At 69.0% G+C, this 43,581-nt stretch carries 39 protein-coding genes; 18 read left to right on the top strand and 21 right to left on the bottom strand.

The genetic code is table 11. The features are described 5' to 3' along the window. The 4 genes from hemC to ACN469_RS39570 form a co-directional block, all read right to left on the bottom strand. Positions 1 to 491 (bottom strand): hydroxymethylbilane synthase (gene hemC, locus ACN469_RS39585; protein ID WP_498776879.1); only part of this gene is annotated, 491 nt, incomplete at its 3' end. Continuing rightward, on the bottom strand, positions 488 to 1,819 hold the full coding sequence (gene hemA / locus ACN469_RS39580; protein WP_498776877.1) for a glutamyl-tRNA reductase: 1,332 nt from the start codon (positions 1,817 to 1,819) through the stop codon (positions 488 to 490). The genes hemA and hemC, both read right to left, overlap by 4 nt. 2 nt (positions 1,820 to 1,821) lie before the next feature. Further along, a complete protein-coding gene (locus tag ACN469_RS39575) occupies positions 1,822 to 2,637 on the bottom strand; it encodes a cytochrome C assembly family protein (RefSeq protein ID WP_498776875.1) in 816 nt (271 codons plus the stop codon). Positions 2,638 to 2,670: 33 nt separating this feature from the next. Beyond that, the gene (locus ACN469_RS39570; RefSeq protein ID WP_498776873.1) at positions 2,671 to 3,051 is read right to left on the bottom strand and encodes a hypothetical protein; all 381 of its coding nucleotides are present in this window, start codon (positions 3,049 to 3,051) and stop codon (positions 2,671 to 2,673) included. Positions 3,052 to 3,235: 184 nt separating this feature from the next. On the opposite strand from ACN469_RS39570, the gene trxA reads away from it, so the two are divergent. Both trxA and ACN469_RS39560 read left to right on the top strand, forming a co-directional pair. After that, on the top strand, positions 3,236 to 3,565 hold the full coding sequence (trxA, locus tag ACN469_RS39565; protein ID WP_498776871.1) for a thioredoxin: 330 nt from the start codon (positions 3,236 to 3,238) through the stop codon (positions 3,563 to 3,565). A gap of 641 nt (positions 3,566 to 4,206) precedes the next feature. After that, entirely contained in the window at positions 4,207 to 4,422 is a 216-nt protein-coding gene (locus tag ACN469_RS39560) for a hypothetical protein (RefSeq protein ID WP_498776869.1), read from the top strand. Positions 4,423 to 4,476: 54 nt separating this feature from the next. Here the strand turns inward: ACN469_RS39560 and ACN469_RS39555 are convergent, their stop codons facing one another. From ACN469_RS39555 to mreC, 5 genes are all read right to left on the bottom strand, one after another. Then, entirely contained in the window at positions 4,477 to 5,160 is a 684-nt protein-coding gene (locus ACN469_RS39555; RefSeq protein WP_498776867.1) for a PilZ domain-containing protein, read from the bottom strand. 140 nt (positions 5,161 to 5,300) lie between these two features. Next, positions 5,301 to 6,452: a rod shape-determining protein RodA gene (rodA, locus tag ACN469_RS39550; protein ID WP_498776865.1), complete on the bottom strand. Its 1,152-nt coding sequence runs from the start codon at positions 6,450 to 6,452 to the stop codon at positions 5,301 to 5,303. Further along, the gene (gene mrdA, locus ACN469_RS39545; protein WP_498776863.1) at positions 6,436 to 8,478 is read right to left on the bottom strand and encodes a penicillin-binding protein 2; all 2,043 of its coding nucleotides are present in this window, start codon (positions 8,476 to 8,478) and stop codon (positions 6,436 to 6,438) included. The genes rodA and mrdA overlap by 17 nt, the downstream gene beginning before the upstream one ends. After that, positions 8,475 to 8,975, bottom strand: coding sequence for a hypothetical protein (locus ACN469_RS39540; protein ID WP_498776861.1), 501 nt, complete (start codon positions 8,973 to 8,975; stop codon positions 8,475 to 8,477). The genes mrdA and ACN469_RS39540 overlap by 4 nt, the downstream gene beginning before the upstream one ends. Further along, the gene (mreC, locus tag ACN469_RS39535; protein ID WP_498776859.1) at positions 8,972 to 9,832 is read right to left on the bottom strand and encodes a rod shape-determining protein MreC; all 861 of its coding nucleotides are present in this window, start codon (positions 9,830 to 9,832) and stop codon (positions 8,972 to 8,974) included. The genes ACN469_RS39540 and mreC overlap by 4 nt, the downstream gene beginning before the upstream one ends. A 219-nt stretch (positions 9,833 to 10,051) precedes the next feature. Between mreC and ACN469_RS39530 the strand changes: the two genes are divergently transcribed. Then, entirely contained in the window at positions 10,052 to 11,623 is a 1,572-nt protein-coding gene (locus ACN469_RS39530; RefSeq protein WP_498776857.1) for a peptidylprolyl isomerase, read from the top strand. 94 nt (positions 11,624 to 11,717) lie between these two features. Here ACN469_RS39530 and ACN469_RS39525 read toward each other — a convergent pair whose 3' ends face one another. Further along, positions 11,718 to 12,818: a GGDEF domain-containing protein gene (locus ACN469_RS39525; protein WP_498776855.1), complete on the bottom strand. Its 1,101-nt coding sequence runs from the start codon at positions 12,816 to 12,818 to the stop codon at positions 11,718 to 11,720. A gap of 58 nt (positions 12,819 to 12,876) precedes the next feature. Here ACN469_RS39525 and ACN469_RS39520 point away from each other — a divergent pair, with 58 nt between their 5' ends. Both ACN469_RS39520 and ACN469_RS39515 read left to right on the top strand, forming a co-directional pair. Continuing rightward, positions 12,877 to 13,470: a Maf family protein gene (locus ACN469_RS39520; RefSeq protein WP_498776853.1), complete on the top strand. Its 594-nt coding sequence runs from the start codon at positions 12,877 to 12,879 to the stop codon at positions 13,468 to 13,470. A 2-nt stretch (positions 13,471 to 13,472) separates the two neighbouring features. Continuing rightward, entirely contained in the window at positions 13,473 to 14,144 is a 672-nt protein-coding gene (locus tag ACN469_RS39515; RefSeq protein ID WP_498776851.1) for a YggS family pyridoxal phosphate-dependent enzyme, read from the top strand. Positions 14,145 to 14,168: 24 nt separating this feature from the next. On the opposite strand, the gene ACN469_RS39510 is transcribed toward ACN469_RS39515, so the two are convergent. Then, positions 14,169 to 14,381, bottom strand: a complete 213-nt coding sequence (locus ACN469_RS39510; RefSeq protein ID WP_498776849.1) for a hypothetical protein — start codon at positions 14,379 to 14,381, stop codon at positions 14,169 to 14,171. A gap of 321 nt (positions 14,382 to 14,702) precedes the next feature. On the opposite strand from ACN469_RS39510, the gene ACN469_RS39505 reads away from it, so the two are divergent. From ACN469_RS39505 to ACN469_RS39480, 6 genes are all read left to right on the top strand, one after another. After that, on the top strand, positions 14,703 to 15,509 hold the full coding sequence (locus ACN469_RS39505; protein ID WP_498776847.1) for a DUF3108 domain-containing protein: 807 nt from the start codon (positions 14,703 to 14,705) through the stop codon (positions 15,507 to 15,509). Between the two features lie 25 nt (positions 15,510 to 15,534). Then, positions 15,535 to 17,226: a DUF4091 domain-containing protein gene (locus tag ACN469_RS39500; RefSeq protein ID WP_498776845.1), complete on the top strand. Its 1,692-nt coding sequence runs from the start codon at positions 15,535 to 15,537 to the stop codon at positions 17,224 to 17,226. 21 nt (positions 17,227 to 17,247) lie between these two features. Further along, positions 17,248 to 18,165, top strand: coding sequence for a DUF3108 domain-containing protein (locus ACN469_RS39495; RefSeq protein ID WP_498776844.1), 918 nt, complete (start codon positions 17,248 to 17,250; stop codon positions 18,163 to 18,165). A gap of 123 nt (positions 18,166 to 18,288) precedes the next feature. After that, a complete protein-coding gene (locus tag ACN469_RS39490) occupies positions 18,289 to 19,776 on the top strand; it encodes a hypothetical protein (RefSeq protein WP_498776843.1) in 1,488 nt (495 codons plus the stop codon). A gap of 47 nt (positions 19,777 to 19,823) precedes the next feature. Next, a complete protein-coding gene (locus tag ACN469_RS39485; RefSeq protein WP_498776841.1) occupies positions 19,824 to 20,927 on the top strand; it encodes an imelysin family protein in 1,104 nt (367 codons plus the stop codon). 28 nt (positions 20,928 to 20,955) lie between these two features. Continuing rightward, the gene (locus ACN469_RS39480; protein WP_498776839.1) at positions 20,956 to 22,293 is read left to right on the top strand and encodes a di-heme oxidoreductase family protein; all 1,338 of its coding nucleotides are present in this window, start codon (positions 20,956 to 20,958) and stop codon (positions 22,291 to 22,293) included. A gap of 35 nt (positions 22,294 to 22,328) precedes the next feature. On the opposite strand, the gene ACN469_RS39475 is transcribed toward ACN469_RS39480, so the two are convergent. Next, entirely contained in the window at positions 22,329 to 23,222 is an 894-nt protein-coding gene (locus ACN469_RS39475) for a LysR family transcriptional regulator (protein ID WP_498776837.1), read from the bottom strand. A 111-nt stretch (positions 23,223 to 23,333) separates the two neighbouring features. Here ACN469_RS39475 and ACN469_RS39470 point away from each other — a divergent pair, with 111 nt between their 5' ends. Both ACN469_RS39470 and ACN469_RS39465 read left to right on the top strand, forming a co-directional pair. Next, complete coding sequence (locus ACN469_RS39470; RefSeq protein WP_498776835.1) at positions 23,334 to 24,224, top strand: SDR family oxidoreductase; 891 nt, start codon at positions 23,334 to 23,336, stop codon at positions 24,222 to 24,224. 69 nt (positions 24,225 to 24,293) lie between these two features. Continuing rightward, complete coding sequence (locus ACN469_RS39465; RefSeq protein ID WP_498776833.1) at positions 24,294 to 24,656, top strand: hypothetical protein; 363 nt, start codon at positions 24,294 to 24,296, stop codon at positions 24,654 to 24,656. 342 nt (positions 24,657 to 24,998) lie between these two features. Here the strand turns inward: ACN469_RS39465 and ACN469_RS39460 are convergent, their stop codons facing one another. The 6 genes from ACN469_RS39460 to cysS form a co-directional block, all read right to left on the bottom strand. Next, positions 24,999 to 26,510 (bottom strand): hypothetical protein, encoded by a 1,512-nt coding sequence (locus ACN469_RS39460; RefSeq protein WP_498776832.1) that lies wholly within the window; start codon positions 26,508 to 26,510, stop codon positions 24,999 to 25,001. A gap of 71 nt (positions 26,511 to 26,581) precedes the next feature. Continuing rightward, positions 26,582 to 27,100, bottom strand: coding sequence for a DUF507 family protein (locus ACN469_RS39455; protein ID WP_498776830.1), 519 nt, complete (start codon positions 27,098 to 27,100; stop codon positions 26,582 to 26,584). 134 nt (positions 27,101 to 27,234) lie between these two features. After that, positions 27,235 to 29,175 (bottom strand): excinuclease ABC subunit UvrC, encoded by a 1,941-nt coding sequence (gene uvrC / locus ACN469_RS39450; protein ID WP_498776828.1) that lies wholly within the window; start codon positions 29,173 to 29,175, stop codon positions 27,235 to 27,237. A 12-nt stretch (positions 29,176 to 29,187) separates the two neighbouring features. After that, positions 29,188 to 31,278 (bottom strand): excinuclease ABC subunit UvrB, encoded by a 2,091-nt coding sequence (gene uvrB, locus ACN469_RS39445; protein ID WP_498776826.1) that lies wholly within the window; start codon positions 31,276 to 31,278, stop codon positions 29,188 to 29,190. Between the two features lie 84 nt (positions 31,279 to 31,362). Next, positions 31,363 to 33,060: a M28 family metallopeptidase gene (locus tag ACN469_RS39440; RefSeq protein WP_498776824.1), complete on the bottom strand. Its 1,698-nt coding sequence runs from the start codon at positions 33,058 to 33,060 to the stop codon at positions 31,363 to 31,365. A gap of 44 nt (positions 33,061 to 33,104) precedes the next feature. Further along, a complete protein-coding gene (gene cysS / locus ACN469_RS39435; protein ID WP_498776822.1) occupies positions 33,105 to 34,583 on the bottom strand; it encodes a cysteine--tRNA ligase in 1,479 nt (492 codons plus the stop codon). Positions 34,584 to 34,764: 181 nt separating this feature from the next. On the opposite strand from cysS, the gene ACN469_RS39430 reads away from it, so the two are divergent. Next, entirely contained in the window at positions 34,765 to 36,597 is a 1,833-nt protein-coding gene (locus ACN469_RS39430) for an FHA domain-containing protein (protein ID WP_498776820.1), read from the top strand. Here the strand turns inward: ACN469_RS39430 and ACN469_RS39425 are convergent. Together ACN469_RS39425 and ACN469_RS39420 are read right to left on the bottom strand one after the other, a co-directional pair. Then, a complete protein-coding gene (locus ACN469_RS39425; protein ID WP_498776818.1) occupies positions 36,572 to 37,231 on the bottom strand; it encodes a hypothetical protein in 660 nt (219 codons plus the stop codon). The two genes, ACN469_RS39430 and ACN469_RS39425, sit on opposite strands and share 26 nt — an antisense overlap. Positions 37,232 to 37,306: 75 nt before the next feature. Further along, on the bottom strand, positions 37,307 to 37,801 hold the full coding sequence (locus ACN469_RS39420) for a CarD family transcriptional regulator (protein ID WP_047859039.1): 495 nt from the start codon (positions 37,799 to 37,801) through the stop codon (positions 37,307 to 37,309). A 190-nt stretch (positions 37,802 to 37,991) separates the two neighbouring features. Between ACN469_RS39420 and ACN469_RS39415 the strand changes: the two genes are divergently transcribed. Both ACN469_RS39415 and ACN469_RS39410 read left to right on the top strand, forming a co-directional pair. Further along, entirely contained in the window at positions 37,992 to 40,451 is a 2,460-nt protein-coding gene (locus ACN469_RS39415) for a DNA internalization-related competence protein ComEC/Rec2 (protein WP_498776881.1), read from the top strand. A gap of 4 nt (positions 40,452 to 40,455) precedes the next feature. Further along, positions 40,456 to 40,710: a hypothetical protein gene (locus tag ACN469_RS39410; protein ID WP_498776816.1), complete on the top strand. Its 255-nt coding sequence runs from the start codon at positions 40,456 to 40,458 to the stop codon at positions 40,708 to 40,710. A gap of 18 nt (positions 40,711 to 40,728) precedes the next feature. Here ACN469_RS39410 and ACN469_RS39405 read toward each other — a convergent pair whose 3' ends face one another. Next, positions 40,729 to 41,925 carry a carbohydrate-binding family 9-like protein gene (locus tag ACN469_RS39405; protein ID WP_498776814.1) on the bottom strand — a complete coding sequence of 399 codons (1,197 nt, stop codon included), beginning with the start codon at positions 41,923 to 41,925 and terminating at the stop codon, positions 40,729 to 40,731. A gap of 240 nt (positions 41,926 to 42,165) precedes the next feature. Here ACN469_RS39405 and ACN469_RS39400 point away from each other — a divergent pair, with 240 nt between their 5' ends. Further along, positions 42,166 to 42,885 carry a hypothetical protein gene (locus ACN469_RS39400; protein WP_498776812.1) on the top strand — a complete coding sequence of 240 codons (720 nt, stop codon included), beginning with the start codon at positions 42,166 to 42,168 and terminating at the stop codon, positions 42,883 to 42,885. Between the two features lie 64 nt (positions 42,886 to 42,949). Next, positions 42,950 to 43,581 (top strand): YqjF family protein (locus ACN469_RS39395; protein WP_498776810.1); only part of this gene is annotated, 632 nt, incomplete at its 3' end.

Here is a 43,581-nt window from a genome sequence, read left to right as displayed (position 1 = left end):
CCCGCGAGCCCCAGCTCCTTCGTCTTCTGCAGCCGCGTCTGCACGTTGCCGCGCAGGCTGACGATTTCGAGGTCCGGCCGCCGCGAGCGCAGGATGCAGCTGCGGCGCAGCGACGACGTGCCCACCCGCGCGCCCTGGGGCAGCGAGTCCAGCGTCTGTCCCGAAAGGCCACAGAAGGCATCGCGAGGGTCCTCGCGCGTCGGCACCGCCGCGAGCACCAGGCCCTCCGGCAGCTCGGACGTCATGTCCTTCAGGCTGTGCACCGCGAGGTCCGCGCGGCCGTCGATGAGCGCCTGCTCGATTTCCTTCACGAACAGGCCCTTGCCGCCCACCGCCGACAGCGGCGCGGACAGGAAGCGGTCTCCTTCGGTGGACAGCTCCACCAGGGAAACCTCCAGGCCTGGATGATGCGAGGCCAACAGCGCGCCCACGTGGCGGGCCTGCCAGAGCGCCAGCGGGCTCTGTCGGGTGGCGATGCGCACGGCCTTCATCGCTTGGCCCCCGTGGCGACCTGCTGCGGAACCGGGGCCAGGGAAGAGACCTCCGCGTCCGCCGCCTCCAGCTCCGCCTCGAGAAGCCCGAACAGCTCCGCGGCGGCACCCGCCAACCGATTGCCCTCACCCTCCGGCCCCACGGCGCGCAGCCGCGAGGTGGGCTCATGCAGCAGCTTGTTCACGATGGCGCGTCCCATGGCTTCGATGCTCTTGCGCTGCTTGTCCGTCAACCCATCACCCAGCGACGTCAGCGTGCGCTCCACCTCCGAGCGGGCAATGGCCTCCGCGCGCTGGCGCAACCTCGCGAGCACCGGCATGCCCTCGCGCAGCGCGCGCTCCTTGACGAAGCGAGCCACCTCCTGCGCCACCAGCACACCCGCCTTGTGCGCCTCCTCGGCGCGCGCGGCGGCGTTTTCCGCGACGAACTTCTGGATGTCGTCCACGTCGTAGGCGTGCACCCAGTCCAGCGTGCCCACCCCGGGGTCGATGTCTCTTGGCACCGCCAGGTCCACCATGAACAGCGGCCGGCCCTTGCGCCCCTTGCCCACCGCGCTCACGTTCTCCCGCGTGAACAGCGGCACGGGCGACGCGGTGCTGCACACCACCACGTCCGCGGCGCCCAGGAGCGCGAACAGCTCCTCGAAGGGCCGCGCCACACCGCCCACCTCCGTCGCCAGCGCCTCCGCGCGCGCCAGCGTCCGGTTGGTGATGAACAGCTTCGTCGCACCCGCCTGCTGCAGATGGCGCGCCGCCAGCTCTCCCATCTCCCCCGCGCCCACCACCAACACCGTCTTGCCCTTCAAGCCGTCGAACACCTTGCTGGCCAGCTGCACCGCCGCCGACGCCATGGACGTCGCCGCGCGACCGATGGCCGTCTCCGTGCGCACCCGCTTGGCGCAGCCGAACGCCGCCGCGCACGCACGCGTCAACTCACCCCGCACCGCCCCCGCGCCCTGCCCCCGCTCGAAGGAGTCCTTCACCTGACCGAGAATCTGGGCCTCGCCCAGCACCATCGAGTCCAGGCTGGAGGCCACCCGGAACAGGTGGATGAGGGCCGCCTCTCCCCGGTGCTCGTAGAGGTGCTCCAACGCCTCGTCACCGCCCAGGGCGCGCAGCTCCGACACCGCGCGCTCCCGCGCCATCATCCCGTCCGGCGCGGAGAGATACACCTCCACCCGGTTGCAGGTGGACACCCAGAGCACCTCCACCGGCGACTGGGCCAGCCGCTGGAGCACCTCCACCTGCCGCGACTCGGACAGGGCCAACCGCTCGCGCACCACCAGGGGCGCCGTACGGTGGGACAGGCCAATGCAGACGAGCTCCATACTCAGGGAATCCTCAGGGCGGCCGCCGTGCTCGAAGTCACGTCGTACGAGGTGAGGAACGAGACCAGCACCAGACAGAATCCCGCCATGGTCAGCAACGCCACCCGGCGCCCCCGCCAGCCCGCGAAGATGCGCGCGTTGACGAGCGCGGCGAAGACGGCCCACGCCACCACCGTCGCAATCGACTTGCCATCCCACTGCCAGCCCACCGTCGTGGCGACGAAGAACGCGCCCGTCGCCAGGGTGATGGACAGCGCGATGAAGCCCCACACCACCAAACGCCGATTGAGGGTGTCCAGGAACTCCAGCGACGGCAGCCGGGAGAACAACAACCCGAAGCGCTTGGCGCGCACCTGCCGCTCCATCAAGAGGTACATGACGCCCACGCCCGCGGCCACCGCGAACGCGGCCAGCCCCAACAGCGCCAGGGTGATGTGCAGCGGCAACAGCGGCTGTCGCACGCCCGGTGGGAGCGGCGACTGGCCTCCGTGCATCAGCAGCCCGGGTATCAGCACCGTCACCGCCAGGGGCGTGAGGAACGCGCCGATGACGGGGCGGCGATAGCGCACATCCAGCGCCAGGAAGATGGCCAGCAGCAGGAAGGCCAACGTGGAGAAGCCCTGGGCCATGCCCACGGGCCGGCCGGACTGGGCCCCCAGCAACTCGAAGAGGGCCACCCCATGCAGCACGAGCCCCCCGCCCACCAGCACGCGCCCGGCCATGGCCAGCGCGTCCGACTGGCGGACGAGGTAGGCCAGGTAGGCCACGGCGGCGATGCCGTAGGCGTGGCAGGCGAGCGATACGAGCGTGTGGCTCATGGATTCAGGCAATAACCGTGACAGACAGGCGAATCAGCCCATCTTGTTGAGAAGGAACGCCGCCAACAGGTCGGTCTCCGAATCGGGTTTCTTGCCCGCCGCCTCCGGCTTCGGCGCCCCGGAGGGCACCTCCGTCACATACCCCGGAACGACCTCGTAGGCGGACTCCCCCACCAGCACCGAGTCGGCCATCTGCTCGGCCCCCAGGCGGGAGAGCTGCTCCTCGGTCTTCACCTTGGCCACCAGGCCGTGGGTGTCCTCGCCCGACACGAGTTGCACGAAATGAACGGCGGGGGAGACGGCGAAGGCGGTGCCGCCCTCGGCCATCACCACCAGCCTGCCATCCCGCAGGTCCGCTTTGTCGGCCAGTGCCCACTCCTCGAGCTGGGACTGGGGCAGAAAGAGCTTCGTCACGTCCGCCAGCCTACACCAGCACCGGGCTTCGGGGGGGAGCCGTTCGGAATGAAGGGTGAAACCCGCGCTTCCCCACCGCATCATTTCTGGCAGATCGGTCGACGGTCCGCCGATTCTTGCAGGCTCCCGGGGCACGTACTAGACGACGCGCCGTGCAGGCCGGACAGGGCCCGAAGGAGACACCATGGCAGGCGACAACGTGAAGGCGGTCGGAGATGGAGACTTCCAGGAGCAGGTGCTGGGCTCCCAGGAGCCCGTGCTGGTGGATTTCTGGGCGACCTGGTGCGCGCCGTGCCGCGCCATCGCCCCGTCCATCGACGCGCTCGCCACCCAGTATGGCGGTCAGGTGAAGTTCACCAAGATGAACATCGACGACAACCAGCAAACGCCGCAGGACTACGGCATCCGGTCCATCCCCACGCTGCTGCTCTTCAAGGGCGGCAAGGTCGTGGAGCAGATTGTCGGCGCCGTCCCCAAGGCGCGCATCGAAGAAGCCATCAAGAAGGCGCTGTAAGCCGCTTCGCCGGGCCTGCGCGCACGTGAGGACTCCTTGTCCCGCGCGCGCCTCGCCCGGCGCTTCTGTTTTGTCGACGCGGGGCGCCACACCACCCCGATGCGCTGTCCGGCTGTGGGATGCGAGAAACGTCCCCCGGAGCGCCTGCCCGACCTGATACCGCCCCCCGCGTGAGCCAGCCCTCCAGTTCATGGCTTGTGAGCGGATCCTTCTCGCGAGCCCGGAACCGTTGGAGCAGCGGCTTTGCCAGAGGGCGCCCTGACTCAACTCAACCCAAGTCTCGCGGCGAGCCTTCAGCGATTTCTCAGACTCCGCGTCATTTTCACCCCTGCGGACAAATACAGCGCAGATACTAAATCGTCTCCCAGCTTGCCTGCGGGAAACACGTATCCCTTTGCAGCCTTGTCATCAATTTTCCGCGCGGGTTTGCGAGTCATACAAGACCCCGCCCAGGTTGTATTGACAGCGTTGACATCCACCGCCAAAAAGGCGCATTGGAAGGCTTGTTTGTTTTGACTGTTTTCACGGGAGTTTTCATGGCACGACCACGTAAGGAGTTGTCGAAGGTCCCCCTGACCCCCGCATTGGTGAATTGGGCGGAAGCGCTTGGCGATGCAATTGGCCGAGGCGTCCTCCGGGCGATGAACCAAGGCATGCCCACGGGTGGCAACAGCAACGGCATGACGGCGAGCCGTCGTCGTGGCCGGCCCCCCAAGGCGCTTGCGGGCAACATGGTGGCGTCGGACCGGCGCTGCACCATGCCGGACTGCACGCGGGAGCAGCGCTCGAAGGGACTGTGTTCAGCGCATTACCAGGCGGAGCGAAGGCGTCTGCTGGCGGGTGGCAAGCCCGCCTGAGACACGCTGTTCGCGGTGGCGCCCACGGCCCTGGGCGAGCCGCCGCTCAATTCGTTACTTCGTCTGCCAGGGGTCCGCTTCGGTGCTCGTGGCCTTGAGCAGCTCCCACGCCGAAAGGACATCCACCACCCGCTCCAGCTCGTTGGGCAGCGACCGCGCCCGCTGGGAGTGCAGGTAGTCCTCCGCGAAGGCTCTCAGCCGGGCTCCCACGAAGAGCCGCGCCAGGGCGACTTCCGTCTGTCCACTGAAGTCGAGGAAGCGGATGCCGAAGCCGCTGCGGCCGTCAGGGCCGTCCCCGCGCTCCTCCCGGACGATTTGCGCCCGAGCCCGCACCGGTGAATCCCCCGGCTCCAGGATGAAGCTCACCCCCAGCACCGTGCCCATGGGCAGGTAGAAGGTGCTCTCCAGGAAGGCCCCGCTGACGCTGACGTTGATGGAGGCCAGGCTCGCCGCGAAGCGCCGTCCGCCCTCCTCGTCATCCACCCAGACCTCGAAGCGCGTCGTCAGCTGCGCCCGGGGGAACTCCCGGTGCTCCGACTCCCCCTGGTTGCGCTCGATGATGGGGGCGAACGTTGGCAGCAGCGGCGGCGACGCCACCGGCCGTCGGACCTCGTCCTTCGCCACGACGGGCGCCCTCGCCACGGGCGGTGGCACCGCGGGCTTCACGTCCCTCGCCACCACGGGAATCTCCGCCACGCGGACACTCCCACTCACCTTCTGCCCGACCTTCCTCTGCATGCCTGACCTCCACCGGCCCGAGAGGGACTCGCCCTCCCCCCGGAATTGGTGGGGTGATTCATACACCACCCGCGAGCTGCCGCCAGCGCCCCGCACCATCCTTTGGGAGCGCCCGCTTCAGCGTCGCGTGTCGCGGCGTCTCAGAACATGTGACGACGCATGCTGATGTTCACCAGCAAGCCAATGCTGAGCATCACGGACATCATGGAAGACCCGCCATAACTCATCAGTGGCAGGGTAATTCCCGTCACCGGGAGCAGGCCGATGACCATGCCGATGTTCTCGAACACCTGCCAGAAGAGCATGGCGACGACGCCCACGGCCACGAAGGCGCCGAACCTGTCTCGGGCGTTGAACCCCACGCCCAGGCCGAAGATGAAGATGGCGCCGTAGAGGACGAGCAGCACCGTGCACAGCACGAAGCCGTGCTCCTCCGCCCACACGGAGAAGATGAAGTCGGTGTGCTGCTCGGGCAGGAAGCGAAGCCCCGTCTGGGTGCCCTCGCGCCAGCCCTTGCCGGACACGCCGCCGCTGCCCACCGCGATTTTGGACTGGGCCGCGTGGTACCCGCTGCCGCGCAGGTCCGCCTCCGGGTCCAACCAGCCGGAGATGCGCTGACTCTGGTGCTTCTTCAGGTAGTGCCGGACGATGGTGGGCCGGGGCTCCGGCACGTCGCGCACGTAGTCGTTCCAGATGACGATGCCGCCCGCGAGGATGGCCGCGACGAGCGTGGCGACGAGGTACCAGCGCACCTTTCCGAAGAGGATGACGGTGAGCGAGGACAGGCCAATCATCAGCGCGGTGCCCAGGTCCGGCTGGACGAGCACGAGGACGAAGGGCACGCCCACGACGAGCAGCGGCTTCCACAGCCGGACCAGGCCGTAGGACGGCTCATTGGGGCGGAAGTCGTCGTGGTAGACCTTGGCCAGCATCAGCACGACGCCAATCTTCATGAACTCCGCGGGCTGCAGGCGGAACGGGCCGATGACGAACCAGCTCTCCGCGCCCTTGGCCGTGTGGCCGATGAAGCGCAGGGCGATGAGCGCCAGGATGTTGGAGACGTAGATGGGCAGCGCCATGCGCTGGATCCACCGGTAGTCCACCAGGCACACCACCAGCACGGCGACGACGCCCAGTCCCAGGTACAGCGCCTGGCTGGACCACACCGGCGCGAGCGGAGGACGCGACGCCGAGGCGAGGTTCCAGATGCCCAGCAGGGACACGCCCAGCACGCAGATGATGAGGCCCCACGGGACGTGGGGCACCATCCGCCGCTCAATCCTGAGTTGCATGGGTGTCCTCCGAGGCGGCGTCGTCGCCCGGCAGCACCTTCGGAGGCTTCACGCCGCGCGTCAGGGCCGCCTCGTCCGGAGACGGCGCGCGCAGCACCGAGGGGGTGTAGGGCTGGTTGGGACGCGGCGGCGGCGCCGTGGCGTCCAGCTTCTTCAGGTCCAGGTACTTCTGGATGACGGCCATCGCTGTCGGCGCCGCGTCCGAGCCACCATGGCCACCGTGCTCGTTGAGCACGACGACGGCTATCTCCGGCTTGTCCGCCGGGGCGAAGCCGGCGAACCAGGCGTGGTCTCTCTCGAAGAAGCTCATCTGGTGCGTCTTGAGGCGGATGGCCCCCAGGCGCGCCACCTGGGCGGTGCCCGTCTTCGCCGCGACGAGGACGTCCAAATCACGCATGCCCTTGAGGCGTGAGCGGTAGGAGGTGCCGCCCGGCTCGTGGGCCACCTTCACCAGGCCCTCGATGACGGCCTTCAGGTGCGGGGGGGACAGCTCCACCCGGCGGACGACCTCCGGCTTGAACTCCTGGATGACCTGCCCGTCCAGGTTCTCCAGCCGCTGCACCATCTGCGGCTTGTAGAGCATGCCGCCGTTGGCGATGGCCGCGTACATCAGCGCGAGCTGGAGCGGCGTGACGTTGTTGTCACCCTGGCCGATGGCGCTGTTGAGCGCCATGCCCTTGGTGTAGCCGCCCGGCGAGGCTTTGTCGTGGTACGCGCTGGTCGGCATGATGCCGGGCACCTCCGCCACCACGCTGATGCCGGTGGGGCTGCCCAGGCCCAGCGACTTGCCCATCTCTCCAATGGGGTCCAGGCCGATGGTGTCCGCGACTTTGTAGAACCACGTGTCACACGAGCTCTTCATCGCGTCCAGGCCGTTGACCGGGCCATGGCCTCGGTCCAGGTGACAGCGCCAGGTGCGCGCGCCCAGACGGTAGCCACCGGGGCAGTTCACCACCGTCTCCGGACGGAAGGCGCCGGACTTGAACGCCGCGAGCGCGGTGACGACCTTGAACGTGGAGCCCGGGCTGTAGTGCTCTGCGGCCACGCGGTTGACCATGGGCTCCAACGGATCTCTCGACAGCTGCGCCATCTGCGTGGGCGTCACGCGGCCCGTCAGGAGGTTGGGGTCGAAGCCGGGCCGCGACACCAGCGCGCGGATGAAGCCCGTATGCACATCGATGGCGACGACGGCGCCCGTCACGCCAGGGAAGGCGCGCTCGGCCTCCTCCTGCAGGCGCATGTCGATGGAGAGCACCAGGTTGCTGCCGGCCTGGGGCTGCACCACGGCGTTGTCGCCCAGCTTGACGTTGAGCTCTTCAATCTTCTGGCCGCGCGCGTTGACGACCTCCTTGCGCACGCCGTCCTGGCCGCGCAGGCGCTGCTCGAAGTAGCGCTCCAGGCCGCGACGGCCGATGTAGTCCCCCAGCGCGTAGCGCGAGCCGTCGCCGTTGAGGCGCTCCAGCTCCTCCTGGGTGATTTCGTTCATGTAGCCCAGCACGTGCGACAGCACCGTGTTGGTCCGGTAGTGGCGGTGCGGAACGGGGGCCACTTCCACGCCGTCCAGGATGTCGCGGCGGGCGGCCAGGCGGTCGTACTCGTCCCGCGTCAGGTCCACGCGCACCGGCACCGGCTGGAAGGGCGCGTTGCGGCGGCCCTGGCGCACCAGGTCCTCCACCTTCTTGGCCTGGTCGGCATCCCACTGGAGCAGCTCCGCCAGCCGGGGGATGACCTGCTCGGCGCAGTCGGTGCAGAAGGCGGGCGTGACGACGGCGTCGAAGGACGGGCGGCTGTCGACGAGGATGGTGCCGCGCGCGTCCTTGATGACGCCCCGGTCGGCGCGCAGGCGCACCTCCTTGACGAAGTTGGCCACGCTCTTGGCGGAGTACTCCTCGCCCCGGGTGATTTGCAGGCGGTAGAGCTGGATGGACAACAGCACGAGCCCCACCGTCATGGCCAGGCCCAGCCAGAGGAAGCGCCGGCGCAGCTCGCGACCCGGCGTCGTGTTGCCCAGCGTGGGAGGCGTCACCTCAGCAACCCCGCCGGACGGTCCTGTGCCGCCTCGAAGCGTCGCAGCAACGGGAAGAGCGCCAGCGCCGCGGCGCCCGTGAGCGCCACCTGCACGGGCAGGCCCGCCAGCACCGGCCCCGTGCCACTGTCCTTCACCGTCAGCCAGGTGAAGAAGGTCGCCAGCAGGCCGTGCCCCACGTCCGCGCCCATGGCGAACAGCGCGAAGGACAGGCCGCCGCGCACGTCCACGAAGGTCGACACCAGCCGCCCCACCAGGAAGGTGAAGACGGCGAGGAAGGTGAACAGCCCCGTGGGCTGACCACTCATCAGGTCCAACAGGTAGCCCACCGCGAACGCGGAGAAGGCCCCCTCCAGCAGCGTGGCGCGCAGGGCGAGGAACGCCACCAGCACCACGGTGACGTCGATGCGGCCCAGCACCAGGCCCGCCTGCTTGACGACCACGGACTCCAGCGTAAGCAGCGCCAACGCGATGCCCACCGTCACCAGGAACTTCATTTCGACGCACCCTCCGCCGCGCTGCCCTGCGCCATCGCGCTGTAGGGACTGCCCACCACCAACACCTCTTCCAGCTTGCTGGTGTCCACCGCCGGCACGATGTCCCCACCCTGGAACATGCCATGCTCCTTCTTCTCTAGATGGGTCACCCGGCCCACCACCAGCCCCGGTGGGTAGATGCCATCCGTGCCCGAGGTGATGATGAGGTCGCCGTTGTCCACGTCCTCGGTGCGCAGCATGTTCTCCAGCTTCAAAGGTCCGCTGCCAGCACCCGACGCGGTGCCCCGCGCCCTGGAGCGCTGCACCCTCACCGCCACCCGGCTCTGCGAGTCCGTCACCAGCGCCACGTCAGAGTAGCTCCCCGTGGCCCGGATGACCTGTCCCACGATTCCATCCGGCGTCACCACCGACATGCCCCGGAAGACGCCCTCCTTCTCCCCCGCGCTGATGCGCACCGACAAGAGCTTGGCCACCGGATTGACGCCCACCACCCGCGCCGGAATCTCCGGCCCCGCCGCGGCCTCCGCGTAGCCCAGGAGCTTGCGCAGCCGCTCGTTCTCCGTGCGCGACTCGCCCAGCGCCTGGACCGAGGCCCTCAATTGGAGGTTCTCCAGACGCAGGGTGTCATTCTCCTGCCGCACCCCGCGCAAATCCAGGTAGTGGCGCACCGCCGACACGGAGCCCTCGATGGAGGCCGTGAGCAGTTGCTGGACGGGCGACGTCACCGCGATGACCGCCCGGTCAATGGGATTGGGGTCCCTGACCTTGCGCCCGCTGAGCAGGAAGGCGACCAGCGGGTAGAGCAGCAGGACGCCGACCAGGAGGGGGCGCCGATATCGCTTGAGGAGCGACAGCACAGAGGGGAATTCCGGGGTGGGAGGGGAGTGCGGAGGGTAGGGGGCGGCGCTAAACTCTCTAAATCGCTTGCATTTTCCGGTGCAGTGTCCTAGGCAGTCAAGGCCCTGTGACGGGGGTGGCCGCAGGTAAACCACCCTCCGGCCGGGCTACCAACAACACCGCGTCGCGAGTCCTTCCGCACGACTTTTCTCGGCGCGTTTGCTCTCGAAGTGACGACAATGGACGGTCTGAACCCCCGGAAGGTCTTTTCCCTGCTGTTCATCATCGGCATCGCGGTGGTGTTCACGCTTCAGTTCGGGCCGGGCAGCTCCGGCTTCGGCTCCACGGGCCCCGCCACCACGGCGCCGGGCTCGGTGGCCAAGGTGAACGGCAAGGAAATCCCGCTGCGCGACTTCGCCACGGCCTGGGCCCGGCAGATGAGCTTCCTGCGTTCGCAGGGCAGCCCCATCCCCGAGTCCGTGGCGCGGCAATTCGGCATGCACAACCAGGTGATGGACAGGTTGGTGAACACGGAGCTTTTGGCCCAGGCGGCCGAGCAGCGTGGCATCAACCCGTCCGACGAGGAGCTGCGCAAGCTCATCCACCAGAACACGGACTTCCACGCCAAGGAGGGCGGGTTCGACTTCTCGCGCTACCAGCAAGTGCTGCGCGACTTCTACCGGAAGACGCCCCAGGAGTTCGAGACCGAGCTGCGCCGCCAGCTGGCCGCCCAGAAGATGATCGAGGTCGTCCGCGCCAACGCGGTCGTCTCCGATGACGAGGTCCGGGCCCGCTACGAGAAGGACGGCAACCAGGCCAAGGTCGTCTTCGCGCGCTTCCTGCCCACCATGTTCGCGGACAAGGTGACGGCGCCCACGCCCGTGCAGCTCGCGGACTGGAAGAAGGCGCACGAGAAGGAGATCAAGGACTACTACGAGGCCAACCGCTTCGTGTACCAGCAGCCGGAGCGCATCCGCGCCCGTCAGGTGCTGGTGAAGCTGCCCCTGGAGGCCACCGCCGAGCAGAAGGCGGAGGCGCTCAAGAAGGCGGAGGCGCTCAAGAAGGACATCGACGGCGGCAAGGACTTCGCCACGGTGGCCCGCGAGAGCAGCGAGGACCCGGGCAGCAAGGCGCGAGGCGGCGACCTGGGCTGGGTGGAGCGTGGCAGCTGGGAGCCGGCGCTGGCGGACGCGGCCTTCGCGCTCACCGCGGGCGGCGTCACGCAGCCGGTGGAGACGAAGTTCGGCGTGCACCTCGTGAAGGTCGAGGAGAAGCAGCCTGCCCAGGACAAGAAGCTGGAGGAGGTCCAGGACGAGATCGCCACCACGCTCTACAAGCAGGAGCGCGCCAAGGACCTGGCGAAGGCGGAGGCCGACAAGGCCCTGGCCACCGTGCAGGGCGGCAAGACGCTGAAGGAGCTGTTCCCGCCGGAGAAGGAGCAGCCGGCCATCCTGCGCTTCGAGACGGAGACGCGTCCGGAGGCCGTGGAGACGGACAGCTTCACCGCCGAGGGTGAGGCCGTGCCGCACCTGGGCCCCGCGCCCGCGCTGGTGAAGGCGGCCTTCGCGACCACCAGCCCTCAGGTTTTGGGCGAGACGTTCCCCGTGGGCGAGGGCTTCGTGGTGGCGCAGGTCGTCGAGCGCCAGAAGCCGGACGCCGCGGGCTTCGAGGCCAAGAAGGACACCCTGCGCGCCCAGGCGCAGCAGGCCAAGCAGATCGAAGTGACGGAGTCCTTCCTCAAGGCGCTGAAGAAGAACGGCGACGTCGTGACGAACACCGAGGCCATCGACTCGGTGGTGGGCGCCGGGTAGTCGTCTTCCCGCACGACGCAGTCCCACGAGGGCCGGGCCGAGGGTGTTCCCCTCCCCGGCCCTCGGCCTCTCCGGGGTGGTGCGCCTTGCAGCTTCAGCGCGCCGGGAAGTCGGAGCCGTTGCCGCCGTTGCCAGAGTCGGGAGGGGTGGGCTCGGCGACGCAGATGGCGTCCCGGCCTCGGGCCTTGGCCCCGTACATGGCGAAGTCCGCCGAGCGGATGAGGTCCAGCGCGGAGGTGGCGTGGTCCGGGAAGGTGGCCACGCCCACGCTGGCGGTGACGCGCACGTCCAGGCCGTGCTCCTGGAGGAAGGAGCGCCCGCGGAACGCCTCGCACACGCGCTGGGCGATGAGGGCCGCGCCGTCCTGGTCCGTCTCCACCAGGAGGATGGCGAACTCGTCCCCCCCGTAGCGGAAGACGGCGTCCAGGCCGTTGCGCCCCATGCCGATGAGCAGGTCGCCCACCTCCTTCAGCGTGGCGCTGCCCATCAAGTGCCCGTGACGGTCATTGACGCTCTTGAAGTGGTCCAGGTCCAGGAAGACGAGCGACAGCGGGTGGCGGAAGCGCGCCGAGCGCTTCACCTCCGTGTCGAGCAGCGCGCGCAGGTGCCGGGCGTTGTAGCAGCCGGTGTGCTCGTCGGTAATCGTGAGCTCCTGCACCCGGCGGAAGTTGCGCGCGTTCTCGATCGCGATGGCCGCGTAGTCGGTGATGGCCGTGAGGGTGGTGAGGTCGTCGTTGGAGAACGGCGGGTCCGTGGGGCCGTTGACCAGCTCGATGACGCCCAGCACGTGGCCCCGGGACAACAGGGGCACGGCGAGGATGGAGCGGGTGTGGAAGGCGGAGGCCTCGTCGAAGCGGGGCGAGAAGCTGGGGTCGCCGCCCACGTCGTGGACGAGCCGGGCCACACCCGAGGAGAAGACGGCGCCGGCGATGCCCTCGCCGGGGTTGAGCTGAAGGCCCTTGAGGACGCCTGCTCCCTCGCCCACGGCGATTTCGAAGTAGAGCTTCCCGGTGCGCTCATCCTGGAGGATGAGGGACCAGTTGCGAGGCAGCAGCAGGCTGCTGACCTTCTGCATGACGAGCGCGAGCACCTCGCGCAGCTCCAGCGTGGACGTCAACGCCTTCGCCATCTCGTTGAAGGCGGCCAGTTGTTCCACTGTCCGCTTCATGGCCGACAGGAGGTCCGCGGGATTCATCCGTAGAGTCCACTCCGAGGCGCGAGTCTGCTAAGGACGCGACGCTTGGAGCCGTAACATGCACACGCACGCTGATCAAACGTTGCTCGTCCTTGCCTCCGGTTCTCCCCGCCGCAGGGACTTCCTGTCGCAACTGGGTCTCACTTTTACCGTCTCCGCGGCGGACATCGACGAGACGCCCCGCCCAGGCGAGGAGGCAGGCCCCTACGTCCTCCGGCTGGCCCGGGAGAAGGCCACCGTCGTGGCCTCCCGCTACCCCGGCGCCTGGGTGCTGGCCGCGGACACCACCGTGGCCCTGGGCTCGGAGCTGCTGGGCAAGCCCCAGGACCCGGCCGAGGCCCGCGCCATGCTCGGCCGCCTGTCCGGGAAGACACATGACGTCCACACCGGCGTCGCGCTCGCGGGCCGGCACGAGGAGGCGCTCGTCGTGCGCACCCGCGTCACCTTCCGGGAGCTGAGCGCCGCGGAGATCGCCTGGTACGTCGGCACCGGAGAGCCGGTGGACCGGGCGGGCGCCTACGCCATCCAGGGACAGGGCGGCTTCCTCGTCGCCTCCGTGGACGGGAGCCCCACCAACGTCGTCGGCCTGCCGCTGGGAGAGACGCTCGCGCTGATGGAGCGCGCTGGCGTGCCCCTGGCCTGGAAGCGTTGAGCATGGGCTCGGACCTCGCGGAGCGGCTGGAGGCGGTGCGAGCGCGGGTGGCCTCCGCGTGCGCTCGCGCGGGGCGCCCCGTGGAGTCGGTGACGCTGGTGGCGGTCTCCAAGCTGAAGCCCGCGGGGATGATCCGCGAGGCCTACGCGGCGGGCCAGCGCGACTTCGGGGAGAACTACGCGCAGGAGCTGCGGGACAAGGCCGTGGAGCTGGCGGACCTGGAGGGACTGCGCTGGCACGCCATTGGCCCGCTGCAGACCAACAAGGTGAAGTACGTGGCCAAGGTGGCCAGCGCCTTCCACGCGCTGGAGCGACTGGAGGTGGCGCGCGAGCTGTCCAAGCGCCGCGAGGGTGCCGCGCCCCTGCCCTGCTTCGTCGAGGTCAACGTGGGAGGCGAGGACACCAAGTCCGGCCTGGAGCCCTCCGCCCTGCCCGACTTCCTGGCCCAGGTGCGCGAGCTGCCCGGCCTGCGGCTGGTGGGACTGATGTCCCTGCCCCCGCCCACCGACGACGCGGCCCGAGCGCGCGGCTACTTCCAGGCGCTGCGCGAGCTGGCGCGAAGCCATGCGCTGCCCGAGCTGTCCATGGGCACCACGCACGACTTCGAGCTGGCCATCGAGGCGGGCGCGACGCTGGTGCGCGTGGGCACCGCCCTCTTCGGCGAACGGACCTGAGGGCCACCGCCCTGACGGGCGGCCTCAGATCTCCTTGAACTTCACGCGGCCTTCCGTGCTGACGCTGACGCGATACTCGCAGCCGCAGTAGTTGCAGCGCAGCTCGTCACCGTCGCCGAAGCCGTCATGCACGGGGTTGTTGGCGTCGCAGCCCGGGCAGTCGAACTCCTTGTTCTTGCCGCTGCCCTTGGACGACTCCTTGAGGTCGTCATCGTCGAAGTCGTAGTTGCCGGACATTTTCCCGTGCCTCCGTGGCAAGGCGCCGCCTACCTGTAGGCGCCGGGACGGGAGGCTATCAGCGGTGTCGGCCGGTGGACATGCCCGGCTCGCTGGAGAGCAGCCGGGCCTGGGCCCCCAAGAGGCGCCAGGGGGCCCTTGCGTGCGAGACTGCGTCCCCGCTCGGCCCGGCGTCGCCCCCACGGCGAGGGAACGAGCGTCCGTTGAATGCCCGTGGGCCGGGCACGTCCATGGAAATGTGGAGTGGCGGGAATGGTTCGGGGGCAGGGCCTGGCAGGTGGCAGGCAGGCTACTTAACTTCCTAGCGATGGAGCTCAACCGATGCGTGCGCAGTCCAATTGGGGTTTCGCGGCGATGCTGGCGGGCCTGGTCTGGTCGGCGTCGGCCATGGCTCAGGAGCCTTCCGCGAACCCGGCGTTCGGCCCCGGTGAGCAGGCGCAGTATCGCGTGAAGTACCTCGGCGTGACAGCGGGCACCGCCCAGGTGACGGTCGGCTCTCCCATGAAGCAGTGGGGCGAGGACGTGTGGCCCATCGTCGCGGTGGCGCGCTCGGACGCGCTCATCGGCGTGTGGCCCATCAAGGACAAGTTCGTGTCGTACTGGAAGTCCGGGACGCAGTCCGTCGTCGGCAGTGACTTGCACGCGGACGAGAACGGCAAGCGCCGTCGGCAGCGCATCAAGATGCAGCCGGATGGCAAGAGTGTCTTCGTCGTCAAGCAGAAGGAAGGCGAGTCGCCGCGCGAGTCCACCGCCGAAGTCGTGGCGGGGACGCTGGACGTGACGGGCGCCACCTTCGCGCTGCGCAACCGCGACCTGGTGGTGGGCGCCGAGTACACCTACCCCGTCTTCACCGGCAGCAAGAGCTTCACCATGCGCGCCAAGGTGGAGGCGCGCGAGACGATGAAGACGGAGCTGGGCACGCAAGAGGTCTTCAAGACGCGGGTGCAGGCGGAGTTCGGCGGCAGCCTGACGTCGAAGCGGGACATGTTCGTCTACCTCACCACGGACGTGCGGCACGTGCCGGTGCGGGTGGAGGCGGAGTTCGCGCTGGGCACGGTGGTGGCGGAAATCACCGACTACCAGCCCGGTCGAACCATGGCGGTGGCGAGCGCGGAGAGCGGTGGATAGCACCGCTGGAGAGTGACGGGAGCGGATGGGCGCGGGCTGGGCGTGGGTGGTGCTGGCGGCGATGACCGCCACACCGGAGCCAATGGTGGTGTCTCCCCTGGTGAAGGTGCGGCCCGGCGCCGCGCTCCAGGGGCGGCCCCAGGCCCGCCTGAGCGTGGCGCGCGGTGAGTGCGAAGGCGTGCAGGTGGTGCTCCCCGGCACGGTCCAGAAGCTCCAGGTGACGCCCCTGTTCCTCGGTGGCCCCGGGGAAGCGCTGAGCACGTCCCTCTGGCGCGAGGGCTATCTCGACGTCCACCTCGCCTCCAACAGCGAGGGTGCCCAGGGCCCGTGGCCTGATGCGCTGCTGCCGCTGAGCGCGCCCGTCCCCGAGGAAGCCCGAACCCTGCCCGCCGTCCTCTACGTGGAGGTGTGCGCGCCGGAGAGCCAGTCACCGGGCACCTACTGGGGCACGCTGCGCGCGCGCTTCAACAAGGTGGAGCGCGTCGCGGTGCCCTTCACGGTGGAGGTGCAGCCCTTCGTACTGCCGGCGACGTCCTCGCTGCCCACCAGCTTCGGCATCTCCCTCTACAGCATCGCCCGGGGACATGGGCTCCAGCCCGACTCACCGGAGGCGCGCGAGCTGCTGGGCGCGTACGCACGCGTCCTCCTGGAGCACCGGGTGAGCGCGCACGGCATGAGCATGACGCCGCCTCCCGTGAGCTTCGAGGAGGGCAAGGCCCACCTGGACTGGAGCGCGTACGACGCGGAGATGGCGCCCTTCCTCGAGGGGAGCCTGTTGCCCTCCGGCGCCCGCTTCACCACCGCCGAGGTGCGCGACAACAAGCAGGCCGTCACCGAGGAAGAAAAAGTCGCGTACTACCGCGCCTTCGCCGAGCACTTCCGCAAGAAGGGCTGGCCCGCGCAGCTCTTCTTCTACGCCAAGGACGAGCCGAAGCCGGAGGACGTGCCCCTGGTGCTGGCGCAGTCCCGCCGGGTGCGCGCCGCGGGGGGCAGCCAGGTGCTCATCACCAGCCCGCTCGACGACACGCTCGCGCCAGCCGCGGACATCCTCGCGCCCACGCTCAACTGCTTCCATCCCCGCTCTGGCCCCTCCACCTGTCGAGCCGTGCACGAGCTCGCGGAGCTGCGCGCGAAGCTGCCGGAGTCCACCCAGGTGTGGTGGTACCAGAGCTGCAATTCACATGGCTGCAACGGCGGCCCCGCTCCGGACTCCGAGCAGGAGCGGGCCTACAGCGGCTGGGCCTCGTACATGGTGGACCACCCCGCCCCGCTCAACCGGGCCATGGGCCCGCTGGCGTTCGCCAGTGGCGTGGACGGCGAGCTCTATTTCGACACCGTCTTCGCCTACAACACGAAGGAGGACCCCTGGACGGACCTCCTCGAGTTCGGCGGCAACGGCGACGGCACCCTCTTCTATCCGGGCACGCCCAGGCACCTGGGAGATTCCGGACACCACCCGGTGCAGTCCCTCCGGCTCAAGCATTTGCGAGACGGCCTGGAGGACTACGAGTACCTCCGGCTCCTCTCCGAGCTGGGAGACCAGGCGTTCGCCCGAGACGCGGCACGTCACCTGGTGCGCACGGGTTGGGACATCCGCCGGGATGCGCGAGAATGGACCCAGGTCCGCCAGCTCGTGACTGCCCGGCTCCGGCAGCGATGGTCTACGTCCGAATTTGCGAAGCGTCCGGGCCGTCACACGCCCAAGAGCACCCCGTAATCACTTGTGGAAGGAAGAAGGATGAGCTCCCTGCGCACCCTCCTCGCGGCCTGCCTGATGCTGTCCTCCGGCGGCACCGCCTGGGCCCAGCTTCCGGACACGGAGGCCGACAAGCCCGAAGCCGACAAGCCCGCTGACGCGAGCGCGCCGGCGACACCCGAAGAGCCCCCTGTCACCGTGGAGCCCTGCGCCAACGCGCTGCCCGCGCTGCGCATGCCGTTGGCCTTCATGCCCGGCGAGGTGCTCGAGTTCGACCTGGACGCCATGGGCGCCCAGGCGGGCACGATGACCCTGCGCGTCCAGAAGCCACAGGACGGGCAGATTCCCGTGCTCGCCGAGGCGCAGACCAACTCCTTCTTCTCCAAGGTCCGCCGCGTCCGGGGCAGCGCCACCACCTGGCTGAACCCCAAGACGCTGCGCCCCAAGCGCTACGTGGAGGACGCCACGGAGAACGAGATGCGCCGCAAGGTGGAGGTCGCCTTCACCCACAAGGACCGCGCCATCAAGGTGGACTATCAGATCGGCCAGCGCGCCAAGGGCCAGTACAACTACACCTACGACAAGGACGGCCTGGACGTCGCGGGCTCCATCTACCTGCTGCGCCAGCTCCCGCTCGAGGAGAACATGTCCGTCTGCTTCGACGTGTACGGCGTGCGTCGGCTGTGGCGCATGCAGGGCCAGGTCCTCAAGAAGGAGCAGGTGACGACGCCGCTGGGCCAGTTCACCGCGTGGCACCTGGTGGGCACCGCCGTGCGGTTGGACCGCCCCAAGCAGAAGCGCGAAGTCCACGTCTGGCTCTCCGACGACGCGCGCCGGCTTCCCCTGGCCGCCGTGGGCACCCTGGACCTGGGCGCCGTGCGCGCCACCCTCACCTCCGTCAGCCGCCCCGGTGAGAAGCGCCAGGAGGCCGGCCCCGGCAAGGAAGAGATGAAGTGGTGACGAGGGGCTGAAGTCCCCTTGCGAGAGGCCCGGTGCGCGGTATTCCCGGGCCTTTCGTGTTGAACACAAATTGATTCTGGTTTGCAAAATCAAAATCCCGAGCGTAGGGTGCGCGCCGCTCCGATGCGCCCACGCTCTTGCTTCGTCCGTAGCTCCCTGCTGCTCTGTTCCACCCTGCTGCTCTGCGCCGCGGAGGCCCGGGCCGAAACTCCGGCCGGCCCCCAGGCGGCGCCCCCGGCCTCCCAGGCCGAGCCCGCCGTGGAGCCGCCTTCCGCGCCTCAGCCTCAGGTGGAGCCCTCGCCCGCGCAGCCTGCTCCGGCCGTCGTGGAGCCCGCGCAGCCCGCTCCGGGTGTTCCCGCCGCGCCGCCGGCCTCCATGCCCCTGGGGCCTCCGCGTCCCAAGATTGACGTCTACGTCACGGCGTACGGTGAGTTGCAGTTCGCGTACTTCAACTACGGGTTGGACCAGAACCGGGCTGGCGGCGCGCAGCGCGACTCGCGCATCGAGTTCGACACCAACCGCTTCGTGATTGAAGTGAAGGGCGGCCTGCCCGAATACGGCCTCGAGGCGGAGGTCGAGGTCGAGTTCGAGCACGGCGGCACCGGCTCCGCGATGGAGCTGGAGTACGAGGAGTTCGGCGAGTTCGACCAGGAGCTGGACAAGGGCGGCGAAATCCTCGTCGAGGAGATGTTCCTCTCCAAGAAGCTGGGGAACAACGCCGCGCTCGCGGTGGGCCGCTTCTACGTGGCGGTGGGCACGCTGAGTGAGTTCTCTCGCCCCACCGACTACCTGGGCACCAACCGCGACGAAGCGGAGACGGGCATCATCCCCAACACGTGGGACGAGATGGGCGTGCGCCTGCGCTACAAATTCCCCTGGGGGCTGCGGCTCACGGGCCAGTTGGTGAACGGCCTGGACTCCACCGGCTTCAGCTCGCAGCTCTGGTCGGTGGGTGGTCACCAGCGCCGGTTCGAGGTGCAGCGGGCCACGGACATGGCGCTCGTCGTTCGCGCGGACGTCACGCACTTCGACGGCTTCACCTTCGGCGTGTCCGCGTATCGCGGAGACACCACGCGCAACCGGCCCAAGCCGGACCTGGTGAAGAGCTGCGAGGAGGCGAACCCCCGGGAAGTGGCGCCGTGCGGTTACGTGTCCGCGCCGCTGACGCTGCTGGACGCGCACCTGTCCGTGCGCAAGGGCCGCTGGAGCGCGAAGGGGTTGGTGATGTACGGCCACTTGAAGAACGCGGAGCTCGTCTCGCAGCGCAACGCGCGTCTGTCCAACCTGCTCGGGGTGATGCGCACGCCGGTGTCCGACCACGCGTTGGCCGTGTGGGGCGAGCTGGGCTACGACATCGCGACGGTGGTGGGGTTGAGCGACTCGCACCACCTGTTCCCGTTCGTCCGCTACGACTACGTGGACACGCAGTTCAAGCCGCGCGAGGAGCTGTTCGACAACCCGCGCTTCCGCCGCTCCGTCTACACGGTGGGCTTCGCCTACAACCTGATGAACGTGGCGTTCGCGAAGGTCGACTTCGGCCACCGCCGCCTGGGCTCCTCCGCCTTCCGTCCGGAGAACACCCTGCGCTTCGCCACCGGCTTCAACTACTGACGTCGGCCCGCGCCGGCGTTTCCCAAACCCCCAACGAAAGGTCAGTCATGAAGCGTATGTCCCTGCCCCTCCGCCTCGCGCTCGCGCCGGCGCTCCTGTCCAGCGCGCTGTTCCTCGGTGCCTGCGGCGAAGACTCCGACACGCCCAACGAGGGCGACTCCAAGGTCACCCAGGAGCTCGTCGTCACGTTCGCGGACAAGGTCGTGGTGCCGACCTACGCGCGGCTGGCCACGCGGCTCACCGAGCTGGACGCGGCCTGTGTCGCGCTGGCGACCGCGCCCACGGCGGAGAAGCTGACGGCGGCCAAGGCGGCGTGGCGGGCGTCGCGCATTCCCTGGGAGCAGAGCGAGGGCTTCCTGTTCGGTCCCGTGGACAGCTTCGGCTATGACCCGGCGCTGGACAGCTGGCCGGTCAGCCACACCGAGCTGGACGCGGTGCTGGCCAACAACGACGCCCTCACGCAGCAGTACGTGAGCAACCTCAAGAACGAGCAGAAGGGCTTCCACACGCTGGAGTACATCCTCTTCGGCAACGAGGGTGGCGCCAAGACGGTGGCCCAGCTCACGGCGCGTGAGCTCGAGTACCTCAAGGCCCTGTCCGCGGAGCTCAAGTCCGTGGGCCAGGCGCTGCACGGCTCGTGGGCCCAGTCGCTGGGCGGCAAGCCGCCGTTCCGTGACACGCTGGCGACCGCGGGTCAGTCGGGCAACTCCGCGTACCCGTCCGTGCAGGCCGCCGCGCAGGAGATGGTGGGCGGCATCACCACCATCCTGGATGAGGTCGCCAACGGGAAGATCGCCGACCCCTACACCACTCGGGATCCGGACGTGGTGGAGAGCCAGTTCGCGTACAACTCCCTGGAGGACTTCACCAACAACATCCGCAGCGTGGAGAACGCCTACCTGGGCCACCTGCAGGGTGAGACGAAGACGGGCAGCTCGCTGCGGGACGTGGTGGGCGTGGACAGCGCGCTCGACGTGAAGATCCGCCAGCAGATCGCCACGTCCATCAGCGCCCTGGCCGCCATCGCCGAGCCGTTCCGCGAGTCCATCAAGAACGAGACGGAGCGTCCCAAGATCGCGGCGGCGCAGGACGCCATCCGCACCCTGCACGACACCTTCCAGGGCGAGGTGCTGCCCCTGGTGACGAAGTAACGTAGGGTAGCGAGCGACGATGAACGCCATGCGACGTGCCGTGACGATGGGGGCCTTGCTGTTGTGGACCGCCAGCTGCGGAGAGGAGGCACCCGGTGTGCCTTTCGCTCCACCGAGGGCGGGCGGGGCCACCACCGTCGACAACCGCACGTCGCTGGCGTTCGCGCAGCCCGCGGCCAATCTGCGCCCTGAGTACGACCGACTGCACCGGGACGGCGACGCGGCCTTCGAGGCCATCTTCGTCCCGGCTCCGTCGCGACTGAATCCAGGGCTCGGGCCGACCTACAACAACGTCTCGTGCAACGGCTGTCATCTGCGCAACGGGCGCGGCATGCCGGTGATGGGGCCGACTGCTCAGCGCACCCAGCTCCTCGTGCGCGTAAGCCTCCCAGATGGCGTGCCCGAACACCCGCACGGCGCGGTGCCTGTCCCCGGCCTGGGGTTGCAGGTGCGTGACCAGGCCATCTATGGCAACACGCCGCCGGCCTCGCTCACGCTCTCCTGGGTGGAGAGCGCCGGAGAATACTCGGACGGCACGCCGTACTCGCTGCGCTCGCCGCGAGTGAACATCGCCCCGTCGGATGGCTCCGCCTTGCCGGAGCACATGCTGATGTCACTGAGGCTTCCTCCTCCCGTGTTCGGACTGGGGTTGCTGGAAGCCATTCCGCTCGAAACGCTTCGCGCGCTGCAGGACCCCGATGACCGGGACGGAGATGGCATCTCCGGGCGGATGAACGAGGTCTGGGACGCCGCGCTGCACACGCTCGTGCCCGGGCGCTTCGGGTGGAAGGCGAACAGCCCTCACCTGATTCAGCAGTCCGCCGAGGCGTACTTCAACGACATGGGCATCAGCAGTCCCCTCTTCCCGGAGCCCGACGGGACGCACGAAATCACGCCCGAAATCCTGGAGGCCGCCGTCTTCTATTCGCAGTCGCTCGGCGTTCCCGCGCGCACTGCGCTGGAAGACCCTGTCGTCCAACGCGGCGAGAAGCTGTTCCGCTCGCTGGGCTGCGAGTCCTGCCACCGCGAGACGCTCGAGACAGGCGCATCCGCCTACGAGGAGCTCGCCTTTCAGCGCATCCATCCGTACACGGACATGCTGCTGCACGACATGGGGCCGGAGCTCGCGGATGGAAGGCCGGATGGCGCGGCCACCGGCACCGAGTGGCGCACGCCCGCGCTGTGGGGCCTGGGGCTGACGCACACGGTGCTGCCCTACTCCGGGTTCCTGCATGACGGCCGCGCCCGGACGATTGAAGAGGCGGTGCTGTGGCACGGTGGCGAGGCCCTGTCCGCGCGTGATGGCTTCCGCGCGCTCTCCAGCGATGACCGCGCCGCGTTGATGAAGTTCCTCGGCTCGCTCTGACAGCGTGAGGGCGCGGGTCGGCACCGCGCTCCGGCTCAGGGCGAGAAGGGACGTTGCTTCAGCGACTCCAGGAGGAAGTCGCGGAACGCGACCACCTTGCGCGGCATGTGTCGCTCGGCGGTGGAGACGAACCAGACGTTCCCCCCGGGCATGCTCCACTTCGGCAGCACCGCGACGAGACGCCCCTCGGTGATGTCCGGCTCCGCCAGCATCGTGGGCAGGAAGCCGATGCCCGCGCCCAGGCGCAGCGTCTCCCGCATGAAGAACATGTCGTCGCACAGGATGGAGCCGCTCTGCGGAACGAGCATCGTCTCCCCTGGCCCCACCAGTCGGAAGGGCTTGGCGCTCCGGAAGGAGACCCACGTGTGACTGGAGAGCTCGCGGGGGTGGCGTGGGGTGCCTCGGCGCGCGAGGTACGCGGGCGAAGCGTAGAGGCGCAAGGCGAACGCGCCCAGGCGACGGGCACGCAGTGAGGAGTCCTTCAGCGAGGAGTTGGACAGTCGCAGGGCGGCATCGAAGCCCTCGGCGACCAGGTCCACGATGCGGTTGTCCAGGTGCAGGTCCACCTTCACCGCGGGGTAGCGCGCCACGAAACGGGTGATGACCTCCGCCAGCACCGTGGTGCCCCAGTCCACCACCGCCGTCAGCCGAAGCTCGCCCGAGGGCTCCTCCTCCAACTCCGGCAGCTCTCCCACCGACTTGCGCAGCGAGGCGAGCATCGGAGACACACGCTCATACAGCGCCTGCCCCGCGGTGCTGAGCGCCACCCGACGCGTCGTGCGGTGGATGAGTTGGACGCCCAGCGAGGACTCCAGACTGGAGATGCCTCGACTCACCGAGGACTTCGGCATGCCCAGCTTCTTCGCGGCGGTGGAGAAGCTGGCTCCTTCGGCGACGGCGACGAAGAGCGCGAGCTGGTTCAGGTCCATTGTTCCTCCGGTGGAACAGTATGCTCCATGAGACCGCATTGTGCAGGACGGAGTCGGGGGATTAACCCTGGGGTGTTCGCTGATTTCACCTCGCAACCCCGGAGAGTTCCCATGTCCGCCACCCTGCTCGTCACCGGCGCGTCCGGCCACCTTGGCCGTCGCGTCGTGGAGTTGCTCCTGGAGTCCCACCAGGGCTCGCTCATCGTCACCACCCGGGAGCCGTCGAAGCTCGCGGACCTCGCGGCTCGCGGCGTCACCGTGCGCAAGGCGGACTTCGATGATGCGAAGTCCCTCGATGCCGCCTTCACGGGCGCGGAGCGTCTGCTGCTCATCAGCACCGACTCGCTCGATGTCCCCGGTCGCCGCATCACCCAGCACCAGAACGCCGTGGACGCCGCTCGCCGCGTCGGTGTCCGGCACATCGTCTACACGTCCCTCACGCGTCCCGAGCCGGGCTCCCCCGTCACCTTCGCGCAGGACCACTGGCAGACGGAGCAGGCCCTGGCGAAGAGCGGGCTGGGCTACACGGTGCTGCGCAACAACCTCTACGCGGACCTGCTGCTGCACAGCCTCCCGCAGGCCATCGCGACGGGACAGCTCGTGGCCGCCACCGGCACGGGCTCGACGGCGTACGTCGCCCGCGAGGACTGCGCTCGCATCGCCGTCGCCGCGCTGACGTCCACTTTCGATGGCAAGCGCACGCTGGAAGTGACGGGCCCCTCGGCGGTGAGCCACGCGGAGCTGGCGCGACTGGCGAGCGAGCTGTCCGGTCGCCCCGTTCAGTTCGTTCCCGTGGATGCCGCGAGCCTTCAGGCGGGCATGGTGTCCCACGGGCTTCCGGCGCCGCTGGCGGAGGCCTATGCCTCGTTCGACGTGGCGGTGGCGCAGGGACGCATGGGCGAGGCGACGGGAAGTGTCGCGGAGCTCACGGGGCGGGCCCCCACCAGCGTGGCGAGCTTCCTGACGAGCCATCGCGAGACGCTCAAGGCCGCCGCGCGCTGAGGTACCGGACACCGGGGACGCGGGGGAGGGAAAATTGACGGAGTGCTACGGGCCTGTAGCGTCGAGGCCATGCCCCCTCTCGCCCTCGCCGCCCCCGTGCTGTCGCGCCAGGCCGACCCGGTCCGAGTGGCCGCCGAACGCCTGGCCCGTGCCCTCCCCGCGCGCACCGATGCCGCCGTGCTCGTCGAGCTGCTCGAGGACGACTTGAGGGAAGGGCTGGATGCGCTCGGCGACGTGGAGGCCCACTTCTCGGACCTGCTCGGCACGCTGCGCACGGGGCCGCTGACGCCAGTGAATCTGGTGAACGCGGGAGATGACCCGCGCGTCCTCGAACGGCTCGACTACCTCCAGCAGCTGGTGCTCAACCTCCGCAAGCGACTGGCCCAGGCCGCCGCCATGGCGCGGCAGACGCCCCCTTCGCGCACTCGCTGAGCAACACCCGCGAGCCAGTCCTCGACAGTGTCGAGTAGTTGACACGACGCGCCCGCGTTGGGCGAACAGCGCCTCACGCGAACCTGGGCGGCGAGGCGCGTCCAGCGACGACCAGCGCCGCGGAATCCAAAGCGCCAACCCTTGAGGGCCGCCCGTCGCGGCCCCTGGTTCGTGGGCGTACCCGCCATGGCGCCGCGTCCATGGCCGCCAGGGCGACTCGCGCGCCCCAGCCCGCTGAAGCTCCCTTCGCTCCTCAGTTCGCGGGCGTTCCCGCCATGGCGTCGCGTCCGTGGCCGCCAAGGCGACTCGCGCGCCCCAGCCCGCTGAAGCTCCCTTCGCTCCTCAGTTCGCGGGCGTTCCCGCCGGTGCCGCTCCCGCCGCGGGCGCCACCGTGGAGCCCACGCCTGTCGCGGGCGCCGCGTTGCCCGGCGTCGGCGTGGCGGGCAGCCCCGTGGCCGGCGCCGCGTTCAACGGCGTGGGTGAACCCAGCAGCGGTGGCGCCGACGCGGCATTGAGCGGCGCCGGAGCCCCCAGCAGCGCGGTGGGCGGTGTCGCCGAGTCGGCGTTCAGCGGCGGCGCGGTGCCGATGATGCCCGGGCTCACCTGCGCCGTACCGGAGAACGCATCGAAGCTGGGCGCCGACAGCGACGGCACGGAGAACGAGCCCGTCGTCGACAGGTTCGCCGGAGTCCCGAAGGCGCTCACCGAGGAATTCACACTCGGAGCCGCCGTGCCCGGTACCACCGTCGGATTCGTCGTGAATCCCGGGCTCAGCGCGGGCGTCCCGGGCAGCACCGTCGAACTGTTCACCGGTGGATTCGCCGCACTGGAGATGGGAGAGACGCCACTCGTCACCTCGGGCTCTCGCGGCGCCACGAGGACATTCGCCCCGGTGCCCAACGTGGCTCCACCCTCCGTCACCACCTGGCCATCACTTCCCCCCACGCGCACCCGCGTGGTGCCCTCGGGAATGACCAGCGACGCGTCCTGTCCGGCCGTGGCCGTCGTCGACAACCCACTGCCTCCCGTGCCTTGTTGCGGCCGCACCGGCGCGGGCGGAAGCAGGGGCGGCACGCCGGGATAGACACTCGCCGGTACCGGCGTCAGCAGATACGGATCTCCCGTCACGTTGCCCGTGTTCTCCACCACCGGCACCGAGCGCATGGACACCCCATCCACGTTGATGGCCACGTCCTCGAAGATGAACTGGAGGAACCCTCGCGGCTCCGCCTCCGGCGGCAGGTTCCACACGAGCACCACCAGCTCCGTGTCCCCCACGCGCGCCTGACGCAGCATCCGGTGCGTGTCGTCGTCCGCGAACGCCCCCGCGTCCAGCGCCCCGACATGCACGAAGGCCGTGTCCGTCAGCAGCCGCCCGTTGCGCCACACGCTGCCCACGCCCCACACCGCCACCGCGGCATGAGTCCGGGTCATCGCGGACCACCCCAGCCCGCTGTCGCCGTAGAGCGGCACGTTCAGCAGCACGCCGCCGCCCACCGTATGCGGCGGAGGAGGAGGGAGCGGCCGGGAGGGCGCCTGTCCAAGGGCCTGGGCGGGCGGGAAACCGGCCTGGGACAGCTCCACCCGGTAATCGGTGGCCCCCAGCCGGAACGACGCGGAGAAGGCCGCCTTGTCGCCGTACGTGGCCTCCGGGAGGTCCACCCGGTCCTCGACGGTGAGGTCCGCGCTCCCTCGGCCGGTTTCGGCCAGGTCCGTGAAAGGCAGCGGTCCCTGGATGAAGAAAGCGTCCGGCTGCTCGGTCCTCGCGCTGGCCTGCCGGCCCTCGAACGTGAACCCGCCTGGCCCCGCGGCCAACAACCCGGACAACAGAAACGTGGTGAGAGGTCCCGCCATCGACGCTGCCTCCTTGTAAAACAAGGTAGGCAGCGGAGCGGGGAACGGCAGTCCCCTCTCCCCAAGAAGAACTAGATGAGGCCCCGAGCCCGGCGGATCTGCTCCACCGTCTTGTTGTACTCGATGTCGAAGGCGCTGGTGCCCTCCTGCAGGTGCTTCAGCCGGGAGCGAGCCTCCTTGTCGATCTCATCGTCCACGTCCAGATGGTGCTTCATCACCGCGAAGACCTTCTGACGAATCACGTTGTCAGGAGCGAAGACCTCCTCGACGTTCCGGCTGATGAGGAGGAATTCGATCATCTGGTTGATGACGAACTCGATGCCCTCGTCCCCCATCTTGAAGCCGCGGACATCCGCCATCTCGCGCTTCACCTGGTTGAACTTGGAGTAGTCATATCCGCGACGCTCCAGGGCCTCTCGCGTCGCCTGGTTCACACGCTCTTCGTTCGCCAGGTACTCACGCATGATGGCCGACAGGTCCATCTCGGCGTCCGCCACGCGCATCGGCTCCACCTCGATGTCCGCATCCTGCATGAGCCGCTGAATCGCTTCTCGCGAGATGATCGGGATCACCTTCGGATACAGCCTCATGTCGGTCCCTCGCCCTCTTTGGACGGCTCGAATCGTCAACCGCTATAAATCAGCGCCGAGCCCAGTCGCAATTAAAAACCCCAGGAACGTCGCGGTTCCAGCGCACTTCCCCCGCAGTCCGAAGTGGAAATTAATCACGCGGCACCGGGTGGCGACCCTCCCCGCGATTTTTCGTTCGCCGGTTCGACGGCGTCGTCGAGGGATGCTTCCCGGACAGGGTCCTCGGCCTCTTCGTCAGGGTGTCCGTGAAGCCCCGCATGGACACGCTCCGCGACAGCCGGGCCCACCACTTCGGCCAATTCCTCGATGCTCGCCTCGCCCACGCGCTTGAGTGAACCGAAGTGCCGCAAGAGCGTCTTGCGCCGCACCTCCCCCACCCCCGGAATGTCCTCCAGCGCCGAGCGCACCCGGCTCTTGCGCATCACCTGCTTCTGGAAGGTGATGGCGAAGCGGTGCGCCTCGTCCCTCAGGCGCGTCAGCATGAACATCTCCGCCGAGTTCTGCGCCAGGACGATGGGGTCCTTTCGCCCCACGACGAACACCCGTTCGGGGCTGCGAGCGCTCTCCGCGTCCCGGTCGAAGACCTCCAAGTCCCGGCTCTTGGCCAGGCCGACGACGTCGACGGCGTCCACGCCCAGGTCCTTCATCGCGGCGTGAGCGCTGGCGAGCTGCCCCTTGCCGCCGTCGATGACGAGCAGATCCGGCAGATCGCCGTCCTCCAGCCCGCGTTTGAGGCGCCGCGTCACGACCTCGTACATGCTGGCGAAGTCGTCCTGCTTCTCCAGCGTCTTGATCTTGTACTTCCGGTACCGGGACTTGTCCGCTTCGCCGTCCGTGACGGCCACCTGCGAGGCGACGATGGCAGAGCTCTGGAAGTGCGAGATGTCGAAGCACTCCATGCGGCGCGGAAAGTTCTTGAGGCCCAGTCGCTGTTGGAGCCGCGAGAGCACCTGGTCCGTCTCGTCCTTGGTGCGGCGGCGCTCGATGAAGGCCTGTTCGGCGTTCTTCACCGCCATCTGCACCAGCTCGTGCTTCTCCCCTCGCTTGGGCACCAGCACGCGCACGCGCTCGCCCTTCCGCTCGGAGAGCAGGCCCTCCAGGCCCTCGGTGCCGTCCTCGGGGTCCAACGGCAGCAGCACCTCCTCCGGCACGAAGCTGCCCTGGTCGTAGTAGAGGTTCACGAACGAGGCGAGCAGCTCCTCGTTGGGGAACTCCTGGTTGCCGAAGGGGAACGCCTGGCCGCCGTTGAGCCGGCCCTGCCGCACCCAGAGGACGTAGAACATGATGCGGTCGCCTTCGCGGAACAGCGCGAAGACGTCCTGGTCCTTGAAGTCGGTGGTGGCGATCTTCTGGCGCTCCAGGCTGCGCTCAATCGCCAGGAGCTGATCTCTCACCCGCGCGGCCTCCTCGAACTTCAGCTCCTGGGCGGAGCGCTTCATGCGAAGGCGAAGGCCCTCCACCAGCTCGCTGGCCTTGCCCTCCAGGAACATCACCACCTCGTCCACGCTGCGGTGGTAGTCGTCCTCGGGCACCGGGTGGACGCAGGGCGCCGGGCAGCGGCCAATCTGGAACAGCAGACAGGGCCGCTTGCGGTTGGCCAGCACGTGGTCCGTGCAGGTGCGCAGGCGGAAGTAGCGGTTGATGATGCGCAGCGTCTCGCGGATGGCGCCCGCGCTGGAGTACGGGCCGAAGTAGCGCGCGCCGTCGCGCTCGTACTTGCGCACGACTTCCAGGCGCGGGTACGCGTGGGTGCGGTCCAGGCGCAGGGAGATGAACTGCTTGTCGTCCTTGAGCAGGACGTTGAAGCGCGGCCGGTGCTTCTTGATGAGCTCGTTTTCGAGGAGCAGCGCCTCCTTCTCGTTGTGGACGAGCACCGTGTCGAGGTCGCCGAGCAGCTCGTCCAGCAGCGACACGAAGACGCGCGTGTCCCCGGTGCGCGTGAAGTACGAGCGCACGCGGCTGCGCAGGTTGATGGCCTTGCCCACGTAGATGATTTGACCCCGGCGGTCCTTCATCAGGTACACGCCGGGCTCGGTGGGAAGGGCGTCGAGCTTCTCCTGGAGCTTCACGTCCATGGCAGACGACTCCTAGCGGCGCCCTCGCGCCCGGCCGCCCTTGCCCCGTCCGCGCTTCGGGGCTTCGTCCTGCGCCTTCGCCGGCCCCTTCAGCAGGAAGCGTGAGGCGGGCTTGAGCCCCAGGTCCATGTCCTTGAGCAGTTGGACCTTGTCCCGGTACTCGGCCGCCTTCTCGAACTCCATCGACTCAGCGGCGCGCTGCATCTCCTCGGTGAACTCCTTCACCAGCCGCTTGATCTCCTTCGCGTCGAGCACGTCGTCCTCACCCTCGGCCGCCATGGGCAACGTGCCGCCCTCCGCGTCGTAGGCGTGCTCGGAGAGGTCGGTGATGTTGCTCTTGACGGAGCGAGGGGTGATGCCGTGGTCCTTGTTGTGCTGCCGCTGGATTTCGCGGCGGCGCGTCGTCTCCTCCAGCGCATTCTTCATCGAGTCGGTGATGGAGTCCGCGTACATGATGACGCGGCCATTCAGGTTGCGCGCGGCGCGGCCGATGGTCTGGATGAGCGACACGCGGCTGCGCAGGAAACCCTCTTTGTCCGCGTCGAGGATGGCCACCAGGGACACCTCGGGGATGTCCAGGCCCTCGCGCAGCAGGTTGATGCCCACCAGCACGTCGAACTCGCCCTTGCGCAGGTCGCGGATGATGGCCATGCGCTCAATCGCGTCGATGTCCGAGTGCAGGTAGCGCACGCGCACGCCCACGTCCGCGTAGTACTCGGTGAGGTCCTCGGCCATGCGCTTGGTGAGGGTCGTCACCAGGACGCGCTCCTTGCGCGCGACGCGAAGGCGCACCTCCTCGAGCAGGTCATCCACCTGATTGCCGACCGGGCGCGTCTCCACCTCCGGGTCCGTCAGGCCGGTGGGACGGATGATCTGCTCCACCACGACGCCCTGGGACTTCTGGAGCTCGTACTCGGACGGCGTGGCGGAGACGAAGACCGCCTGGGGTACCAGCTCCTCGAACTCACCAAACTTCAGCGGGCGGTTGTCCAGCGCGCTGGGCATGCGGAAGCCGAAGTTGACCAGCGTCTCCTTGCGCGCGCGGTCTCCTCGGTACATCGCGCCAATCTGCGGCACCGTCTGGTGGCTCTCGTCGAGGAAGACCAGCAGGTTGCGCGGGAAGTAGTCGATGAGGCACGGGGGCGGCTCGCCCGTGGCACGGCCCGAGAAGTGCCGCGAGTAGTTCTCGATGCCGTTGCAGTAACCGACCTGTTCAATCATCTCCAGGTCGAACATCGTGCGCTGCTCCAGCCGCTGCGCCTCCAGCAGCTTGCCCTCGCGCTTGAAGGTCTGGAGCTGCTCGGACAGCTCGTCGCGGATGGTCTGCAGCGCGCGCTTGCGCATGTCCTCGCCCGCGACGTAGTGGCTGGCGGGGAAGATGACGATCTTGTCCAGCGTGCCCAGCGTGACGCCGCGCAGCGGGTCGAACTCGGTGATTCGCTCCACCTCGTCGCCGAAGAAGCTGATGCGCACCGCGCGCTCCTCCTCGTAGGCGGGAAACACCTCCACGGTATCGCCGCGCGTGCGGAAGGTGCCTCGGTGGAAGTCCATGTCGTTGCGGTCGTACTGGCCCTCCACCAGTCGGCGCATGAACGCGTCGCGCCCCATCTCCCCGCCCACGTCCACTCGCACCGCCAGGTCCACGTAGCTCCGGGCCGCGCCCAGGCCGTAGATGCAGGACACGCTGGCCACAATCACCACGTCGTCGCGCGTGCGCAGCGAGTGGGTGGCCGAGTGGCGCATCCGCTCGATGTTGTCGTTGATGGACGAGTCCTTCTCGATGAAGGTGTCCGACGACGGGACGTAGGCCTCGGGCTGGTAGTAGTCGTAGTACGAGACGAAGTACTCGACGGCGTTGTGGGGGAAGATGCCCTTGAACTCGCCGTAGAGCTGGGCGGCCAGCGTCTTGTTGTGGGCGATGACCAGCGTAGGACGCTGCACCTTGGCGATGATGTTCGCCATGGTGAACGTCTTGCCGGACCCCGTGACGCCCAGGAGCGTCTGGTAGCGGTCGCCCCGCTGCACGCCCTCCGTGAGCTCGCCAATGGCCCTGGGCTGGTCGCCCTCGGGCTGGTGGTCGCTGACGATCTGGAACTCAGGCATATCCGCGAGGTTTAACACCCTCGCGGGGCGAAACACTGGACATTTGTACCCGCCCGTCGAGCGGCGGACGGAGCGCTTCCCGTCCTACTTCGATGCCCCCTCGGAGGGGGGCGTCCGGGGGGCCTTGAGCGCCTCCAGCGCCTCCAGCCGGGCGGCCTCGAACTCGTCCCCCTTGTTCCAGCGCGGCAGCTCCGTCGCGCGCGCGACATGGGCTCCGAGCAGGAAGAACAGGCGCGCATCCTCCACCGCGCCCGTCATGTCCCAGTCCGGACGCAGCTCGTCCGAGGGCTGGTGGTAGTGCTTCGCCTCCCACGCCTCGCGCTGCTGCCGGCCCCAGCCTTCCGGGCGACCGATGAAGTCCATGCCGCTGCCGAAGTAGGCGGCGGGGATGCCGCGCCGCGCGAAGTTGAACTGGTCCGAGCGGTAGAAGAAGCCCCGGTCCGACAGCTGGTCCGCCTTCACCACACGGCTCTGCGTCTTCGCCAGCGCGGTGATGACGCCGTCCAGGCTGGACTTGCCTAGGCCGATGACGGTGATGTCGCGCGTGCGGCCGTGGATGTTGGCGCCGTCGATATTCACATTGGCGGCGATGCGGCCAGCCGGCACGGGCGGGTGCTCGGCCAGGTACTGCGAGCCCAAGAGCCCCTGCTCCTCCGCGGCCACCGCGGCGAAGAGGATGGAGCGACGCGGCGCCCGAGGCATCGCGCGATAGGCCCTGGCCACCGCCAGCATCGCGGACACACCCGCCGCGTTGTCGAGCGCGCCGTTGTAGATGGTGTCCTCGCCCGGCTTGCCCCCCTCCTTCTTGCCCAGGTGGTCGTGGTGCGCGCTGTAGAGCACCACCTCGCCGGACAGCTTCGCGTCACTGCCGGGCAGCATCGCCAGCACGTTGGCCGTGGGCCGACGACGCACGTCGTTGGCGAAGCGCGTGGACACCGTCACGCCCAGCGGCACCGGCTGGAAGTCGCGCGACTGCGCGGAGGCCCGGAGCGTCTCCAACTCGCGTCCCGCGAGCTGCAACACCCGGCGCGTGGCGTCCTCCGTCGTCCACGCCTTCACCTGGAGACGAGGACCGGAGGTCGCGGGCAGCTCGAACTGCTCGCCCGTCCACGACGACTGCACCACCTGCCACGGATAACCCGCGCTGGCGGTGGTGTGGAGGATGATGGCGCCCGCCGCGCCGACCTTCGCCGCCTGCTCGTACTTGTAATCCCAGCGGCCGTACCAGAGCCGCGTGCGGCCCGCGAAGAGGTTCGGATCATCCTCCGGGTCGCTGTTGAGGATGAGCAGCGTCTTGCCGCGCAGGTCCATCCCCTTGAAGTCGTCCCACGCGTACTCGGGCGCCTGGATGCCGTAGCCCACGAAGACCAGCTCGGACGCCTCCAGCTTCGACTCCGGCACCTGCACGCCCGACACCGCGATGAAGTCCTCGTGGAACTTCAGCTCCGCCGTGCCCAGCGGCGCGCGAAGGGACATCGTCTCCGGATGGCCAGTGACGCCCACCAGGTCGAACGGCTGGAAGTACGTGCCGTCCGTGCCCGCGGGCTTCAACCCCAGCGACTCCAGCTGCGCGGCGATGTACGCCTGTCCCAGCGCGTCGCCCCGGGTGCCGGGGCCTCGGCCCTCGAGCAAATCATTCGCGAGGAAGCGCACGTGCGCGCGCAACACGTCCGGGTCGATGCTGCCCGCGGCGGCCTTCTCCGCGGGAGTGCTCAAGGGCACGCGCTGCGCGAGCGCGGGAACGGACGTCAGGGCCAGGAACAGTGACAGCAGGTGCTTCATGGTGCCCCGAGCCCTAACACGAAGGCCCAGGGCACCGCAGCCCTTCAGCCCTGCGCGGTCGCCACCTTCCACGAGGTGCCACCAGCCGTATCCATGATTTCCACGCCCTTCTCCTTCAGCGTGGCCCGCACCCTGTCCGCCGCGGCGAAGTCCTTCGCGGCCCGAGCGGTCGTCCGCTCACCGAGCAGCCGTTCGACCTCCGCCACGTCGATGCCGCGCTCGCGAACCGCGCGCTCACGACGGCGAAGGAGCCACGCACTCGGGTCGTCCTCGAACAGGCCAAGCACGCCGGACACCTTGCTCACGTCCCCGCGCAGCGCCTGGAGCGTGCGCCCCACCATCGGCTTGTCCTTCACCGGCGGCTTGTCGGCCAGCTCGTTCATCAGATTGAAGAGGCCTGACAGCGCGCTCATGCCACCCGCGCTGTTGAAGTCGTCGTCCATGGAGGACTCGAACTCCGTGAGGAAGCGATGCGGCTCGCCGTGGAGCGCGCCCGTGCCGAAGTCCTTCCCGGCGACGCGCTCGTCCACCTTGCGCAGCGTCTCGTAGAAGTACTCCATGCGCGCCTCCGCGTCGGCCAGGGCCTTGTCGGAGAAGCTGAGCGGATGGCGGTAGTGCGTGGAGATGAAGAAGAAGCGCAGGGCCTCCGCGTCCACCTTCTCCAGCGCGTCGCGCAGGCGCACCACGTTGCCCAGCGACTTGGACATCTTCGCGCCTTCGAGGTCCAGGAAGCCGCAGTGCATCCAGTACTTCGCGAACGGCTGGTCGTTGGCGGACTCGCTCTGCGCGATTTCGTTCTCGTGGTGGGGGAAGATGAGGTCCAACGCCCCGCCGTGGATGTCGAACGTCTCGCCGAGGTACTTCGCGCTCATCGCGGAGCACTCGATGTGCCAGCCGGGGCGCCCAGGGCCCCACGGGCTCTCCCACGCGGGCTCGCCTGGCTTGGCGGCCTTCCACAGCGCGAAGTCGAGCGGCTCGTGCTTCAGGTCCCCGGGCTGCACGCGCTCACCGACACACAGCTCATCCAGGTGCCGCTTGGACAGCTTCGCGTAGTCCTTGTCCGCGCTCACCGAGAAGTACACGTCGCCGTGGGACGCGTACGCGAAGCCCTTGTCCACGAGCTTCTGGATGATGGCGATGATTTCGGGGAGGTGGTCGCTCACCTTCGGCGCCACGTCCGGCTCCTGCATGTGGAGCGCCTTGGCGTCCTCGCGAAAAATCTCGACGAAGCGCGAGGCCAGCGCCACCGGGGCCTCGCCCGTCTCATGCGCGGCCTTGATGATCTTGTCGTCCACGTCCGTGAAGTTCCGGACGTAGCGAACCTTCAGGCCCCGGTACCGAAGGTAGCGGACCACCACGTCGAAGGACGTGAAGGTGCGAGCATTCCCGATATGAATGTAACTGTAGACAGTGGGACCACAGACATAGACCCCAACGCAGCCCGGGACGGCGGGCTCCAGCGGCTCCTTCTGCATGGTCATCGTATTGAAGAGCCGGATGGGTGAGGGAGTCACTTGCGCCATTCCTCCTGGGGTCCGTCTTTGTGCGTGTGGCCGCCACTCTAGATTCGCGGTCCCTGAACAGGCCAGCATTCACGAGGTCCTTGGTGCCGGGAGCGCCCGGAATCCATCGGACCTGGACAACTTCGGACGACCCGGGCCTGAGAACCTTCCAGCCGGTCCTCAATCAGCGAGAATGGTGTTCATGGCTCCACCGAATCCCAAGCGCCCGCCCCGCCCTCCCCGTCCGCCGGGTACGCAGGCGCCGAAGGAGCCCGAGGTGGAGCTGCCCTTCGACGACGATGAAGTGGCGCCCCTCCAGGCCGACGACCCCCGCCCCCAGCGCGTGCCCCAGTTCCCAGCGGGCTCGCGCAAGGGACGCTCGAAGAGTGGAGGCAAGGGCCGGGAGAAGAACGACCGGGAGCTGTCCGGCCGGTTCGACTGGGGCAGCGAGTACTCGAACCCTGGCCATCCACCGGCCTTCCTCTACGTCGAGCGCGGCCCTGGCGTGGGCCAGCTCGTGCCCGTGCAGCAGGGAGCGTTGGTCCTGGGGCGCTCGTCTTCGTCGGACCTGCGGCTCCAGCATCCGTCCATCAGCCGGCGCCACGCGCAGATAACCCGTCAGGGCGACCAGGTCTTCATCAAGGACCTGGGCAGCCAGAACGGCACCTTCCTCAATCGCAACCGCGTCACCGCCGAGGTCGAGGTGATGGGGGGTGACGAAATCTCCCTGGGCAACGCGATGCTGCGGCTGCGCGGCCCTGGAGGCACGCCCGCCGCCGGCATCCCCGCCCTGAGCGGAGCCATGGCCGAGCCGCTTCCGCGCAAGCGCGGTCTGGGCCCCTGGGGCGTGGGACTCATCGCCGCGGGCCTGGGCTCCACCGTGGCGGCGCTCATCACCGTGCTCGCGGTGGGACTCAGCTCGAATCGAACCGAGACCCCTGACGAAGCAGGGCGCACGGGGGGCTCGGCGTCCACGCGAGGGCAGACCTCGCCGTCGGAGAAGCTCGCCACGGATGACGACCGCCCCCTCCTCATCGACACGGGCAATGCGCGTCCCACCGAGGCCGCGACGGCCCCTTCGCGCACCGCCGAGCCTCTTGTCGGCGAGACGCCGGCGAGGACTCCTCGAAGTGGCACCGAGCGCGAGGAGCCTCGCGCCGCCCCCCGGAATGAGCAGGGGCGGACGACCGCGTCAGCGAGCGATGATTCACGCACCTCCGACAAGGTCCGCCCGTCGCAGGGAGGCACGGGAAGCTCCACGGGCCTGAGCGCGCGAGACATCGCCGCGGCGAGCACCTCCGGGCGTGCGGCACAAACCGATGCGTCCGCGAGCCTGAATGCTCGGGACGTCGCCGCTCGGGCTGCGCGGACCGACACGGACTCGCCCCCGGAACCGCGTGCGGCGACGCTGGCCACGGGCTCCACGCGAGCGACGCAGCCAGACACCTCCGCATCGACCGCGAGCCTGAGCGCCAGGGACCTGGCCACGGGCGCGGTCCGCGCGCCGGTGCGTGGGACCCGCGATGCAACGGAAGAAGTGGCCGCGTTCCAGTCCGTGTCCGATGACGACTCCGCGTCCGCCGAGAAGATCGTCACGACCACGAAGGTCCGCGACAGCAAGCCCCTGGGCCCCGCGACGGAAGCGGAGGTCCTCCGGCTTTATGAGACGGGTGACGTGACGTCCGCACTGGAGCTGGCGAAGTCCGGTCGCTTCACCACGCTGCACGCAAAGTTGGTCCGCTTCGACTCCGCGGGCAGCGAGGCGCGCAAGGCGCTGGCGAAGGGCGACACGGTTCGCGCCATCTCCCACCTCACCATCGCCGTCAACGTCGACCAGGAGCTGTCCCAGGGTTGGAGTCGACTGAGGCCCCAGCTTCGCGCGCAGCTCTCGACGCTGTATGTCCGCTCGGGCGCGGACCACCTGAAGGCGCAGCAGCCAGACGCGGCCCGCTCGGCTTTCGAGCAGGCCCTCAAGTACGACGCGGGCAACCGCAGGGCCACCGAGGGACTCAGGCGGCTCGAACAGGCGCCTTGAGCGCCTTGTAGAGCAGCGCCGCGTTGAGCACGGCGAAGGCGAGCAGCGCCAGACAGGTCAGGAGCCGTCCACGGTCCTCGCCTGGCCGCTCGCCCTCGATGAGCAGCCACAGCTTCCCTTCGTGAGGCTGGAGTTCGCCCATGCTCCGCAGCAACGCGAGCGCATCCTGGTAGCGCGGCGCCTCCGCTTCCGACAGCAGGCGCCCCCGGATGCCGAAGGGCCGCGAATCGGGCGGCGGCGGCGGCCGTCCAGGCACCCAGTCCTCGCCCGGCAAGGCAGGCCGGCGGACGACGAAGGGCGACTCGCGCAGCCCCACCAGGACGAGCAGCGCGCTTCCGTCCTGCTCGTAGGCACCTCGCGCAGTGGGCACGCCATGCACCTGCGCGTAGCGGTTGGAGGCGAGCGCGTCGAAGCGGTAGTCCCCCTCCACACCCAACGTCAGCGGCACGGGCGAGGAGAAGAAGTACGCCAGCTCCCGCCGCTGCATCACCAGCAGCGAGAGGCTCACCACGATGCCCATCACGGACGCCAGCGGCCTGACGCCGACGCGGCGCCGAGCGAGCCGCGACTCGAGCTCTGCGATGCGTGCGTCCCGCTCGGCCTGGGCCAGGGAGGAGGAAGGCGACTCGTTCATGACGTGAAAAGACGAAGCCCCGGACTCCCTACGAGGGAACCCGGGGCTGGAGTCTCGGGCTGGAGCCCGTGACGCTCAGGCGAGATTGAAGATCTTCTTCAGGTCCGACTCGATCTCTTCCTCGGTGCAGTCCTTGGCCAGCGACAGCTCCTTGATGAGCAGCGAACGCGCCGTGTCGAGCATCTTCCGCTCGCCGAAGGACAGGTCCTTGTCACCCTTCAGCAAGTACAGGTCGCGCAGCACTTCGGCGATCTCAAAGACGGAGCCCGTCTTGATCTTCTCCATGTACTCCCGGTAGCGCCGGTTCCAGGTCGTGGAGTCGACCGAGATGTCCTTCTCCTTGAGGATGGAGTAGACCTGCTTGACGTCCTCCTCGCTGATGATCTCGCGGAGGCCGACCGATCCGACCTTGTTGATCGGGATCATGATCCGCATCCCGTTCTCCAAGATGCGCAGCACGTAGAACGACTGGCGCTGCCCGGCCACTTCGGTGTGCTCGATCCCCATCACTTCACCGACGCCCTGGCCCGGATAAACCGCCTTGTCACCAGTCTTGAAGCTGGTCTGCACTAACTGCCTCCTTGAAAGACTCGCTTCCGGCCTTCCATCAACAAGCCGGGCACTACTACCACAAACCACATCAACGGGCAACGATATCGCCTTGACCACCCAGGACGCGCCCGACTACGTTGTCGCTTTTCATACGCGATCTCGCTCGGTGTACGAGCCAGCGTGACGGACGGTGTTGGGCGGGGTGGTGGTGGATCGTTACGCGTGGCGCGACCTGGGGACGCGTCCCCTTTTCTTTCCCTCGTTGAGCTTGCTGCTGGGCGCTCTCTGGTCTCCCGGAACGGACGGCCCGGCGGAGCTATTTCTGGTCTGCGGGGTTTTCCTGGGAGCGGTCAGCCTGGGGCTCGCACGCCTGCCTGGTTCCCATCTGGCGGTGCTGGGCGCACTCTGGATGGCCGGAGCAGGGCTCGCGCGGTGGGAATCCCGCGTCGAAATCCCCGAGGCCCTGGCGAGGGGTGGCGATGCCGTGGTGGAGGGCGAAGCCGAGCGGGTGGACCGCCTGGACGACGTCACGCGGGTGCGACTGGTGGTGGCGCGTGCGGGGCCCGAGGACGGGGTGCTCGAGAGCGCCCGCTTCAAGCTGAACCTGACGCTTCGCGGAGCACCGCCGCCGCTGCTTGCCGGACAGCGCCTCAGGGTCCGGGCTCGACTGACTCCCGACACCCCCGCGGCCAATCCTGGCGAGAAGGACTTCACGTCCGTCCGTCGTCGGCAGGGCGTGGCCTTCACGGGGGCGGCGGACGCCAAACGCCTGCTCGTGCTGTCCCTGGCGCCCACGTGGCGATGGTCGATGGAGGACACGCGGGAGCGGCTGGCCGAGGCGACCCACCGCGTGGCGCCCTCACGAGACTCCGCGGCCCTCTTCCTCACGCTGGCCGCGGGGCGGCGCGCGGAGCTGGATGCCGACTGGGAGGAGGCCTTCTCGCGAGCGGGCCTCGCGCACGTGCTGAGCGTAAGCGGCTTGCATGTCGCGGCCCTCGCCTTGATGACCCTCGCGCTGTTGCGCCGGCTGCTGGTGCGGGCTGGCGCTCGGTGGCGGAAGCTGGATGCCCGGCGGGTGGCGGCGCCCGCGGCGGTGCCGTTCGTCTGGGCCTACGTGTTGTTCACCGGCAGCCAGCCTCCCGCGGTGCGCTCGGCGGTGATGGCGACGGTGGTGCTGCTGGGGCTGGCGTGGTGGAAGCGCGCGGACGGGCTGAATGGCCTCTGCGCCGCGGCGCTGGTGTTGGTGATGTGGGCCCCCTCCAGCGTGGAGGACCTGTCGCTGAGGCTGTCGTTCCTCGCGGTGCTCGGGCTGGTGCTGCTCGTGCCGGCCATGCGCCTGGCCCTCCCCTTCGCGAAACCGGACCCACGTGAGCCGCGCCGCTGGGCCCGACTCTGGGGACAGGGACGAGAGACCATGGCGCAGACCTTGTGCGCGAGTGCCGCCGCCACGCTTTCGGGACTGCCCGTGGCGGCCTCTGCCTTCGGGCGGGTGAGCCTGGCGGGGCTGCTCTCCAACGTCATCGCCCTGCCCCTCTGCGGCCTGCTCACGGGGCTCGCGGCGGGTGGGGCCGCGCTGTTCGTGGTGGCGCCACCGCTTGCGACTCCCGTGCTGTGGCTGGGCGCGTGGGCGTCGGAGGCGCTGCTGTGGATCACCCGCGTGTTCGCGGCCATGCCCCTGGCGTCGGTGGAGGTGCCTCCGCTCGGCGGCTGGTCCGCGCTGTATGCCTTCGGACTGCTGACGTGGGCCCTGGGCTCGGGCCGGTGGCGCGCGTGCGGCTGGCTCGCTCCCGTGGCACTCGTCGCGGCGGCCCTCGTCCCCAGGCTCGCGCCCGAGCCGGGCCTGCGCGTCACCTTCCTCTCCGTCGGCCAGGGCGACGCGGTGGTGCTCAGCTCGCGCGGACACCACGCGCTCGTGGATGGAGGCGGCTCGCCGAACGGCGCGGACACGGGCGTCCGCTTCGTCCTCCCCTATCTGCGACACCAGGGCATCTCCACGTTGGACCTGGCGGTGCTGTCCCATCCCCATCCTGACCATGCGCTGGGGCTCATCTCCACGCTGGGGCACGTGCCCACCGCGCGGCTGTGGCTGCCGGCCGGCGACGAGGGCGGGCCGCTGTCACGTCAGGTGGTGGCGGCGGCGCGCGACGCGAGCGTGGAGACGGTGGAGGCCGGACATCCCTCGCTGCGCCTGGGCGAGGCGACGCTGGAGGTGCTGGGGCCACCCGGAGCAGAGGAGCGCGAGCTGCTGGAAGGCGTGAATGACCGCAGCGTGGTGCTGCGCGTCCGGCACGGGGACGTCACGGTGTTGCTGCCCGGGGACATGGAGCACGACGCCGAGGCGCTGCTGACGGACACGCTGGAGCCGGTGACAGTGTTGAAGGCGCCGCACCACGGCTCGCGCACCTCCTCCACCCAGGCCCTGGTGGACCGCATCCGGCCGCGTCACGTCGTCTTCTGTGTCGGCCGACGCAACCGCTTCGGCTTTCCCCACCCGGAGGTGGAGGCGCGCTATCGGGCCGCGGGCAGCGAGTGTTGGCGGACCGACATCGACGGCGCCGTCACGGTGGAGAGTGACGGCGAGGATGTTCGGCTGGTCCCCCACCTGACGCGCGAGCCAGCGGTGGAAGACGCGCGACTTGCCGTTGGTGCGAGCCATTCCCACCGTTGAGTCGATGAATCCCGAGGACATCGACCTGCGGCAGCTGACGGCGGACCTGAAGGACGCGCTGGGCCCTGGAGAGCCCGTGGGCTACCTGCGCGGCAAATCACTCATGCGGGACCTGCTCGTGGACCTGAAGGGCTACTCCCAACAGGCGTCCGAGGAGCTCATCGACACGCTGGAGCTCCAAGGCTTCCTCCGCTTCCTCGGGGACCCTTCGGAGCGCTCCGTGGCGGACGCCCAGTGGGACATCACTCCGCACGCGTGAGCGCGCGGGGCCGGTGACTCACTGGAAGGTCAGCCACGCGAAGCGCGGCAGCGCATGGAAGTCGCCGACGAAGAGGGGCGAGAAGGCCTGCCCCTCCACCGTGCGCCGGCCGTGGTGCTCCAGCCGGTAGAGGTTGAAGCGCCAGCGCTCGCCGGGGCGCGGCGGCACGTTCGGCACCTCGGCGAGCTTCGCGAAGGGAATCCGCAGCTCCACGGACCAGCCGTCGTCCTTGTCGGACGCGTCGTCCAGCGTGCCTCGGACCTTCACCGCGGACGTCATCCCCGAGTCCCAGGACAGGTCCATCCCCTGCCGACGCGCGGGGAAGTACGCGTCGAAGTTGACGTTGTGCGGTGACACCTGGAGCTCGTTGTACGTGCGCCCGTCCGCATTGGCGTCGAGGAAGATCTCCACCACCTCCTGCTCGTAGATGGGGTCATCGCGCTTGCGCAGCGTGCCCCAGACGTCGGGGTCCTCGCAGTCGAAGGCCACGTAGAGGAACGCGTCGTCGTAGGCGAGCCGCGCCTCGGTGCGCGGCTTCACCGGGCGACCATCGAAGCTGCCCCGCAACACCACGGGCGTGGCCGTCTTCCAGACCGCGTCGTCGAGCACGCCGTCGATGGTGGGCGCGGCGCTCGCCCTGCGGACGACATACTCGGGCAGCTCTGGAGCCGCGCCGCCCAGCTGCGGGCCGAGCATCCGGTGAGAGCCGTCATGCGAGGCGACCTCATCCACGGGCAGCCGCTCGTCGCCCCGCCAGAAGCCCAGCATGGCCCGGGAGGGCACGGGAGGCATCGGCACGGAGTGGACGTCCTCGATGACCTTGTCCACCGGCCACGAGGCCAGCGGCGCGGCGCCATCCTGAATCTCGTGGTCCGCGTTGACGAGCATTCCCCCCGTCGCCACGTCCACCACGTGGACGAAGAAGCCATACCCCTGCGGGGGCGGACGCTTCGCCTGGAAGTAGTGCGCCAGTCGGACCTGCTCGCCCGGCGCGGCATTCGGGGGCGTCACCTTCGAGCCCAGGTACACCACCGAGCCTCCAGCGAACGTGGCGCCGCCGCGGAACGTCAGGTCCGAGGGCGCGGCGTCCAGGACGCGGGCCTTCGCGGGCTCGGGCAGGCGGGACGGGCGCGGCTTGGGGCCCGCCTGTTCATCGCGGCACGCGGCCACGAGGCACGAGAGGGTCAGGAGAAGGACGGTGAAGGGGGTGCGCATCGGCGGCGCGCATCCTAGCGACTTCACGGTGGGGCGTGGGCCCGTTCGCCATGGGGGAAGCCCTGGCGGCCCTCCACGCACCCGCCCGGCCGACCCCTCTGCGTCCCATTCGCGAGGCGCAGGCTCCATCTTCCCTCCGGGACATCACGGGAGGTCTCGCTCATGTCGCGACGACGCGTGCCCGCTCCGATGGCCCTGCTCCGCGCGGTGATGACTCCTCCACCGCGGTGAAGGATGGCCATGGAAACGGACACGCCTCCAACGGTTCCGCACGAGCTTCGGAAGGAAATCGCGGACGCGCTCCTCCACCTCCGCCCCGCGCACGAGCGGCGCCGGGAGTACGTGCTGGAGCTGTTGGCCACCGTGCTGCTGGCGCTCGCCACCGTCGGGTCCGCCTGGACGGCCTACCAGTCGACCCGGTGGAGCGGTGAGCAGTCCTTCCAGTACAGCAAGGCGAACGCGCTGCGCGCGGAGTCGGTGCGCGCCTCCACCGAGATGGCGCTGATGGTGGAAATCGACACCAGCCTCTTCGAGAGCTGGGCTGACGCGTGGACCGACGGCGACACGCGACGGACCGAGTTCTTCGAGCGGCGCTTCCGCGAGGAGTTCCGGCCCGCCTTCGAGGCCTGGCGCGCGGAGGCGACCCATCCGGACGAGGCTCCGGGGGGAACCCCCTTCACCCGCCCCGAGTATCACCCCGCCCCGCTCGACAAGAGTCGGGAGCTGGCCGACCAGGCCTCTCAGTACTTCGAGAGCGCGCGGCAGTCCAACCAGCACGGCGACAACTTCACCTTCTGCGTCGTCCTCTTCGCCTCGGTCCTCTTCTTCGCGGGCGTGTCGACGAAGCTGCTCCACCCATCGCTGAAGGTCTCCCTCCTCGCCCTGGCCACGGTGATGATGGTGGTGGCGATCCTCTACATGTTCTCCCTCCCACAAAACATCGGCTTCCGAATCCAGTAAGCCCGGGTTCCGACAAGGCCGCGCGGAGCGGGACAGCGTGGCGTGGAGCGCATTACGAAGGGGCATGCGCCCCTTCCTCACGGCCACGTGGCGGTACCTCGTGATGCTCAACTACGAGGTGGACCCGAAGGTGCTCGCGCCGCTCGTGCCACGCGGCACCGAGCTGGATACGTGGAACGGCAGGTCCTTCGTCAGCATGGTGGGCTTCCGCTTCCTCGACACCCGCGTGCGGGGACTCGTGGTGCCCTTCCACCGGGACTTCGACGAGGTGAACCTGCGCTTCTACGTGCGCCACCTGGGCCCCGAAGGCTGGCGGCGCGGCGTGGCCTTCGTGCGAGAGCTGGTGCCCCGGTGGGCCATCGCCACCGTGGCGCGCGTCGTCTACAACGAGCCGTATCTCGCGCTGCCCATGCGGCACGTCGTGGAGATGGAGGGCGCCGAGCAGGGCACTCCGGGTCGACTCGAATACGCCTGGAAGCACGAGGGCCGCTGGCACCGGCTCGCGGCTCACACGCGCGGCACGCCCACCGCCAGCACCCCGGGCTCGCAAGAAGAGTTCATCACCGAGCACTACTGGGGCTACACGCCTCAGCGCGACGGCGGCTGCGCGGAGTACCGCGTGGAGCACCCGCGATGGTCCGTGTGGCAGGCGGACGACGTGGCCTTCGAGTGCGACGTGGCGAGTCTGTATGGCGA

The organism is Corallococcus terminator (assembly GCF_049194865.1).
Taxonomy (GTDB): domain Bacteria; phylum Myxococcota; class Myxococcia; order Myxococcales; family Myxococcaceae; genus Myxococcus; species Myxococcus terminator_A.
This window is presented reverse-complemented; position numbering and strand designations above follow the sequence as displayed.

What these genes read in the sequence shown, in the direction of transcription:
- cysS (WP_498776822.1), bottom strand. Translation starts at nt 34,583, where the DNA reads ATGGCGCAAGTGACTCCCTCACCCATCCGGCTCTTCAATACGATGACC.
- ACN469_RS39405 (WP_498776814.1), bottom strand. Translation starts at nt 41,925, where the DNA reads ATGCGCACCCCCTTCACCGTCCTTCTCCTGACCCTCTCGTGCCTCGTG.
- ACN469_RS39505 (WP_498776847.1), top strand. Translation starts at nt 14,703, where the DNA reads ATGCGTGCGCAGTCCAATTGGGGTTTCGCGGCGATGCTGGCGGGCCTG.
- ACN469_RS39425 (WP_498776818.1), bottom strand. Translation starts at nt 37,231, where the DNA reads ATGAACGAGTCGCCTTCCTCCTCCCTGGCCCAGGCCGAGCGGGACGCA.
- ACN469_RS39490 (WP_498776843.1), top strand. Translation starts at nt 18,289, where the DNA reads ATGCGCCCACGCTCTTGCTTCGTCCGTAGCTCCCTGCTGCTCTGTTCC.
- ACN469_RS39500 (WP_498776845.1), top strand. Translation starts at nt 15,535, where the DNA reads ATGGGCGCGGGCTGGGCGTGGGTGGTGCTGGCGGCGATGACCGCCACA.
- uvrB (WP_498776826.1), bottom strand. Translation starts at nt 31,278, where the DNA reads ATGCCTGAGTTCCAGATCGTCAGCGACCACCAGCCCGAGGGCGACCAG.
- ACN469_RS39515 (WP_498776851.1), top strand. Translation starts at nt 13,473, where the DNA reads ATGGGCTCGGACCTCGCGGAGCGGCTGGAGGCGGTGCGAGCGCGGGTG.
- ACN469_RS39485 (WP_498776841.1), top strand. Translation starts at nt 19,824, where the DNA reads ATGAAGCGTATGTCCCTGCCCCTCCGCCTCGCGCTCGCGCCGGCGCTC.
- ACN469_RS39465 (WP_498776833.1), top strand. Translation starts at nt 24,294, where the DNA reads ATGCCCCCTCTCGCCCTCGCCGCCCCCGTGCTGTCGCGCCAGGCCGAC.
- ACN469_RS39470 (WP_498776835.1), top strand. Translation starts at nt 23,334, where the DNA reads ATGTCCGCCACCCTGCTCGTCACCGGCGCGTCCGGCCACCTTGGCCGT.
- ACN469_RS39460 (WP_498776832.1), bottom strand. Translation starts at nt 26,510, where the DNA reads ATGGCGGGACCTCTCACCACGTTTCTGTTGTCCGGGTTGTTGGCCGCG.
- ACN469_RS39480 (WP_498776839.1), top strand. Translation starts at nt 20,956, where the DNA reads ATGCGACGTGCCGTGACGATGGGGGCCTTGCTGTTGTGGACCGCCAGC.
- ACN469_RS39510 (WP_498776849.1), bottom strand. Translation starts at nt 14,381, where the DNA reads ATGTCCGGCAACTACGACTTCGACGATGACGACCTCAAGGAGTCGTCC.
- trxA (WP_498776871.1), top strand. Translation starts at nt 3,236, where the DNA reads ATGGCAGGCGACAACGTGAAGGCGGTCGGAGATGGAGACTTCCAGGAG.
- ACN469_RS39540 (WP_498776861.1), bottom strand. Translation starts at nt 8,975, where the DNA reads ATGAAGTTCCTGGTGACGGTGGGCATCGCGTTGGCGCTGCTTACGCTG.
- ACN469_RS39560 (WP_498776869.1), top strand. Translation starts at nt 4,207, where the DNA reads ATGAACCAAGGCATGCCCACGGGTGGCAACAGCAACGGCATGACGGCG.
- ACN469_RS39495 (WP_498776844.1), top strand. Translation starts at nt 17,248, where the DNA reads ATGAGCTCCCTGCGCACCCTCCTCGCGGCCTGCCTGATGCTGTCCTCC.
- ACN469_RS39410 (WP_498776816.1), top strand. Translation starts at nt 40,456, where the DNA reads ATGAATCCCGAGGACATCGACCTGCGGCAGCTGACGGCGGACCTGAAG.
- ACN469_RS39555 (WP_498776867.1), bottom strand. Translation starts at nt 5,160, where the DNA reads ATGCAGAGGAAGGTCGGGCAGAAGGTGAGTGGGAGTGTCCGCGTGGCG.
- ACN469_RS39475 (WP_498776837.1), bottom strand. Translation starts at nt 23,222, where the DNA reads ATGGACCTGAACCAGCTCGCGCTCTTCGTCGCCGTCGCCGAAGGAGCC.
- ACN469_RS39400 (WP_498776812.1), top strand. Translation starts at nt 42,166, where the DNA reads ATGGAAACGGACACGCCTCCAACGGTTCCGCACGAGCTTCGGAAGGAA.
- ACN469_RS39430 (WP_498776820.1), top strand. Translation starts at nt 34,765, where the DNA reads ATGGCTCCACCGAATCCCAAGCGCCCGCCCCGCCCTCCCCGTCCGCCG.
- ACN469_RS39440 (WP_498776824.1), bottom strand. Translation starts at nt 33,060, where the DNA reads ATGAAGCACCTGCTGTCACTGTTCCTGGCCCTGACGTCCGTTCCCGCG.
- hemA (WP_498776877.1), bottom strand. Translation starts at nt 1,819, where the DNA reads ATGGAGCTCGTCTGCATTGGCCTGTCCCACCGTACGGCGCCCCTGGTG.
- ACN469_RS39525 (WP_498776855.1), bottom strand. Translation starts at nt 12,818, where the DNA reads ATGAATCCCGCGGACCTCCTGTCGGCCATGAAGCGGACAGTGGAACAA.
- ACN469_RS39455 (WP_498776830.1), bottom strand. Translation starts at nt 27,100, where the DNA reads ATGAGGCTGTATCCGAAGGTGATCCCGATCATCTCGCGAGAAGCGATT.
- ACN469_RS39530 (WP_498776857.1), top strand. Translation starts at nt 10,052, where the DNA reads ATGGACGGTCTGAACCCCCGGAAGGTCTTTTCCCTGCTGTTCATCATC.
- rodA (WP_498776865.1), bottom strand. Translation starts at nt 6,452, where the DNA reads ATGCAACTCAGGATTGAGCGGCGGATGGTGCCCCACGTCCCGTGGGGC.
- ACN469_RS39520 (WP_498776853.1), top strand. Translation starts at nt 12,877, where the DNA reads ATGCACACGCACGCTGATCAAACGTTGCTCGTCCTTGCCTCCGGTTCT.
- ACN469_RS39575 (WP_498776875.1), bottom strand. Translation starts at nt 2,637, where the DNA reads ATGAGCCACACGCTCGTATCGCTCGCCTGCCACGCCTACGGCATCGCC.
- uvrC (WP_498776828.1), bottom strand. Translation starts at nt 29,175, where the DNA reads ATGGACGTGAAGCTCCAGGAGAAGCTCGACGCCCTTCCCACCGAGCCC.